The sequence below is a fragment of the Pseudomonas sp. KCJK9111 genome (genome assembly GCF_046231935.1).
GTDB classification, from domain to species: domain Bacteria; phylum Pseudomonadota; class Gammaproteobacteria; order Pseudomonadales; family Pseudomonadaceae; genus Aquipseudomonas; species Aquipseudomonas parafulva_B.
Window position 1 is genome coordinate 1 of record NZ_JBJJMO010000027.1, and the last position, 52635, is coordinate 52635.

Sequence of the window (52635 nt, forward strand, 5' to 3'; positions counted from 1 at the left end):
ATCAAGATCAAGATCAAGATCAAGATCAAGATCAAGATCAAGATCAAGATCAAGATCAAGATCAAGATCAAGATCGAGTATGAGTTTTTTGCTGGCTGTTGTTTGCCATTTAGTTGATTGCTTTAGGCGGACGCCAGTCATGAATGGAGTTGTGACTCGAATCATGACTCTCGTCCATGTACATATCCGGTGTAGGAGCGGCCTAGTGCCGCGATGGGCCGCGCAGCGGCCCCAGTATTTAAATCACAACAAACAAACTCGGGCCACAGCGCGCCCCATCGCGGCCGGTCCGGCGCCCCGGCGAGGCCGCGCCTACAGGAAATGGTAGGTAGTTTAAAGTTTTTTGAATGCAGCTACACCACTATGAAAGAGACTGATCTATAAAGTGCAACGAGATACCCAATTTCCGTTCTCGCCAATACGTGACCCACCTGAAAAACGTCCCTCCATCAATCCGCTAGCACCCAGATCCAACACAGGACCGCTGCTCCCCCGTATCGATGCTGACCACCACCGACATACCCGGCCGCAGCCGCGCAGCTTCTGGCTGCCCCGCATCCACCGTGATACGCACCGGTATCCGCTGGGCGATCTTGACGAAGTTGCCGGTCGCGTTGTCCGCCTGAAGCAACGCAAACTCCGAACCCGTAGCAGGGGAGATCTGTTCGATGTGCCCGTACAGCTTCAAGTGGTTCAAGGCATCCACCGTGAAACTGGCCGGCTGACCGATGCGCACGTCGGCCATCTGCGTTTCTTTCATGTTGGCGATGATCCATAAGGTATCGGGCACCAGCGCCATCAGCTGGGCACCTGAGTTGACATAGGCGCCCAGGCGCGTGCCGATCTGCCCCAGCTGCCCGTCCCTGGGGGCAGTGACGCGGGTGTTGTCCAAGTCGATACGGGCCAGGGCCACGGCTGCCTTGGCGTTCTCGACCGCAGCCAGCAGCGCCGCGCGGTTGACGATCACCGACTCACGATCCTGCCGAGCGATCTCAAGCGCGGCCTTGGCCTGCGCAAGGCTCGCCGCCGCTGCCGCTTCGCTGGCGCGGGTAACATCCAGTTCGCGTCGTGACACTGACCCATCGCTGACCAGCGCCTGGTTACGCGACAGATCGGCCTTGGCTTTGGTCAACTGCGCGGCGGCGTCATTGATGGCAGCCTGGCGCTGGGCGATGGTCGCTTCGGCGCTCTTGCGCTGCTGGGCATTGTTGGCCAGCGCCGCCTCTTGTTGCTGCTGCTGGGCGATGGCCTGGGCCAGGCGCTGGGTGTAGATGCGGTCATCGAGCTTGACCAGCAACTGGCCTGCCTTGACGTGCTGGAAGTCCTGCACGGGCACCTCGACGATGTAACCACTCAATTGCGGACCGATGATCGTGACCTGCCCGCGAACCATGGCGTTTTCGGTACTTTCGATGGCGCTGCTGAAAGGTGGCAGCCGCCACGCATACAGCACCACCAGCACGCCGACCAGAGCGACACAGCCGAATGTGATGGCAGACAGTATGCGCACCTTGCGGGTGCGTCCAGGTGAGGTCGGCTCGCTGGGTGGCGGTGTGCCTTCCGGCGCTTCGGCGATGGCGGTCGTGGTGGTGGTGCGGGATTCTTCGGTCATCGTGTCGGTGCGCCAAGGGATGGGTCGGTCAGGCGGGCCTGACGTTTGCTGTACCAGAGCCAGGTGCCGCGTATGCAGATCCAGATCATGGTGAGAATAGCGATAGTGCCAATGAGCATGAAGACATCGTTGTAGGCCAGCACATTGGCTTCTCGGGTGGCCGCGCTGGCCAGTTGGCGCATGCCCACTTCAGTACGCAGGGCGGGGTCGGCGATCAGGCGCCCGACGCTTGCACCACCACTTTGAACCCGGGCGGTGACCAGCGGTTCCACGCTGCCCAAGTGGTCCATGAGGTGACTTGAGTGAAATTTTTCCCGCCAGATCTGGAACGTGCCCAGCAGCGCTGCGCCGATCAGGCCACCGAGGTTGTTGCAGATGCCGAACAGCACCGAGAAGCTCACCAGGTTCTGCGGATTGGCCCGCACATGGCCGATGCCCAGGGCCATGGAGGGGCCCAGGAAGAACGTACTGCCGAACGCCAATAGAAACTGGCTCAGGTACATCTGTGCAGGGCGGGTCAGGTTGCTCGACGTGCTGTCCATGAAGGCCCCTACCGCCATGGCCAGCAGGGAGATCAGCAACGGTAGGATCAGGTGGTTGGGGTTGATGGTCAGGGCGCTGGTCGCCAACCCGGCGACCGCACCGAGCAGCATGATCCAGTACAGCGAACGCATCTGTTCGCTGGACATGTTGAGCATCTGCAGAAAGCCGACTGCGCCGGTGGATTGCTCGGAGGTGACCATACGGATGAGGATCACGCACAGCCCCAGGCGGATGATGGCGCCGCTGCCCAGCCACCGCGTCATCAGCAAGGGGTTCTCGCGGTTGTGCTCGATCGCCAGTCCACTGAGGATCAGGACGATCGAGCCTGCCAGCGCCATGCCGATCCATGGCGCATCCAGCCACCAGTCGATGCGACCAAGCGACAAGGCAGCGCAAAGCAGCGCCGTGCCGCTGGCCATCAGGGCGAAGGTGAGAAAATCCAAGGGCTCGAAGGTCTTGAAGCGGTCACCAGGTGGCAGTTTGAGCAGAAGTACGCAGCCCAGGGCTGTCAGCGCCAGCCCCAGTTCGAACAAATAAAGCCCCCGCCATTCGGCGATCAGCAGCAGGTCTTCTGAAAATATCCGTGCCAGCGGCAAGGCCAGCTGGGAAGCACCAAGGCCCAGGACCATGGCCTTGAGCCGCCACTGCGCAGGAAAGGCCTGGATCATGTAGTACAGGCCGAGCGAGGTCAGCGCGGCGCCCACCATGCCGTGGGCGGCCCGCACGGCAATGGCCGAGTTGAGGTCGTTGACCAGCAGGTGGGCGAAGGTCACCAGGGCATAGAGCACCAGGAACACTTCGGTGAAGGCACGCAAGCCAAATTGCTGGCGAAACTTGACCAGCAACAGGTTCATGGACACGTTGGTCATCACATAGGCCGCTGGCAGCCAGGCCATTTCCGCCGTGGTCGCGCCCAGTGCACCTTGCAGAAACACAAGGTTTGCGGTCACCAGCGCGTTGCCCAGCCCGCCGGTGATGGCGACCAGCAAACCGACCAGGCCATAGGCCAGGCGCTTGGCTGGGCTGTGCAGGGGCGTGGACGGCGAACCTGGCAGGGTCGGTTTCTCGTGGGGCAACCACTGGCGGGGTGCGTACTTGTCCATGAACCAGCCTATCTAAGGTGTTGAAAGCGGCCGTTGCTTGGCCGCATGCGCTTGCGTCGATGTCATCCAGCGCTGCTACAAAGCCCGTGCCAGGAAGGGTGCTGTACGGCTGTGCTCAGTCGTGGCTACCTGTTCGGGCGTGCCGCTGGCGACCACCTTGCCGCCGGCATCGCCCGCACCAGGGCCGATGTCGATCACCCAATCGCACTGGGCAACCACGCGCATGTCGTGTTCGACCACCACCACGCTGTGGCCGTTGTCCACCAGGCGGTTGAGCTGCACCAGCAAGCGTTCGACATCTTGTGGATGCAGGCCGTTGGTGGGCTCATCGAGCACATACAAGGTGGCGCCGCGCGCCTGGCGTTGCAGCTCGGTGGCCAGCTTGATCCGCTGCGCTTCGCCCCCTGACAACTCCGTTGCCGGCTGGCCCAGGCGCAGATAGCCCAAGCCTATGTCTTGCAGCACCTGAAGCGAACGCCGCGCCGAGGGTTGATCCTCAAACACGCTCAGCGCCTGTTCCACGGTCAGGTGCAGCACCTCGGCGATATTCATGCCACGCCAGACAACCGCGAGGGTCTCTGGATTGTAGCGGGCCCCGTGGCAGGTCGGGCAAGGCGCGAACACGCTTGGCATGAACAGCAACTCGACACTGACAAACCCTTCGCCTTCGCACGTAGGGCATCGGCCCTTGGGAACGTTGAAGGAGAAACGCCCGGCATCGAAACCCTGGGCCTTGGCCTGTTCGGTACTGGCGAACAATTTGCGCACATGATCGAACAGACCGGTGTAGGTGGCCAAGTTGGAGCGAGGCGTGCGGCCGATCGGTTTCTGGTCTACCTGCACCAGCCGCTTGATATGCTCAAGGCCTGCGCTGACGCGGCCCGTGCTCACCTGCTCTGGCTCATCTTCCAGGTCCGCCTCCTGAGTATCCTGTGAAGCCTCGACGTGGCCCAGGTGTGCGCCCACCAACTCCAGCAGGGCCTGGCTGACCAGGCTCGATTTGCCGGAGCCCGAGATGCCGGTCACCGCCGTGAAGCAGCCCAGCGGGAACGCTGCGCTGAGGTTGTCGAGGTTGTTACGGGTTATGCCTTCCAGGTGTAGCCAGGCCTGGGGCTCGCGTAATGGGCGCGGTGTCTTGTCCTGTACCTGGAACAGATAGCGGGCCGTACACGATTGCTCGACCTGGGCCAGGCCAGCCGGCGGGCCGCTGTAGAGAACCTCACCTCCGTGCTCCCCGGCGGCCGGCCCCACGTCCACCAGCCAGTCCGCACGGCGCATGGTGTCCAAGTCGTGTTCGACCACGTACACCGAATTGCCCGCCTGCTTGAGGCGCTGCAGGGCTTCGAACAAGGCCTCACTGTCAGCGGGGTGCAGGCCGGCGGAAGGCTCGTCAAGCACATAGACCACGCCAAAGAGCTGCGAATTGAGCTGCGTGGCCAGGCGCAGGCGTTGCAGCTCGCCCGAGGACAGGGTAGGGGTACTGCGCTCGAGCGCCAGGTAACCCAGGCCGAGCTCGAGCAGCGTGTCGATGCGCACCAGCAGCTCACTGGCGATGCGTTGCGCGGCCAGGCGTTTTTCAACGGTCAGGTCATCGTCCTGGGTCAGGTACTCGGTTGCCGCCACCTTGCGCAGTACCTCGGCCAGGGCCTGCAGGGGCAGTTGCGACAGCGCTGCGATGTCCAAACCTGCAAAGGTGACACTCAATGCCTCGGGCTTGAGACGTTTGCCCTGGCACGTGGGGCAAGGACTTGGGCGCATGTAGCGGGACACGCGCTTGCGCATCTGCGCGCTTTGCGAGTGCATGAACGTATTCAGCACATAGCGCCGGGCGCCGGTAAACGTGCCTTGGTAGCTGGGCTCTGCCTTGCGCTTGAGGGCAGCGCGTGCCTGGGCGGGCGTGAGGCCCGCGTAGACCGGCACGGTGGGTGTTTCTTCGGTGTAGAGAATCCAGTCACGCTGCTTCTGGGGCAGATCGCGCCAGGGTACATCCACGTCATAGCCCAGGGTGACCAGAATGTCCCGCAGGTTCTGCCCTTGCCAGGCCATGGGCCAGGCAGCCACTGCCCGTTCCCGGATGCTCAGCGAGGGGTCGGGGACCATGGTCGCCTCGGTGACCTCGTAGACCCGGCCGAGCCCATGGCACGCGGGGCAGGCGCCTTGAGGCGTGTTGGCCGAGAAATCCTCGGCATACAGCATCGGCTGGTTGGCAGGGTACTGGCCTGCGCGCGAGTACAGCATGCGGATGGAGCTCGATAACGTGGTGACACTGCCCACCGAAGACCGCGCACTCGGGCTGCCACGCTGTTGCTGCAGCGCCACCGCTGGCGGCAAGCCTTCGATGGCGTCCACGTCGGGCACACCCACTTGATCGATCAGGCGCCGAGCGTAAGGCGCCACCGATTCGAAATAGCGGCGCTGGGCCTCGGCGTACAGTGTTGAGAAAGCCAAGGACGACTTGCCGGAACCCGACACGCCGGTAAACACCACCAATGCGTCGCGCGGTGCATCGACATCGACATTCTTCAGGTTGTGCTCGCGCGCACCCCGTACACGAATGAAACCGCTGAAGGCGGGTGTGTCGCTTGGCATGTGGCTGTCCTTGCTTGGCAGTTGGGTCGGGAAGACATAGCAGGCAATCGATCACGTGTGTGGCCTGCGGTCGAATGGGGATCGCACGCTGTAGGACGCTTCAAGCGGCCAGGAGGTTCTACCGGGCAGCCTGCGAGCTGAGCGGAGCGTGGCCATCGACCTGGACGCACACCTGTCGGTCGCCCACCGTTTTGCAGGGCCAATGATCATTGATGTAAGCATCCGGGGTGAAACACACCCGGTCATCGTTGACCCAGAACATGTGGCCGCTCGATCCGGAGAGACGCAATTGGGCGCACGGCCGATAGTCCTTGATCATGAGCGTTGCCGTGCTCACTGCAATCATCACCGGGGCCGCGATGCACATCGCCATGAGGGTGACCTGGAAGGAGCGGAGCTGGAAACGGTCAAGCCGGGACGCCCGCGGCGGGTCGAACTTGCGGCCGGTAAAAAGGCCAATAATGGCGGCGAGGACCACAATGGGCGTCAACGGAATCACACCGATCATGAAGAGCGCCTTGAACGAAGTCTCGACTACCGGGGCGTTGCGGTACAGGCGGCCAAAGACCGGCAGCACATCCACCCAGATGGCATACATCGCCAGGCTGCACACTGCGACCATGCCCAGTCCCAGCCCCAGGGCTACGCAGCGAAACAAAAGCGGGCTGCGCAGGTGAAGTTCAGCCTGCTGTTTCATCGCTTCCCGCCGGCGCCCTGTCTGTGCCCAATAACGCCCATAGGCGCGCATCTTCGAAGTTATCGATGACCAGGCGCGCACCTGCCTCGATCAAACGTTGTGGCGTCTGGGTGGTGGCAAGGCCGACTGTGAAGATCCCGGCAGCGCTGGCTGCCCGAACGCCCGGCAGCGAGTCTTCGAACGCCAACGCCTGGTCGGCATGGGCCTGCAGCCGCTGCAGGCCGGTCAGGTAGGGAAGCGGGTCGGGTTTGGGCTTGGCCAGTTCATCGGCAATCACCACGTGGTCGAACCTGTCGCTCAACTTCAGGCCTGCGAGCATGTGTTCGGCATTGAGCCGTGGGGCATTGGTTACCACGCACATGCCTACGCCGTGGGTGCTGGCGTGATCGAGCAGACGAATCAGCCCAGGCAGCGGCTCGAGCTTTGGCGACATTTCACGGAAAAGCGCTTCCTTGCGCTCGGCCAGTGCCTGGCACTGCGAGGCACTGGCGCCTTCGAACAACTCGGCGAACAGTTCGCCATTGGCCCGGCCACTGATCTGGGCATCGAACTGGTCCTGGCTCAGTTCGCGGCCATCGTACTCATGCAGTAGCTGGCGAAAAGCCTGTAAATGGAGGGTATCGGTGTCTGTGAGGGTGCCATCGAGGTCGAACAGCAAAGCATTGAGCATCAGGATTTCCCAGTCAGGTACAGGGTGGCCAGACGATGATAACCAATGACGACGACGAAGGGGGCTGGTCAGCGTGCTCCGGAAAGAGTACAAATGTGCTCCATGGACACTCTAACCCCCAAGCGCCGCGCCATTTTCGATTTCATTCGCGAGCGCATCACCGAACAAGGCCAACCGCCTAGCCTGGCCGATATCGCCACGCGCTTTGGTTTTGCCTCACGCAGCGTGGCCCGCAAGCACATCACCGCGCTGTGCCAGGCAGGCTACATCGACGTCACACCCAATCAGGCCCGCAGTATTCGCCTGGCAAGGCCGTTACGCCGGCCTGAAATGCTGGAACTGCCGGTTCTCGGGCAGGTCGCGGCCGGTGCGCCGATCGGGCCGGACCTGGACATTCACGAGCAATTGCTGCTCGACCCCAGCCTGTTTCGCCGCACCCCCGATTACCTGCTCAAGGTGCGTGGGGACTCGATGATAGGTGACGGCATCCTCGACGGTGACCTGGTCGGCATCCGCCAGCAGGGCGATGTGCGTGAAGGGCAGATCGTGGTCGCTCGGCTGGACGGCGAGGTGACCATCAAGCGCCTCCAGCGTCTGGGCGAGGGCTATCGGCTGCTGCCGCGCAACCCGGCTTACGCGCCGATTGACGTAGGGCCGGACCAGGATCTCTTCATCGAAGGCATCTTCTGTGGCCTGGTGCGGCGCGACTGATGGGCGCGGTCGTCGATCTGGACAGGCTGCTCGACCAGCGTCGGGTGTGGCGCGGCCGTCAAGCCCAGGCCCGGCCACTGGGCCTGCAACCGACCGGGCATGCCAGCCTGGACGAACGCCTGCCCGAAGGCGGCTGGCCGGCAGCGGCCCTCAGCGAATTGTTGCTCGCCCGCCCTGGCAGCGGCGAACTGCAACTGCTCTGGCCCACGCTGGCGCGCCTGAGCGGCGAGGGCGGACGCGTGGTGTTGGTATCACCTCCCTTCATCCCTTTTGCACCAGCCTGGCAGGCGGCGGGCATCGACTTGCGCTGGCTGTTCCAGGTCGACGCGGGCACCACAGACACCCTGTGGGCCGCCGAGCAGTGCCTGCGTTCAGGCAGTTGTGCCGCTGTGGTGTGCTGGCCGGAACGCGCCGACGACCGCGCCTTGCGCCGCTTGCAGGTCGCGGCGGAAACCGGGCAGGCCCTGGCGTTCGCCTGCCGCGCGCAAGCGGCCCTGCACAACCCGTCGCCTGCGGCATTGCGCCTGGCCATCGACCTACGCCCACCCCAGTGGCGGGTGCTCAAATGCCGTGGCGGCATGCCGCCAGCCCAACCGATCGCGTGTTCAAGGCAGGGATGATGGATCATGTTGTGGGCCTGCATTCTATTTCCGCAGCTGGCGCTGGACAGCCTGCTGCGCGAGCGCGACGACCGTGACGCACCCCTGGTGCTGCTGGGTGGTCCCAGTCAGCGCCGGGTCCTGCAATCGGTCAACCCAGCGGCCGCCGCCCTGGGGCTTCGCGCCGGTCAAACCCTGACGGCAGCCCGTGCCCTGGCTGACGGCTTCACCTGCCTTGAAGTCGACCCAAGGCGCATCGATGCGTTGCAGCAGTTGCTGGCCGCCTGGGCCTACCGTTTCAGTGCCCAGGTCAGCTTGCACTACCCGCGAACCTTGTTGCTGGAGGTAGGGTCCAGCCTGCAGTTGTTCGGGCCGTGGCCAGTATTGCAGGCGCGCCTGCGCCAGGAACTCTCTGCGCTGGGCCTGCGTCAGCGCATCGTCCTGGCCAGCAACCCGGTGGCTGCGCGCATGCTGGCCAATGCTCACGACGGGTTGGCGTTGGAGGATGCCGCTTCGACCCGTGCAGCGTTGGCCGAAATGCCCATCGACCGGATCGGCCTGCGACCGGAGGATGCCCAGGCCTTCAGCCGCATGGGATTGCGCCAGCTCAATCATGTGCTGGCGCTGCCGCGTGATGCACTGGCCAGGCGCTTTGCTCCTCAGGTGCAGTTGCACCTGGATCAGTTGCTGGGCATGCGCAACCTGGGCCTTGCGTTCTTCGAACCGCCCGATCGTTTCGACGCGCGGTTGGAGCTGAACTTCGATGTGGAGTCGCATCAGGCGCTGTTGTTCCCATTACGTCGCCTGCTGACCGACCTGGCCGCGTTCCTGGCGGGGCGCGACTGTGGTGTCCAGCGTTTCAAGGTGTACATGGAGCACGCGCAGGGCCCTGACACCCAGCTCGACGTTGGATTGTTGGCTGCAGAACGCGACCCGGCCATGTTGCTGGAACTGGCCCGTGGCAGGCTGGAATCGGTGCGCCTGAAGGCGCCGGTGCGTAACCTGCGCCTGGTGGCCGAGGATTTGCCACCGTTCGTACCTCAACACAAGGCGTTGTTCGACCCGCGTGCCCAGCAGGCCCAACCGTGGGAACAACTGCGCGAACGCTTGCGTGCACGCCTGGGTGACCAGGCCGTGACGGGGCTCAGTGCCTTGGCGGACCATCGTCCTGAACAAGCATGGCAGGCCAATGAAATCGGCCAGTGGTCCAGCCTGTGCGTTGCACCCGGAAGCCGTCCTGGCTGGCTGCTGGCAACCCCCACGGTGCTCGAAGAGCAGGCGTACCAGGTTCAGGGGCAGGCCGAGCGCATCGAGTCCGGTTGGTGGGACGGCGCGGACGTGCGCCGTGATTACTATCGCATCGAAACCCGTGAGGGCCTGCGTGGGTGGGCCTACCGCGACCTCGGCCAAGGCGGCCCGCTGTGGCTGCAGGGCTGGTTCTGATGAGCGGCGTTGGCTACGCCGAGTTGCATTGCCTGAGCAACTTCAGTTTCCAGCGCGGGGCTTCAAGCGCCGATGAGTTGTTCCGCCGGGCTCGCGAGCAAGGCTACCAAGCCCTGGCCATTACCGACGAGTGCACGTTGGCTGGCATCGTGCGCGCATGGCAAGCGGCGAAAGAGCAGGGTGTACGGCTGATCGTCGGCAGCGAAGTGCAACTGCAGGACGGGCCCAAGCTGGTGCTGCTGGTGCAAGACCTGCAGGGCTACCAGAACCTTTGCGCCTTGATCACCCGTGCGCGGCGTCGGGCACCCAAGGGGAACTACCAGCTATTTCGTGAGGACCTGCCTGCGCACAGCACGGGCCTGTTGGCATTATGGGTGCCTGATGATGTAGCCGATCAGGCGGTCGGCCAGTGGTTGAGGGAAGTCTTCGAGCACCGCCTGTGGCTGGCCGTGCATCTTCACCGCGGTGTCGATGACGACCAGCGCCTGGCGCGTCTGCGCGCATTGGCGACGGCCTTGGGTGTGCAGGCGGTGGCGTGCGGGGACGTTCACATGCACGTGCGCGGTCGGCGCGCCCTGCAAGACTGCATGACGGCCATTGGCCGACGGTGCCAAGTGGCTGAGGCAGGGCGCTTTCTGTACGCCAACGGCGAACGTCACTTGCGTACCCCCGCCCAATTGGCCGAGTTGTATCCTGCCGACCTGCTGGCCCAGACCTTGGTGATAGCCGAGCAGTGCCGTTTCGACCTCGCCGAGCTGCGCTACCGCTATCCCGAAGAACTGGTGCCCGCCGGGCATACCCCTGCCAGTTGGTTGCGTCAGCTGTGCGAACAAGGGTTGCCGCTGCGCTGGCCCCAGGGCCCGAGCATCCAAGTCCGCCAGGCCCTCGATCGGGAGCTGGCCTTGATCAGCGAGCTGGGCTACGAGAGTTACTTCCTCACCGTCCACGACATCGTGGCCTTTGCCCGTGAGCAGCACATCCTGTGTCAGGGGCGCGGCTCTGCAGCCAACTCGGTGGTGTGCTTCGTGCTGGGGATCACCGAGCTGGACCCCATGAAGCATCGCTTGCTGTTCGAGCGCTTTTTGTCACGCGAGCGCAACGAGCCGCCGGATATCGATGTGGACTTCGAGCACGATCGGCGCGAGGAAGTCATCCAGTATGTATTCAGGCGCTATGGTCGACACCGCGCGGCGTTGACAGCGGTGGTCAACACCTACCACGCCAGTGGGGCGGTACGCGATGTGGCTCGCGCATTGGGGCTGCCAGCCGACCAGGTGGACGCCCTGGCCAAGTGCTGCGGCCGCTGGAGCGACCGCATCCCCGATGAGCAGCGTCTGAACGAGGCGGGGTTCGATGCAGGCAGCCCGGTGGTGCGGCGCATCCTGGTGCTGGCCGGTGAGCTGATCGGTTTTCCCCGGCACTTGTCGCAACACCCAGGTGGCTTCGTCATCTCGCAACAACCCCTCGATCAGCTGGTGCCCGTGGAAAACGCGGCCATGGCCGAGCGTACCGTGATCCAGTGGGACAAGGATGACCTGGACATGGTCGGCCTGCTCAAGGTCGATGTGCTGGCACTGGGCATGCTCAGTGCACTGCGTCGCTGCTTTGCGCTGGTACAGCAGCACCGTGGGCGACACTTGACCCTGGCCACCGTCCCTGCCGAAGACCCGGCCACGTACGCCATGATCAGCCGCGCCGAGACCATGGGCGTGTTCCAGATCGAATCCAGGGCGCAAATGGCCATGTTGCCGCGTCTGCAGCCCAGAACCTTCTACGACCTGGTCATCGAGGTCGCCATCGTGCGTCCCGGTCCCATCCAGGGCGACATGGTCCATCCCTACTTGCGCAGGCGCCTGAAGCAGGAACCGGTGACGTACCCATCGCCCAAGCTCAAGGCGGTGTTCGAGCGCACCCTTGGCGTGCCGCTGTTCCAGGAGCAGGTGATGGAGTTGGCCATGGTCGCGGCGGACTACAGCCCCGGTGAGGCCGACCAACTGCGCCGCAGCATGGCCGCGTGGAAACGTCACGGCGGGCTGGAGCCGCACCGCGAGCGGTTGCTCGACGGCATGCAGCGCAATGGCTACGAACTGGCGTTCGCCGAACGCATCTTCGAACAGATCAAAGGCTTTGGCAGCTACGGATTCCCCGAATCCCACGCCGCCAGTTTTGCACTGCTGTGTTATGCCAGCAGTTGGTTGAAGTGCCACGAGCCGGCCATCTTCACCTGCGCGCTGGTCAACAGCTGGCCGATGGGGTTCTACAGCCCCGACCAACTGCTCCAGGAGGCTCGCCGCCAGGGCATTGAGGTAAGGCCGGTGGACGTGTGTCACAGCCAGTGGGACTGCATGCTCGAGCCAGGGCCTGGGGGTGAACTGGCAATCCGCATGGGCTTGCGCTTGGTCCGCGGCCTGGCCGAAGCCGATGTGCGCCGGCTCGAACAGGCAAGGGCTATGCAGCCTTGGCGAGACGTCGAGGACCTGTGCCTGCGCTCGGCCCTGGATGAGCGCGCCCGGGCTCGTCTGGCGGATGCAGGCGCCCTGGTCGCGCTGGTCAGGCACCGGCACCAGGCACGCTGGGAAGTGGCGGCGGTACAGGCGCAACTGCCTTTGTTCGCCGACGTGCAGGCGGCCCCCGAGCAGCCGGTCGAGCTGCCGGCGCCTACCGTCGGCGAGGATTTGGTAGCCGACTATCACGCCATGGGCACGACCTTGGGGCCGCATCCATTGACCTTGCTGCGATCCCGTCTGCGGGCACTGGGGTGTCGCAGTTCCGGCGAGCTGCAAGGTGTCGAACACGGCGACGCCATCGCCATGGCCGGGCTGGTGGTGGGCAGGCAGCGGCCACAGACCGCCAGTGGTGTGACCTTCGTTACGCTCGAGGATGAGTTCGGCATGGTCAACGTGGTGGTGTGGCGAGACCTGGCCGAACGGCAGCGGCGTGCACTGGTCGGCGCCCGGCTGATGAAGGTCAGTGGCCGCCTGGAACAGGAAAATGGCGTGCGCCACCTGGTGGCCCGACGCCTGGAGGATGTCAGCGTGCTGCTGCAGGGGCTGGACGTACGCAGCCGGGATTTCCACTGACCCCCTGCAGCACAGCCTCGCTTACACCATCGCCAGGCGCTGCTTGCGGGTAGGGGCCTCGAATGCCTGGTCGATGGCGTTCAGGTCATCGGCGGTCAAGTTCAAACGCGTTGCCTCGGCATTGAGCCTGACATGCTCGGGCCTCACAGCTTTTGGAATGGCGATGACGCCGTTGTGGCGCGTGACCCAGGCCAGGCAGACCTGGGCCGGGGTAGCTCCATGGTCGTTGGCGATTTGCTTGAGCACGGGGTGTTGCAGCAAACGTCCTGCCTGGGCCAGAGGGCAATAGGCCATGATAGGCAATCCATGCTGCACCGACCAGGGCAGCAGGTCGAATTCGATCCCTCGTTGCGCGGGGTTGTAGAGCACCTGGTTGGTGGCACAATCGGCGTTGTTCAATTCGCGAAGGTCATCCACGTCGAAGTTCGACACGCCCCAACGCTTGATCTTGCCAGCCTCGCGCAGCCGCTCGAAAGCGTCCACGGTTTCGTGCAACGGGTATTGGCCGCGCCAGTGCAGCAGGTACAGATCGATGCAGTCGGTACCCAGGCGCTTGAGGCTGCGCTCGCAGGCGGCCTGCGTGCCGTGCTGGCTGGCGTTGTGAGGGTACACCTTGCTTACCAGAAATACCTCGTCCCGACGCCCGGCGATGGCTTGGCCCACCACCTGTTCTGCACCACCCTCGGCATACATCTCGGCGGTGTCGATCAGGCGCATGCCCAGGTCGATGCCTTGTTTCAAGGCGGCGACTTCGGCCGCCCGACGGCTCGGGTCTTCGCCCATGTACCACGTACCCTGGCCGATGCTCGGCACGTTGGCGCCTGCCAATTTCACGTCACGCATGTTACCTCCGGTGGGTGGGTATTGTTCAGTAGAACATCCAGCAGCGCCTGGGCTGCCGTGGACAATGTGTGCTCGCGCAGGGCTATCACGCCAATGCGCCGTTCGACGGCAGGCTCGACCAGGGGGATACAGCGGGCCCCCAGCTCCTGCATCTGGGTAATGCACAGCGCCGGTACCGCGCTGACGCCTAGACCGCTCGCGACCATGCGGCCAACGGTTGCAAGCTGATGGCTTTCGAAAGCCACAGCCAGTTTGCCGTGCTGCACCGCCACGTTCTGCTCGAGCAACAGGCGCACGGCAGAAGGACGCTGCAGCGCCACGAAATCCTCGGCAAGAAGCTGCGCCCAACTGATTTGCGCAAGCCGGGCCAAGGGCGAGTCAGCCGGCACGACTGCAACGAACCGGTCGAGGTACAGCGGGTGAAAGTGCAAGCCCTCGACATTGTCTGGCTCAAAGCCGATGCCCAGTTCGACGCGCCGATGCCTGACCAGTTCCTGTACCTGTTCATTGATGACGTCGTGCACGGTCACGTTGACCTTGGGGTAGCACTGACGAAAAAGCTTGAGGGCCCCTGGTAACAGGTTGCCGGCAAAGGAGGGCATTGCCGCGATGGCCACCCGGCCCAGTTGCAGGGTGAAGCGCTGGCGCAGCATTTCCTCGGTGTCGTCCCAGTCAGCCAGCAGGCGACGGGCCAGCGGCAGCAGTACCTCGCCTTCTGCCGTCAGGCTGACGCTACGTGTGGTGCGGCTGAGCAGGGCACCGCCCAGGTTCTCCTCCAGCGCCTTGATGGTCAGACTCAGTGCGGGCTGTGAGATGTGCAGGTGCTCGCCGGCCTGGGCAAAGCTCTGGAACTTGGCCACGGCGACGAAGGCGCGCAGTTGCTTCACATTCATGGGAATCGCCTATGCTTTGATTTGAAGTGCTTATCAATCGATCATAAAAACAAAATTAACAAATCAGTGAACAGGGGAGAAGATACCCCCATACGCTTACCGACGCCCCGTCGGCTCAACAACTACAAAAGGCGAACCAGCATGGCCGGATTGGACAAACGCGTAGCTACGTACGAACAGGCCCTGGAAGGGCTGACCGACGGCATGACGGTATTGGCCGGGGGGTTCGGCCTGTGCGGCATACCTGAAAACCTGATCGCCGAGATCAAGCGTCGCGGCGTCAAAGGCCTGACCGTGGTCTCCAACAACTGCGGCGTCGATGGCTTCGGCTTTGGCGTGCTGCTCGAAGACCACCAGATTCGCAAGATGGTCGCTTCCTACGTGGGGGAAAACGCCGAATTCGAGCGCCAGCTGCTTAGCGGTGAGCTTGAGGTCGAGCTCACGCCCCAGGGCACCCTGGCCGAAAAAATGCGCGCGGGCGGAGCGGGCATTCCTGCATTCTTCACTGCCACCGGTTATGGCACCCCGGTCGCCGAGGGTAAGGAAGTGCGGGAATTCAATGGTCGCAAGTACATCCTCGAAGAAGCCATCACCGGGGACTTTGCCATCGTCAAAGGCTGGAAGGCTGACCATTACGGCAACGTGATCTATCGCAACACCGCCCAGAACTTCAACCCTCTGGCCGCTACAGCCGGCAAGATCACCGTGGTCGAAGTCGAGGAAATCGTCGAGCCTGGCGTGCTGCTGCCCAGTGAAATCCATACCCCAGGCATCTTCGTGGACCGCGTCATCGTCGGCACCTTCGAGAAGCGCATCGAAAAACGCACCGTCAAGGCCTGAGCGCCCCTACAGAACAACAAAGAGATCCTGACCATGGCACTGACCCGCGAACAGATGGCCCAACGCGTTGCACGTGAACTCAAGGACGGCTACTACGTCAACTTGGGTATCGGTATTCCCACCTTGGTCGCCAATTATGTGCCGGCCGACATGGACGTGATGCTCCAGTCCGAAAACGGCCTGTTGGGCATGGGGGAATTCCCCACCGAAGCGACCCTTGATGCTGACATGATCAACGCGGGCAAACAGACTGTCACCGCCCGCATTGGCGCATCGATCTTCGACTCGGCGCAGTCGTTCGCCATGATCCGCGGCGGTCACGTCGACCTGACCGTGCTCGGTGCCTTCGAAGTGGACGTGCAGGGCAACATCGCTTCCTGGATGATCCCGGGCAAGCTGGTCAAGGGCATGGGGGGCGCCATGGACCTTGTGGCCGGTGCGGAAAACATCATCGTCACCATGACCCACGCCTCCAAGGACGGAGAGTCCAAGCTGCTGCCCCAGTGCAGCCTGCCGTTGACCGGCGCGGGCTGCATCCGCAAGGTGCTCACCGACCTGGCTTATCTTGAGATTGAGGACGGTGCGTTCATCCTGCGTGAAACCGCGCCCGGTGTGAGCGTCGAAGAAATCGTCGCCAAGACGGCCGGCAAGCTCATCGTGGCCGATGATGTGAAGGAAATGACCTTCTAACCCCACATGCAATGTCGCCCTGCTGCGACAAACCCGCTCGTCCAGGTTGCCGCCTTCACCACGGTACCTGGCGGGCGGGTTGGTTGGCGCAGGGTTCGCGCGTTTATGCGCGGCCTTTCATCTACCTATAAAACCAATAAAAGGACGCTTCCGTGGCCGCTGAACTACAAGACAGCCGCTCTGCACGCTTTGCCCTGCGCTGTTCCAACTGGGCCGAGCGCTGGTTCCCCGACTCCTGGGTATTCGCCGCCTTGGCAGTGCTGCTGGTGTGCCTGGGCGCGTTGGCCATGGGGGCCAAGCCCCTGGACACCGCCAAGGCCTTCGGGGATGGATTCTGGAGCCTGATTCCGTTCACCATGCAGATGGCATTCGTGGTCATCGGCGGCTATGTGGTCGCCAGTTCGCCGCCTGCCGCGCGGCTGATCGATCGTTTGGCCCGCATTCCGCGCAACGGTCGCTCGGCCGTTGCGTGGGTAGCCCTGATCTCGATGCTGGCGTCACTGCTCAACTGGGGCTTGTCCCTGGTCTTCGGTGGCCTGCTGGTGCGCGCGTTGGCGCGTCGTACCGACCTCAAGATGGACTACAGGGCTGCCGGTGCGGCGGCCTACCTGGGGTTGGGTGCCGTTTGGGCGCTGGGGCTGTCCTCTTCGGCGGCTCAGTTGCAGGCCAATCCGGCCAGCCTTCCGCCCTCGATCCTGTCGATCACCGGCGTCATTCCATTCACCGAAACCATCTTCCTGTGGCAGTCAGGCGTGATGTTGGGGGCATTGGTCGTGGTGTCGCTGGTCATCGCCTATGCCACGGCGCCGGGTCCCAACAGCGCGCGCAGCGCCGAGGCCTGTGGCGTGGACCCAAGCTTCAGCGCCCCGCCGGCACCGGCGCGTACACGCCCCGGCGAGTGGCTGGAGCACAGCCCAGTGCTGATTTTGTTGCTCGTTGCACTCGCCGCAGGCTGGCTGTATCAGGAGTTCGCGAGTAAACCCGCCATTACGGCCATCTCCGGCCTGAACACCTACAACCTGCTGTTCATCATGCTCGGCGCACTGCTGCACTGGCGGCCGCGCAGCTTCCTCGACGCGGTGGCCCGTGCCGTGCCCACCACCACCGGCGTGCTGATCCAGTTCCCGTTGTACGGCTCCATTGCCGCGATCCTCACCCAGGTCAAAGGGGTCGACGAACAGACGCTTGCCCATCACATCTCGCTGTTCTTCACCCAAATTGCCACCCACGATACCTATGCCCTGTTGATGGGTGTCTATTCGGCGGTACTGGGCTTCTTCATCCCGTCAGGCGGCGGCAAGTGGATCATCGAGGCGCCCTACGTGATGCTGGTGGCCAACGACCTGCAGTATCACCTCGGCTGGGCCGTGCAGATCTACAACGCAGCCGAAGCGTTGCCCAACCTGATCAACCCGTTCTACATGTTGCCGTTGCTGGGGGTGCTTGGCCTGAAGGCGCGCGACCTGATCGGATTTTCTTTCGTGCAGTTGCTCGTGCATGTCCCCCTGGTGCTGTTCCTGTTGTGGGCCTTGGGCACCACGCTGCAATACACGCCCCCGGTCATGCCGTAGCGGCTGTTGATGACCACAGCACTGCGTCTTGCTTTAGGGTGAGGTGCAGGTCTGTGGTCAAGGTGCTTTCTCTCAGCCGCCCCTTGGCGCGCGATTAGCAACAGGCTCCAACCCCCTTGAATTCACCAGGCCACATTCCCACCACCTGCACAACTCAAGCGACGTTTTTTTGACTTGTTTGGACTAAGCCCATTGAGATTTATTATGGTGTCGGTTCATTGACGTAATGTCAGAGTGCCCATAAGCTCAAGTCAATACCGCAACACACCCCGCATCATCGCGCCACTTACTCATTGATTATCCTGGTTAAAAGGACGGCGTATGCGCACGACTCTGATTGTGAAATCGTTCTTTTTGTTGGTGCTGCTAAGCGGTGCCGCCCGCGCGGCTGATTCGTATATCAACCAGAGCAGTATCATTCCTGTTGCAACCGCGGGTTGGTTCTTCGCATTTGCAGTCGTGGGTTTTGTCGCCGTGGCCAATCGAAGAAAGATTTGAAAGACCGCTGTTACAGTCACTCAGGTAAGACCGCTTGAGTTGGCTTGTGAATTCGTCAAGCGTTGCTATATTGCCATTACCCTCTCGAAGTCTGGTCAACAGGGTTCGACGTGCCGCCTAGCGGCCGGCAGAGCGTGGCGCTTGCGGTGGTAACTGCGAAGTGGAGCGAGAGTTGGTGTGTTGTTCTCTTCAGTGCTCTAGTCGGGCCATTTGGCCGGAGGGACCCTCATGGTGCGTTCATTGTTCGCCGTCGTTGGCCTTGTTGCAATGTGGTCTGGTCAGTGCGCTGCCGCGCCCTCGGAATCGGCCTATCGCCTCAATCCCGGCGATGTGGTGATGGTCTCGGTCTGGCAGGAGGACAGCCTCAAGCAGGAGGCAACCGTGCTCCCCGATGGCAGCATCACGTTCCCACTGGCGGGCCGCATAGATGTTGCAGGGCTGGATGTGGCCTCGGTTGAAAAACAAGTGGCCAGCAAACTTGAAAAGTTCCTGCCCGACCCGAACGTCAGCGTGGTGGTCAAGAGTAACGCGGGCAACTTGGTGTATGTCCAAGGCAAGGTCATAAAGCCCGGCCCTGTGCAAATGTCAGGCCCCACGGCCGTGCTGCAGGCGTTGAGCATGTCGGGTGGGTTGGACAAGTTTGCCGATGAAAGCGAAATAATGGTCGTGCGTGGCACCGGCACGTCCCAACGAATCTTGCCCGTGCGATACAAGGACCTGGTGACGGGCCGCGACATGTCTACAAATTTCCAACTTCAGGCCGGTGACACACTGGTCGTTCCTTGATCATGCCTTTTAATAAGTAGACTTGATGCCTCTTCCAAGAACAACACGCATTGCCGCGGCAATTGTGGTCTTGCCGCTTGCGCACTCAACCCAGGCCGCTACCTGGCAGTCGACGATGGTGGTACCGACTTCGGTCGAACACGACAGCAACCCGCTGTTGCTATCGTCGGGCGAGAAAGGGGTGACACGTACCCTGATCGCACCTGACTACACCCTGATCGGCAGTTTCGGCCGCGATGAACTCCGGTTGGGTCTGGGCCTGGACATTCTGCGCTCCTCCGACACCAACGTCGTCGACGACCGTGAAGACCCGGACATCAGCCTGGGCTGGCAACGCACCACCGAACGGGGGCAGTTCGGGCTCCTGGCACGCTACAACGAAACCTCGACGCTGTCGGGGACCGTACTCGATACGGGCGTAGTCACCACCGATGGCACGCAGAAGCTGTACACCTTGACGGGTAACTGGCGCCAGGCGATCACCGAACTCAGTACCCTGAGCAACGAAACGACCTATAACCGCGCCCGTTACGATATCAACAGCCTCACCGGCTACGACGAGCTGGCCACTACCCTGACCTGGACCTATGCCTGGAGCGAGCGCACCGATGTCTATACCCGCTTCGGTGCTCGGCGTTATGAACCCGATGACGACCTGACCGCCACGGCCTCCAACAGCTACAGCCCGGCGGTGGGCATCAAGTACCAGTTCTCCGAGTCACTGAGCGCCGATGCACACCTGGGCGTCAACAAGGTGTCGGGCAGCCAAGGGGGCCGGCGCGGGGAGGGCGGCGTGGCGCTGCTGTACACCGGGGCACGCAGCGATGCCAGCCTGACGGTCGAGCGCAGCACCGTGGCCAGTGCCCAAGGCGGCTTCGCCCAGCTCGATCAGGTGCGTGGGGTCTGGAGCTATGCCCTCGACCCGTTGACCCGTTTAGGCGCCGACGCCGCCTGGCAGGACAGTAAGGGCCAGATACCCAATACCTTGCAGATCTACAGCCTCTGGGCCAGCCGCCAATTGTCCCCCTATTGGGACGTGCGCCTGGCGCTGACCTACAAGGAGCGCAAGCAGGACCTTGACGGCGATGCGACCGCCACGATCGTTGGCTTGACCCTGACATACCGCTATCCCGATATCTGAACCGCTTGCAGGTGGCCCCATGAAGTCCGATTACGAGCTCTCCCTCAGAGATTACATCGCCATTATCAAGGACCGGGCCGTGGTGTTGGGGGTCAGCGCAGCCGTCATCCTGGCCGCCACCGTCGCCGTGGCGTTGATGGTGCCACCGATCTACCAGTCCACCGGCACGATCCTGGTGGAGTCCCAGCAGATCTCACCCGAACTGGTGTCGACCAACACCACCAGCTTTGCCGACGAGCGCATCGAAGTTATTCGCCAGCGGGTGATGACGCGGGAAAACCTACTGCGCATCATCGACAAGTACGGCCTGTTTGCTGACAAGCGCTTGAGCGAAAGCGACAAGATCGACCAGATGCGTAACGCCATCGCGGTCCAGACGTTGACCACTTTCGTGCGTGGGCGCGGCGAGGCGACGGTGGCCTTCAACGTGTCCTTCGAACATCGTCAACCCGAGCTGGCCAAGGAAGTCGCCGATGAACTGGTGACACTGTTTCTCAACGAAAACCTCAAGCAGCGCACGGAGCGGGCCAACGAGACCACCGAGTTTCTGACCCAGGAGGCGAACAAGCTGGGGGCAGAACTGGCCAGCTTGGAGAACCAGTTGGCTGACTTCAAGCAGGCCCATGCCAACGCGTTGCCTGAGCATCAGACGCTGCGCATGAACATGCTTTCGCGGGCAGAACTCGAGTTCCGCGAGGTAGACCGCGACTACAAGGCGGCGCAGGAGGAACTGCGCTACCTGGAGCTTGAGCTGTCCGCCGCCAATGCCGGCCTTGGTACCAAAACCGGGGAGGGCGCGCGTCCAGCGGGCGCGGATCAGCCTCAGGACCTGGCCAGCCTGAAGGCCGAATACGCCCGCTTGTTGACCCGCTACAAGGAAGCGCACCCCGATGTGGCAGCGGTCAAACGCAAGATTCAAGCGCTGGAGGCCAGCGGCCAGACCGGTAGCGTGGCCTCGACGGTGAGCCTGGATGCGGCACGCGTACGGGCCAAGATGAGCGCCGCACAGGTGCGCATTGCCTCGCTGGCCGAGCAGAAGCGCGAGTTGACCCGCAAGATGGAAGGGTACGAAGCCGAGATTCTCGAAGCGCCGCAGGTTGAGCGCGGCCTGGTGACGCTGATGCGCGACCATGACAACGCGCGCAAGAAATACGAGGAGATCCGGGCCAAGGAAATGGGCGCCAAGATCACCGAGAGCCTTGAGCAGGAAAACAAGGCCGAGCGTTTCGTACTGCTCGAACCGCCCTTGATGCCCGAGAAGCCTGTCAAGCCCAACCGCAAGAAAATCGCGGCACTGGGGCTGGTGCTGGCACCGGCAGGTGGTGGGGCGCTGGTCATGTTGCTGGAGATGCTCAACCAACGGGTGCGGGGCGTGGGCGCCCTTGAGAACCTGCTGGGCAGGCGCGTGCTGGTGGCGCTGCCTTACATCGATACCCGCGCCGACGTGGCCAGGCGCAAGCGCTGGCGCAACGGCCTGATTCTGGCAGCGTTGTGTCTGGTGGCTATCCTGGTAGGGCTGGTACACCTCTTCTACATGCCGCTGGATGTGCTGTTGCTCAAGCTCACCTCCAGGTTTGCATAGGAAAGCAGTGATGGACAGGAATACACCGGCTTATGGCAATACCCTTCACCCGGTCACTCCAGGTACGCCCCAGGCCGTGACCCCGGCACCTGGCACCGCGCTTGCCGAAGTCCCGGGGCAGTTCGACTACGTCAATACCAAGGTGGTGGCGCTCAAGGCCGACCACTTGGAACGTCATCGCATCGTTGCCTACAACAAGAACTCCAGCATGAATGGGCCCATTGACCTGCTGCGTACCCAGGTGCTCAGGACCATGGAGGAAAATGGCTGGCGTACCCTGGCCATTACTTCCCCCACCCCCGAAGCGGGCAAGACGGTACTGGCTATCAACCTGGCCATGAGCATTGCCCACTACACCACCCGCACGGCCTTGCTGGTGGATTTCGACCTGCGGCGCCCCCGCGTCGGCAGAAGCCTGGGGTTACCCATGGACTGCTCGTTGAACGAGTTTCTCGATGACCAGGCGCCATTGCAGGATTGCCTGGTGAACCCGACATTGCCTCGCTTCGTCGTACTGCCGACGCGGGTGCCGGTCCCCATGTCGACCGAAGTATTGTGCTCACCCAAGGTCACCCACCTGGTCAGCGACCTGCGCAATCGCTATGCCTCGCGTATCTGCATCTTCGACTTGCCACCGCTGCTCAGCTCCGACGATGCGATCACCGTGCTGCCCACGTTCGACTGCGTGCTGTTGGTGGTGGCCAACGGCATGAACACCAAAAAAGAGATCGAGGACTGCTTGCACCATCTGGGCACGGCGAACCTGATTGGCACCGTCCTGAACAAGGCCGACGAAAAACCGCAGCCCTACTACTGAGCGCGTTCAGGGGCGTCACCACGCAGCCCCTGGCAGACGCTCAACGCCACGACATCGCAGGCCACGGGTACTGTCGCTCCCACTGCCAGGCGTGGGCCACGATCACTTCCAGCTCCGCGTGCACAGGCCGCCAACCCAGCACCTGCATGGCCTTGCTGGCATCGGCCACCAGTCGAGGCGGGTCGCCTGCGCGGCGCGGTGCATCCAGCGCGGTGATGGGGCGGCCCGTCACGGCCCTGGCCGCATCAATGACCTCCTGCACCGAGAACCCCTGGCCATTGCCCAGGTTGAACACTGCACGTTCACCGCCTTCGAGCAGGTAGTCCACGGCCAGTGCATGGGCGCAGGCCAGATCAGTCACATGGACGTAATCGCGGATGCACGTGCCGTCGGGGGTGGGGTAGTCCCGGCCGAACACCGTGACTGCCTCGCGCCGGCCCGAGGCGGCCTGGAGGATGAGCGGGATCAGGTGTGTCTCCGGCTCATGGCGCTCGCCGAGCATTCCGGCCGGGTCGGCGCCTGCGGCATTGAAATAGCGCAGGCACACCGACTTGAGCCCATAGGCCCGATCGAAGTCCTCAAGAATCTGTTCCACCATCCACTTGCTCAGCCCATACGGGTTGATCGGCGACTTGGGATGGGCCTCGTCGATGGGCACGTACTGCGGATCCCCGTACACAGCCGCTGTGGAGGAGAAAATCAGGCACTTGATACCTGCGTTGACCATCGCCTGCAGCAGCGACAGGGTAGCGGCGACGTTGTTCTGGTAATACTTGCCCGGTGCGCTGACCGATTCGCCCACCTGGATGAACGAGGCAAAATGAAACACCGCGTCGAACGTGCACATGCCGAACAGCACGTTGAGCGCAGCTTCATCGGCGATATCCAATCGGGCCCACTGAATGCCCGGCCCTGGCGATACCAGGTCCGCTACAACCACTGAATGCCCGGCAGCCAACAGATAGCCGACCATGTGCGAGCCAATGTAGCCCGAGCCCCCCACCACCAGGTACCTCATCCACACCTCCACGAAGCCGCTGTCGACAGACACCGTGAACCGTCCCTGGAACATGCAGGCGGGATGCTCGGCTAACAGGTGCCCTGAGCGTAGATGGCCATCTGCCCTATTTCAAGAACAGCCAATTGGACATGTAGGTGCCGTCCAGGATGATGTGATAACGCCCATCTCGGTAGCTGGCGGGCAGGGGTTTGAGCTGCGCCTGGGCATCGCGGGCGAACAGTTTCAACCCAGCAGGCGCCTTGATGCTCAGCTCGGCCTTGAGCGGCTCGACATGAAAGCGTGTGTTTTGCTCAGGCTGGGGCACCGCTCGCGTGCCCAGGGACACCAGCATGCTGCGCGACTGGCCTAGCACGACCCCGTCGAGGCTTTGCACGGCGACACTGGCGTAGGGCGTGCTCGCCTGCACCTGGACATCAGCCAACGTGATCGTGCGCCCGCCCAGCCAGCCCGTCACCGCTTGGGTGAGCGGGGTGTCGATGGTGTAGAGGCCCGACTGCCAGTTGCGCTTGAGCTCGCCGGTATCGCTCACCGACTCAGTCGCGTCTGCCGGCAGCAACGCCTGGGCAGGATCGTGCAGCACGGTAGCTCCGTCAGCGATGGCAGCAGGTTTGAGCCAGGGCAACTCGGGCGTGGCAGGCAAGGCGATCTGCAGCTGGCCCAGACCAACCGCCGTGCGCAGCAGCGCCGAAGTACGCGGGGTGATCTCCTGATTGAACAAGGTATCGGGGCTGGGCGCGAATACGTAGTGGGTACTGGCGGGTCGAACGTCCCCGCGCCGATACATCAGCGCCGCAGCCGGCAGGGTGGCAAGCAATGCCGGATCATTGTAGGCATGCCAGTTGTCTGCCGTGCGCCAGCCGGGGTTGAACGCCTGTTGACTGTAGGCGTACTGCAGCATGGCGTCCCAACCCTGGTGGCTGGCGGTGCCGGCGATATACAGCGGCAGGGAGTGCCGGTCAGGCAACGGGAATGGCTCGGCGTTCCATTCGCTGACCGTCAACGGCTTGCCCACGACCTGGGCGGCGGCCAGCCAGTCGATCAAACCATCACTGGTCAGCGGGTTCTTCTCCAGCTGGCCGCTGGCACCGTAGCTGTGGGCATCGATGACATCACCCACCGTGAGGGCGGGCAGGGCACTCAGGCCATTGCCTCCCCAGGTGCTGGTGGTGGCGATCGGCACTCTTACCCCTAGGGCGCGCAGGTGCGCGATCATGTCGGCATTGAAGCGCTGCTCGAGGTCGTTGAGAAACAGCTTGGAGGGGCCAGGCTGCCAGGCCCGCCAGGTCAGGTCTGCGGGCAGGTCGTGCTGGCTGGCGAACGCTTTGGCAGCGGCCATGTAACGCTGACTGTGGCGGGGCACATCCTTGTCCGGGAGCAGGGCGTTGCCGTAGTGCTGGGTGATGTCGTTCTCGTTGGTGAGCAGGATAGCCGCGATGGCGGGGTCATCTTTGTAAGCCAGCCCTGTCAGGGGGTTTACATGGGCCAGGTACTGAGTGGCAAAGCGTTTCATCGCCTGCTGGATGCTGCCGTTGACGTAGGCGTAGCCCTTCAGGTCGACCCGCGCTTCGCCCTTGGCCAGTTCGCCAAAGTCATCGATACCGTCCTGGGCGGTCAGGGCGCGTTGCACGTGCAGGTCCAGCCAGATGTAGATGCCCTCGTCCTTCAGCGCCTTGATCCAGAGGTCAAGCTTGCGCATGGACTCGGCGTCCACCTGTTGGGTGTTGCGTACCAGCGTACCGTCACCAAATACATTGGGGCTCACCCAGGGCGAGTCGTGATGGTGCAGCCGTACAAGGTTGAAGCCCAGCGCTGACAGGCGTTTGGCCTGCTGGACAATCTCCTCGTCAGGGCTCTTGAACAGGGCGTAGGCCGACAGGTTGGTGCCCCAGAACCGCGCGGGCGTGTTGTCCTCGAACACCAGCTGTTCACCGGACGCCTTGACGAAGCCGTGTTTGCCGGCGGGTTTTTGCTGCGCATTGAGAAACGACAGGTCCACCGGTGATGTGCGCCAGTCCAACTGGTCCAGTGGCCAGGCCTTTGGGTCCACCAGGCCGAAGCGCTCGGTTGGCGTGGGCGCCAGTGCGATGTCCCCCGTCACGTTCAGCGTGGCCTTGAGCTGTTGCTTGCCGGGGGCGATGTCGTCTTTGTAGAAGAAGGCGCGCAGCTCCGAGGGGTTGCCGCGCTCGAAGTAGACCTTGGCCAAGGGTGGGTCGAAACGCATCTCTACACGCCGGCCCTGTTCGGCACCGCCCCAGGACCACCCGCGGTTACCGGCCAGCAGTTGCGGGGCACCCATGACCCCTGCGATCTGCGCCGGGTCGAACTGGAACACCATGCCGCCGCCTATCACATCGCGCTGGCGGCTATGGGCATCAAGGTCGAAGTCCCACGCCAAGGTTTGCGGTTGCACCTGGGTGATTGCCGCCTTGAGCTCGAAATCCAGGGCCTTGTTCTGCCCCTGCAAGGTGTAGCGTGCCGGGGCATCGACGCTCAGGGCCGTCTGGAAACCCGTCCAGCTCCAGGCCTGCGCCCAGAAGTCGAACTTGGCGCTCATCACCGGCCCGCCACCCTGTGTTACCACCGGCAGGCCGTTCTGCTCATCGATGCTGACCTGCCACGCCTCGGCCTGAACGTTGATGGGCAAGGCCAGGGCGTACAGGGCGGTCAGGCTCAGCAGGGCACGCATGGCAGACAGGGTCATGAAAGGCTCCTGGGTTGCGCAGAGGGGATGTCGTAAGTGGGCGTAGCGAGCGCGTGCTGCCGGCGGGCCATGTGGGTGTAGGCCACAGCCAATCCGGCGATGGACCAGTACACCACCGGGATGAAGGTGATGCTGCTGACGGTGAAGATGATCACCAGGATGCCGATCAATGTCGCCAGCAACACCCGGCCAAGCTGGCGACGTTCGTCATCCTTGTCGTCGAAGCTGCGCATGGCCTTGTAGAGGCCGCGCAGCACCACGGCAAAAAAGGCCACGAACAATCCAAGCCCGACCAAGCCGACGTGCAGGGCCAAATTGATGTAGGAATTGACGATATCAATGATGCCTTCTCCCTGGATCATCGACTGCATTTCGGGCGTGTTGCGAAAATCGAACGAGCCGAACAACGGATTGCGCTGAATGACGATCCAGGCATTGTCCATGAGCCGCTCGCGGTAGGTGATGTTCTCTTTTTCAAGGTTGCCAATGAACGGCAGCAGGTCCAGCACTTTATCGCCACCGGGTATCACGCCTAGCAGCGGCAGTGCGAGCCCCCCCGCCGTAGCCAGCAGGGCCAGGCGCCGCACGGCACCCCTGCCCAGTGCCACGAACACCACCACGATCACCGCAGCGCCGATCCAGGGCCCGCGTGAGAGCGGCGCGAACAGACCGGCAGCCAGCAACAACGCGCCCATCCAGCGGTGCAACGGACGGCGCAGGTAACCTTGCACGAACAGGAACAGACCAATGGCGACGCTCATCACATAACCCAGCACGATGGCCTGGCCCGTGGTAACGCTGGCCCGCAGGGCACCGCCGCGGCTCAGGTAGCCTGACAGGCTCCAGGGCACACCCATGGCGTCGATCAGGGCGCTGTACAGCAACCAGTGGCGTACGTACTCGGCGACCCCGATCAACGCCAGCAGGAAACCGACCAGCACAAAGGCCAGCATGGCGTCCTTGAAGTCGCTGACCTGGCGCAACCCACGGCTGGCCACGTAGTAGGGCAGGAACACATCGACATACAGGTACAGCGTCTGGCGCAGGGTGTCGGTGGGCGTGGTTTCGCGCAAGTAGAGCACACTCATCAACACCAAGCTCGCTGCCAGCAGACGATCTGGCCAGGTGCGGCCGAAGCGCAGCGTGTCCGGCTGCCGACGCAGGGTCAGTGCGGCCGGTAGCAGCACGCACAGCGTCAACAGGCGGATGTGGTTGAGGTCGACCAGGTAGTTGACCACGCCGAACCCCGGTACCTGCGCCGCCGCCGGAGGGATCAGGAACAGCAGCAGGTAGAACAGCGCCATGGGGTTATGCTCACGGCGCCCGGCCAGGTACAGGATAAGCCCGCCTGCCGCCAGGTACAGCCAGAAGCTGTGGGAGATGAACGCCAGCACCGTCAGCAAAAACCACAGGTTGCGCCGGCGCTTGAAATCGCGCAGCGGGATCAGGTCGGTGGCAGGGCGCCGAGCCAGCACGAATACCACGCTGGCCAGAAACAGGATGACGATCAACGCGCGAAAATGTTCAGGCATCAGCTATTTACACCTTCCTTTCGGTGGGCCACGGCTAGCATCATGGCTAATTGAAACTATAGTGACTTTTAGCCATTCAGTCAGAGATTGAACCCATGCCGTCGATTGAGGTGTCAGCCACCACGAGCCTGCGCTCGCGGGCCTTGCGGGCGGGTTCATGGAACCTGGTCTCGCAAGTGGCTTCCCAACTGATGCGCCTGGGCGGCAACCTGATCATGGCGCGTATCCTGGTCCCGGAGATGTTCGGGGTCATGGTCATCGCCACCACGGTTTCGGTACTGCTTCACTTGCTCTCCGATGTGGGCCTGCGCCAGAACATCATCCAGAGTCACCGGGGTGACGACCCCGTTTTCCTCAACACGGCCTGGACCGTGCAGATCATTCGCGGCTTCATCCTGTTCGCCTTGACCCTGCTGCTGGCCTTAGGCGCGTGGCTGGCGCAGGTGGCTGAGCTATGGCCTGCGGACGCGACGTATGCGGCACCCGTGTTGCCGGCGGTGCTGGCCATCACCGGCCTGTCTGCCGTGATCTGGGGTTTTCAGTCCACCAAGATAGACGTGGCAGTGCGAACCTTCCAACAAAAGCGCGTGGTGCTGGTCGACCTGGCGTCCCAAGTCGCGGGCCTGCTGGTGATGCTTGTGGTGGGCTACCTGACCCATTCCATTTGGGCGCTGGTCAGCGCTGGCCTGGTGTCTGCCCTGGCCTGGACGGTGCTGGGCCACACTGCGCTGGAAGGCCCTGGCAACCGCTTGCACTGGGACCGCGCCGCCCTGAACGAGCTGATCGTGTTCGGGCGCTGGATCCTGCTGTCTTCGATGGTCGGGGTGCTGGCCATGTATGGTGACCGTATCTGGTTCGGTGCCAGCATGACGGCGGCGCAGCTGGGGGTGTACTCCATCGCGGTGTTGATCCTCGGTGCGGTGCAGATGGCCATCATGAAGGTGGTCGGCGCCGTGGCGCTGCCTGCGTTCAGCGAGGCGGCGCGTGCTGACGATCGCGAACGTCTGGTGGCCCTGTATCACCGTTTCCGGCTGTTGGTGGACCTGCTGGTGCTGTTCACCTGCGGGGGGTTTCTGACCGCCAGCCCGCTGCTGATTGGCTGGATGTACGACGAGCGGTACCGTGAAGCAGGGCCGATGCTCGCAATTCTCTCGCTGTCCTTCCTCACATTGCGCTATACATTGGCCCATCAGGTCTGGATCGCCTTGGGACTGACCAAGTACCAGGCCATGGACAACATCATCCGCCTGGTGTCGTTGTGGGGGTTGCTGCCGGTACTGCTGTATTTCGGTGGGGTGGACTGGGCGATCTGGGGCGTTGCCCTGCACACGCTGCCGACCCTGGTGTTAATCGTTTACGTGAACAGCAAACTGGGTATGTTCAGCCTCAAGCGCGAGCTTGCAGTGCTGCCGGCCCTTGTGGCCGGGGCGCTGTGCGGGGCTGGGCTGACCGCTTTGTTCGAGTGGATCTGAGCGCTACCTGTCGGAATTTTGTGAGGATGGCCAGGTGATCATGGGCAAGCAGAGCGTGTGTGCGTCACAGGTAGGTCGCAGAGGGTTTCTCAAGGGGTGCGCGGTGGTAGGGGCGACAGGCGCCGTGCTGGGCCCGATAACGGCGGTCGCCGGCCAAACGCTGCCACGGCACACCGCCGAGGCCAGCGAGGCGTTCGTGGTCATCAATGGCTGGGTATTGCCGTCCCAGTATTTCAAGAGCCCGTCGGCATGATCACCGATTTTCAGGAACACAAGACGCTGCGCGACAGCTACGACGTGTGCATCATCGGCGCCGGCCCGGCCGGCATCACGCTTGGGTTGCGCCTGGCGGCGGCTGGCTGGAGCGTGCTGCTGGCAGAGGGGGGTGGCCATGACTATGCACCTCGCTCTCAGGAGCTGTACGCCTGCACCTCCAGTGGGCTGCAACTGTATGCCGAACAGACCCGGCTGCGTTACCTGGGCGGTACTTCAAACCATTGGGCAGGCCGCTGCCGACCCTTTACCCCGTCCGATTTTTCCATCGCACCGCCAGGCGACCTGCCAGGCTGGCCCATTGCCTACGCCGAAATCGCGCGCTACCTGCCCGCCGCCATGGACATCGTCGATTTGCCCGCTGGTGCGGACTTTCACGCCATCAACACGGGTCTGGACGGCGAGGAGTTCGAACCGGACCGCTTCCTGCTCAGTACCCCAACCCGATTTGCCCAAAAGTACGCCACCGCCCTGGAACAAACCCCAGGGCTGGACGTATTCATCAATTGCAACTGCGTAGACCTGGAATTCGACCCCGCCTCTGGCCGACTCGCAGCGGTGCTGCTGTCAGACTACGCCGGCAACCGCCAGCGTCAGGTCGCGCGGCATTTCATCCTCGCCGCAGGCGCCATCGAGAACGCGCGGCAACTGCTCAACAGCACCTCCCTGGCAGCGGCCGGGGTGATTAGCCAGGACGGCTTGGTGGGCCGGTGTTTCATGGAGCACCTGAACATCGACATGGGCACGTTCATCCTCAAGTCAGGGCTTGATCCCGACCCGCGCGAGTACTACACCACCGACGCCTTCATCGAGCATTTCAAGATCGGCAAGGGCAATGTGCGCGCGGCCCTGCTGGCCGATGTGCAAACCTACGGCCGTACCGCCGAGGTCAAGTACTTTTTGGAAACCTTGGCCTGTGACATGGGCGTGGCCAGCAAGGTGGCCTTTGTCGCCAGCTTCAGCTGCCCAGGCGATGGCATCATCAGCACCATGATCGAACAGTTTCCAAGCCTGCACAGCCGGATCTCGTTGCTCGACGAGAAGGATGCGCTGGGCGTGGCCAAGGTCAACGTCAACTGGGTACTCGACGAGCAGGACCGGCATACGATCAAGTGCATCGGCACCGAGCTTGCGACCCAGTGGGCCAAGCAGAACCTGGGGTTCGTCAAACTCAACGACTTCGTCTACGACACCTCGGTACCGCTCAGGCTGTCGCCGCACGCCCACCACATGGGCACCACGCGCATGGCCGCCGACGCCCGTCATGGGGTGGTGGACCGCGACTGCAAAGTGTTCGGCACCGACAACCTGTATGCAGCCGGCAGCAGCATCTTCGCCACCGGCGGTGCCTCCAACCCGACCATGCCACTGTTGCAATTCGCCGTGCGCCTGGCCGAACACCTCGATGCCCGCATGAGCGCCCAGAGGAGCGCCGCGGCGTGATCCACCCGTTTTAGGACAAGGGGTGCGGCGGTCAGCACACACAAGAACGAGACCGGCGGCGCCCAGGGATAACTCAGGTTGCATCGATTGCGAGGCCAGGCAGCATGATGGGATGGATACGCAGAGCCGTAATGCAGTATGCCCACCGCACGGGGCGGGCACGCGGTTTGTACAAGAAGATGTGCAACCCTGCGGGGCTGGAATGGGGCACCTACCTGGCCCGCTGGGGCGGTTTTCACTCGGTGGGCACCAACGTCTACATCAACCAGGGTTGCAACGTGACCGATCCATCGCTGGTGCGCATCGGCAACAGCGTGGGCCTGTCCGATTGCACCCTCATTGGCCATGACGGCGTCGTGCTGCTGATCGAGCACCGCTTCGGCAAGCACCTGGACTCGGTCGGCTTCATCGACATCAAGGACAACTGTTTCATCGGTCACGGCGCAATCGTCATGCCGCGCGTGACCATCGGCCCGGACTCCGTCGTGGCCGCCGGGGCCGTGGTGACCAAGGACGTGCCGCCTGGCACTGTCTACGGGGGTAACCCCGCGGCCTTCATCTGCACCACCGATGCGCTGATCAAACGGGTGGAAGCCCGCTGCGAAGCCTATCCCTGGATCGACATCGTCAAGCAGCGCAAGGGCGCCTTCGACCCGCAGGTGGAGCCCATGCTGATGGCCCAGCGGCGCCAGTACTTCTTCGGGGACAGCGACAATGGCTAAGCCGGTGGATGTGATGGTGGTCAATTTCAACACGGCCGGTTTGCTGCAGCCCATGTTCGATGCCTTGCGCAGCGCCGACAGCGAGCATCTGGCGCGCTACCTGGTGGTGGATAACGCCTCGGCCGACGACTCACTTGCACGCCTGACCCAGGTCTGCCCTCAGGCAGTGGTGCTTAGCAACCAGAAGAACGTAGGGTTTGGTCGTGCCAACAACCAGTTGCTGGCGCACCTGCAAGGCCAGTACGCCCTGCTGCTCAATACTGACGCTTTCATGGCCCAGGACGCGCTGCACAAAACGCTGGACTACATGCAGGCGCATCCGGAATGTGGCGTGCTCGGTGTTCGGCTCGAAGGTCGCGATGGCAGCCTGCAACCGAGCTGCCGGTATTTTCCGACGCCGCTCAACGTGTTTCTCGCCCGCACCGGGCTCGAACGCTTCGTCCCCGGCGTACAGCGCGTCGACGACATGAGCTGGGATCATGGCTCGGTGCGCGAATGCGATTGGCTGCCTGGATGTTTCTATCTGGTGCGCCGCGAAGTCCTTGACCAGGTGGGGCTGTTCGACCCCCGTTTCTTTCTGTATTACGAAGAGGTCGACCACTGCAAGCGCGTCAAGGCCGCGGGCTGGAAGGTGGTGTTCTACCCGCACACCACGGTGGTGCATATCGGCGGCGAGAGCTCCAAGTCGGTGGCCCAGCTCGAAGCCGCGAGCCGGCAGATATCCACTTATCAGATCGAAAGCGAGCTGCTGTACTTTCGCAAGCACCACGGCCGCGCGGGCCTTGCCCTGCATATGGGGCTGGTGAGCCTGGGTGACGTGATACTGGCGCTCAAGGCGATGATCAAGCGGCGCGGGCGGGAGGCCTTGAAGGCCTGCTGGCTGCACAGCCGCACCACGTGGGCATTGCTGTTCAAAACCCGCTACGCCACCCAGCCGACAAGGTAGCGCGCCATGTTCGAGAATATTCGTGCCGATCTGCGGGCCCACGGTGGCGACTGGGGAGCCCAGGGGTTCTGGGTGATGTTGGTCTACCGGTTCGGCCGCTGGCGCTATGGCGTAAAGCCTGCGCCACTGCGCAAGCTCTGTTCGCTGGTCTACAAGGTGTTGTTCAAGCTGGTACAGATCCTGACCGGGGTCGAACTGCCTTGCGAGGCGTTGGTGGGCCGCAATTTCGTCATCGATCACTTCGGCGGCATCATCGTCAGCGGCTACGCCCGGTTCGGTGACGACTGTCGCATTCGCAACGGCGTGGTGGTAGGGCTCAAGCAGGTCGATCGGCCTGTGGCGCCCGTGTTCGGTAACAATGTGGACATTGGTACCGGCGCCAAGATTCTGGGCGACATACGCATTGGCAACAATGTGGTGATTGGCGCTAATGCCGTCGTGCTGGTCGATGTGCCGGACAACAGCATTGCCGTGGGCGTGCCGGCGGTGGTCAAGCCCAGGTGCAGCCCTGCGACGCAGGTGATGCCGTGAGCGCACACCTGGAGAGCATCGGCGTCGTGGTGATCGGTCGCAACGAAGGCCAGCGCCTGGCGCGCTGCCTGCGCGCGCTGGTGAGCCGTGTCGATACGGTGGTGTACGTGGATTCCGGCTCCACCGATGGCTCGGTTCAGCTCGCGCATCAGTTGGGTGTACACGTCCTGGCCCTGGACTTGAGTATCCCATTCACTGCCGCCCGCGCGCGCAACGAAGGCTTCGCCAGGCTGCACCAGTTGCAGCCCGGTCTGGACATGGTGCAGTTCGTTGATGGCGACTGCGAGATCGACGCCCAGTGGCTGCCCACCGCCCACGCCTTCTTGCAACAGCATGCAGAGGTTGCGGTTGTTTGCGGGCGGCGGCGTGAGCGCTTTGCCCAGCACAGCGTCTACAACCAGTTGTGCGACCTGGAGTGGGACACCCCGGTTGGCCAAGCCGAGGCCTGTGGCGGTGACGCATTGATGCGAGCCCAGGCATTCGCCAGCGTAGGCGGCTTCCGGGCGGGGCTGATTGCCGGCGAGGAGCCGGAGCTGTGTGTACGTTTGCGAGCCGCGGGCTGGAAAATATGGCGCCTGGACGCCGAAATGACCTTGCACGATGCAGCCATGACGCGCTTCGGCCAATGGTGGCGACGCAGCATGCGCGCCGGCTACGCTTATGCCGAAGGCGCCTGGTTGCATGGTGCTGCACCCGAGCGGCACTGGGTGCGTGAATCCCGCCGTGCCTGGGTCTGGGGGCTGGGGATCCCGCTGCTGACACTGGCGGCATGCCTGATGTTCGGGGTAGGGGGGCTGGCGCTCTTGCTGCTGTACCCACTGCAAGTCCTGCGGTTGGCCAGGCGCGGCGGCCTGGCGCCCCGGCAACGCAGGTTGCAGGCCTTGTTTCTGGTACTGGGCAAGTTCCCAGAGGCAGTGGGGCAACTGAAATTCTGGCGCCAGCGGCTGTTGCCCGGCAAATCAGCGCTGATCGAGTACAAATGAGATGACCCCATGATGCTTGTCCGCCTCGTGAGCAGCCTATCGACGTTGCAACCCGGTTTCACCCCGCGAGCCGTGAAGAGCAAGTGCGCGCTGGCCGTGCTCATGGTGAGCCATCGCCACGCGCTCGAGCGCTTCATGGGGCGCATGAGGACTGCACTGGGCCCCCAATGGCGGCAGCGCGTAGGGGACGACGCGCTGGGCATGGTGCAATGGCCCTACATCAGCAGCGGCTGGAACGTGGCCCAACGGCTCGATGCCGTGGCCTCGCATTTCGAAGTGGTGACTGCTAAAGCGCCGGTGCTGCTGGTCACAGGCCGCGATGAGCGCCGCGTGTTGTGCGATTTGGCGGACCATTCACCGGCCTGCAGCCTGGTGCTGGACCGGCCGATCTGGTTCAAGCGCGAAGGCGAGTTGGTCCTGAACCTGTTTCAGGGCGACCTGCGGGTCGCGTCACTGGCCTTCACCCTGTGGAATGACGGGAGCAGGTTGACGCTTTTCATCGGCGCGGTGCAAGGCATCCACAAAGGCATCGACAGTGAAACGTCCCTGGCCATCTACCGCGACCTGACCAAGCATTTCGAAGGCCTGCGCCCGCGCAGCCTGGTGCTCGAAGCGCTCAAGTGCCTGGCGCGCTCGCTCTCGGTCGATCGCATACTGGCCGTCAGCGACGGCTGCAGGCACCACCGTCATCCCTATTTTGGCGCCGATACCGGCCGTGAACTGGCGGCCGACTACGATGCTATCTGGCAGGAGCACGGCGGCCAGCCGGCACCCTGCAACGGTTTTTTCGAGCTACCCCTGGTGGCTGCACAGCGCGCCGAATCGGACATTCCCGCCAAGAAACGGGCCATGTACCGCCGCCGGCAGGCTTTGCTCGACGGTGTTTTCACGCGCATGCACAAGGCCTTGGCAGGCGCTGCCGGCAACCATGAACTACAAGAACTACAAGGGGATGCATGCGCTGGGCATGCATCGGCAGTGGACGCTCCGCCCCTGACAGAAGGCCGTACATAAGGCTTGTCGGGCGTGGTGTGTCATCAAGCGGGTTTGGATATGGATTCGTATGCGTATTGCTTACTTCGTCAATCAGTACCCGAAGGTGAGTCACAGTTTCATACGGCGCGAAATCCTGGCGATTGAACGCCTGGGCATTACGGTTCAGCGCATTGCCCTGCGCGGATGGGACGCCCAGTTGCAGGACCCTGAGGATGTCTGCGAGAAAGCCAAAACGGTGTATGTGCTACAGCATGGGCTGTCGGGTTTGCTCAAACCGCTCTGGCGCGTGCTGCGGGCACAACCACGGCGTTTCGGCCAAACCCTGAGCCTGGCCTTGCGCATGGGATACAGGGCGGACCGCGCCTGGCCGTATCACCTGGTATACCTGGCCGAAGCCTGCCAGGTATTGCTCTGGCTGCAGCAAAGCGGGGCTTCCCACGTTCATGCCCACTTTGGCACCAACTCCGCTGAAGTCGTCATGCTCGTCCACGCACTGGGTGGGCCGCCGTTCAGTTTCACCGTCCACGGACCGGAGGAGTTCGACAAGCCGCAGTTCCTGCACCTGGGCGACAAGGTCGACCGTGCAGCGTTCGTAGCAGCTGTCAGTGCCTACGGACGCAGCCAGCTGTATCGCTGGGTGGCGCACGCCAACTGGCCGAAGGTCAAGGTGGTGCATTGCGGTCTGGAACGCGCGTTTCATGAGGTGCCCAGCGTGGCGATACCACAGGCCCCGAGACTGGTTTGCGTGGGCCGCCTGTGCGAGCAGAAAGGCCAGTTACTGCTGCTGGAGGCCGCGTCGCGGCTGGCGGCGCGTTCCATAGCCTTCGAGCTGGTGCTGGCCGGTGATGGCGAGATGCGCGGCGAGATAGAGCGGTTGATCGCCCATCATGGCCTGCAGCAACAGGTGCGCATCACCGGCTGGATCGGCAGTGAGCAGGTGCGCGAGCACATGCTTGCGGCGCGTGCCTTGGTGCTGCCCAGCTTCGCCGAAGGGTTGCCCGTGGTCTTGATGGAGGCCATGGCGCTGCGTCGTCCTGTGCTGAGCACCTATGTGGCAGGTATCCCCGAACTGGTGCGCCCTGGCGAGAACGGCTGGCTGGTGCCAGCGGGGGACGTCGAACAATTGACCGAAGCCATGGCTGACTGCCTCCAGCAGCCGGTCGAGGCGCTGCAGCAGATGGGCGAAGCCGGCCATGCGCGGGTGTTGGAGCGGCATGATGTGGACACTGAGGCGGCCCGGCTGGCCGAGTATTTCAAGGCAACGGCATGATCACTGTATTGACGTTCTTATTGGGGGGGCTGGCGCTCCTAGTCTCGGTTCCGGTGCTGGTGCTGCTGGGGCAGGTGTTGCTGGCCTACCTTCCCGCTCGTGCGCAACCCGTCGCTGCCCGGGCGCGCCCGCAGCTTGCCGTGCTGGTCCCGGCCCATGACGAGGCCAGCATCATCGCCGCCACGCTCGCGAGCCTGGTGCCGCAACTGCAAGCCGGTGATCGCCTGCTGGTCGTGGCCGACAACTGCAGCGACGACACAGCGCGACGGGCCGAGGAGGGCGGTGCTGAAGTGGTTGTGCGTCAGGATGCCTTGCGCCGGGGTAAAGGCTATGCGCTGGACTTCGGTATGCGTCACCTGGCCGCCGACCCGCCCCAGGTGGTGATCATCGTCGATGCCGATTGCCGTGCTGAGCAAGGGGCGCTCGAACAATTGGCCCTCCGCTGCGCGCAGAGCGGCCGGCCGGTGCAGGCGCTGTACCTCATGAAGGCGCCGGCAGGTGCCGGTCTCAAGGTGCAGGTGGCCGAGTTCGCCTGGCGGGTCAAGAACCTGGTCCGGCCCCGTGGCTGGGCACGGGTGGGCTTGCCCTGCCAGCTCATGGGCTCGGGCATGGCGTTCCCGTGGCAGGACTTGGCCGCCGTAGACCTGGCCAACGGGCATCTGGTCGAAGACGTGAAATTGGGCCTGGACCTCTGCCAGCGGGGCACGCCATCGTTGTTCTGTCCGCAGGCGCTGGTCACCAGTCAGTTCCCGACCAGTGAGCAAGGCCTTAACAGCCAGCGCACGCGTTGGGAGCACGGGCACCTGGGGCTGATGCTGGCCGATGCGCCCCGTCGCGCCTGGGCTGCCTTCAGCCAGCGCAACGTGGCCTTGGCCGGTTTGACCCTGGACGTGCTGGTGCCTCCGCTGGCCCTGCTGGTCCTGATGTTGCTGGGGCTCAACGCCCTTACCTGGGTGGCCTACGCCGTGACAGGCGTGACGACACCTGCCTGGATGGCCCTGAGTGCATTGCTACTATTGGCGCTTGCCGTGCTGCTGGCCTGGGCCCGATTCTGCCGCGACGTGATCCCGTTCTCGGTGCTGCTGTATGCGCCGTTCTACGCCTTGCGCAAGGTGCCGGTGTACGTGGGCTTCCTGATCAAGCGCCAGGTGGAGTGGGTGCGCTCTCGCCGGGAGGACGATTGATGGCCGCAAAGCAGTGGCCAGCACGGTGGCACGCGGTGATCGACCAGCTGCAGGTGGTCGAGGATAGCGAGGCTGCTGAGCGCCTGCTGCACGCCTTGGCTGCCCCTGTAGCCCCGACCGTGCTGGGCTTCGTCAATGCCCATGCCATGAACCTGGTCGTTCGCGACGACGCCTATGGCGAGGCGCTGCTGGGCGCCGATGTGCTGCTGCGCGATGGCTCGGGCATGGCGATGCTGTACCGTCAGCTCGGGTTGGCGCCAGGGTTGAACATGAACGGCACGGATTTCATTCCTCGGCTGGTGCACGCCTACGCAGGGCGCCGCGTGGCCTTCTGGGGCACCCGCCAGCCTTATCTGGGGCAGGCTGTTCAGTGCTGCGTTGCCACCTATGGCGTCACGCCGGTTTCGGTGCATGACGGCTTCGCCGACGTGTCGACGTACCTGCACCTGGCGACCGAGCATCGGCCGGATCTGATCCTGCTAGGCATGGGCATGCCCAAGCAGGAGGCCGTGGCGGCTGCGCTCAAAGGCACGGGCCTTGTGTGCACGATCGTTTGCGGCGGCGCCGTGCTGGACTTCATGGGCGGCAAGGTCCATCGCGCACCGGCCTGGGTCAGGCGGCTGGGTGCAGAGTGGTTGTACCGCTTGCTGTGCGAGCCCCGGCGGCTGTTCATGCGCTACGTGGTGGGCAACCCGCTGTTCCTGTTACGCGCCCGGCGGTTCGCCCGGGCAGGGCGAGCGCTGCATCCTGGCGGCTGACGACATGGCGCGGTCGCCCGAAGGCACCGCGCAGCCAAGGACGGGCTGCTACAGTGATATCACAGCTACAGACACCCGCGCGCGCCTGCTGCTGTACCGGCTTAGCCAACGCTGTCCTTCAGTATCAAGGGGCGATTACAGGCCCTGGCCATGTACCCATCGATGAGGTCTGAAATGGTGTTCGAACCCCGAAGCAGCCGGCCTTTGCTTCAGCGCAGAAGCAGCGTCAGCAACGCCGTGCAAGCCGGTCTGGATGGCGTGGCGGTGACCGGTATTGCCTGGTACCTGATCTACGACCAGTTCGGCTACATCACGTCCGACTACGTCATCATGTTGCTGTTGCTGATCGGGGCACTGGCGGTCATCTACGATCATTACGCCATCTATCGCACCAACGTCGGGCTGTCGATCAAGGCGTTCCGGCTGTTCAAGGCATGGTCGGCAACGTTTTGCTTTCTGGTGGTCATGGCCTTTCTGACCAAGCAGAGCGAAACCTATTCACGGCTGTTGGTGGTGGAATTGTTCGTCATCGGCTACATCGCCCAGCTGTTTCTGCATGTTGCCGTGCGTGAACTGCAAAAACGCTTTACCGCCCACGCCCGCCTTGAGAACGCCCTGATCATCGGCGACGGTGACCTGGCCAATTTTCTCTATCAGAAAATCAGCAGCAACCCCTGGTTCGGGGAACGGGTGGTAGGCTGCGTGTTGACCGCAGAAGCCGCGCCGCACGGCGACGACGTCGAGCACGGCAAGCAGCGCCTGCCGGTGCTGGGGCATATCAGCGATTTGGACGGCATCGTCGCCCAGCATGGCATCCGCACGGTCTACCTGGTGACGCCACTGGGAGGCTCGCAAGTCATCAGCGACGTCTATTTCAAACTGCTCGACAAATGCATCGCAGTGAACTGGGTGCCCGATATTTTCTCCCTGCGCCTGATCAACCACAGCGTGCGCGAAATCGCCGGTATTCCTGTCCTGACCCTGTCTGAGACCCCCTTGACCGGCATGAGCCTGTTCCTGAAGAACCTCGAGGATCGCGTCCTGGCGGCACTGATTCTGCTGTGCGCATCGCCGGTGTTGCTGGCCGTGGCCCTGGCGATCAAGCTCGACAGCCCAGGCCCGGTGTTCTTCCGCCAGGAACGCACGGGCTGGACCGGGGAATCGTTTCGGATCTGGAAATTTCGCAGCATGCATGTTCACCAGCCCGAAGCCGGGCAGATCAAGCAGGCACAGAAAAACGACCCGCGCCTGACCCGGGTCGGCGCCTTCATCCGGCGCACCAGCCTTGATGAGCTGCCGCAGTTGTTCAATGTGCTGACGGGCGAGATGTCACTGGTTGGCCCCAGGCCCCATGCATTGCAGCATGACACCTTGTACTCCCAGGACATCGTCGACTATTTCGCACGCCACAATATCAAGCCTGGCATGACCGGCCTTGCGCAGGTGCGGGGTTTCAGGGGTGAGACCAAGGACATCGAGCAGATGATCCAGCGTGTGGATTCCGACATCGAATACATCAACAATTGGTCTCTGTGGTTGGATTTCGTGATCTTGGTGCGCACCCTCAACGCCTTTACCGGCAAGCAGGCGTATTAGCGACCCGATCCAGATATGCCCGGTGCTTTGCGCTAGAGCTCTTGCGGTGCGCCAGAGAGGGGATGCAACTCACGAAACGCTTGCGCCTCTGCCACCAGCCAGTCGTGTACCGCACGTGCGCCGGGCTGGTTCAATCCGCCAGGCGGGTAGTGCACCACGTAGCGCTTGTGGTTGGGGATGGCGACCCCAAATGGCACGATCAGCGCGCCACGCTCCAGTTCGTCGTTGAGTAGGGTACGCCGGGCAATGGCCACGCCAAGGCCCGCAATGGCCGCCTCGATGGTCAGGTGGTTGCGGTTGAAGGTGTGGCCACGCCGTACGGCTTGCGCCGGCGCACCGATGCCTTCCAGGTAGAACTCCCATTCGGCATATTCCGAGCTGCCTCGCCAGGCCGTGATGTCGTGCAGCAACGGGTAGTGCATCAAGTCCGCTGGCCCGTGCAGCGGGGGACGCCCACGCAGCAGGGCCGGGGAGCAGACCGGGAAGATCTGCTCGGCCAGAAGCGCCGTCGACAGCATGCCGGGGTAGCTGCCGTCGTTGAGGTCGATCGCCAGGTCAAAATCCCCAGGCGTCAGGGCCTGTGCGCTGTCCTCGGCCACCAGCCGCAGCTCGATGTCAGGGTAGCGTTGCTGGAACCGTGACAGCCGCGGGGTCAGCCACTTGGCCAGGAATGAGGGGATCGAGCGCACCCGTACGGTGCCGCGTATTTCACCTGCATCCAGGCGCACCAGTTCCGCCTCGATGCTGCCATAGGCGTCTGCCACCGTCTGAGCCAGGCGCTGGCCTTCGGCGCTCAGTTCCACGCCACGGGCGCGGCGCAGGAACAGCCGATAACCCAGACGCTCCTCCAGTTGGCGCATCTGCTGGCTTACGGCCCCAGGGGTGATATGCAGCTCTTCGGCGCAGCGGGTGAACGACAGGTGACGGGCGGCACAGGCGAACACGTGCAGCCAGACAAAGGATTGCCCTGTCAGTTGGCGTCTCATGGTTTAGTCCTGCTAAAGGCTGGCTTAGGAAGTTTCGTTGGTCATTTGTAGCACAGGCGCGCAGTATCTCGCGAAATGGGCCTGTGCGCCCGAGGTTTTCAAGTGTTGGGTGTTTTGGCAGCAGCAACCGCCCGTCAGGTATTAGCATGGCTATCAGTGTTTTCGACCTTTTCAAAATCGGTATCGGCCCTTCCAGTTCGCATACGGTCGGCCCCATGCGCGCCGCCGCCACGTTTGCCCAAGCGCTGCGCGAGCAAGGCTTGCTCAACAGCACCCAGCGTGTCGAAGTACGCCTGTATGGTTCGCTGTCGGCCACTGGCGTGGGCCATGCCACTGATCGAGCCTGCCTGCTGGGCCTGATGGGACAATGGCCAGACCGCATCGACCCTGCCACCATCGATGCGCGCATCGGCCAGGTGCTGCAAGAGCATTGCCTGATGCTCGACGGCAGCCATCCTGTGGCGTTCGACTACGCCCGCGACCTGCTGCTGCTCGATGAAAACCTGCCCTATCACCCCAACGCCATGCGCCTGGAGGCGTTCGACCAGCATGCCAGCCTGCTGCGCCAGACCTACTATTCGGTAGGCGGCGGGTTCATTGTCGAGGAGGCCGAGCTGACAGCGCCGGTGGGCCTGTCGCCAACCGTCACGCTGCCTTACGAGTTCGACAGCGCAGCCGAGCTGCTGGCGCTGTGTAGCCAGCATGGCCTGAGCGTTGCGCAGTTGATGATGGCTAACGAATGCGCGTGGCGGCCCAAGGCGCAGGTGCGCGACGGGCTGTTGCGCATCTGGGCGGCCATGCGCGAGTGCGTCGACAATGGGCTGCGCAACGAGGGCGTATTGCCGGGCGGCTTGCAGGTCAAGCGCCGGGCGGCCAAGTTGCACCGCAGCTTGCAGGAGCTGGGCAAGCCCAATGTCATCGGCTCTACCTTGAGCGCCATGGAGTGGGTCAACCTGTTCGCCTTGGCCGTCAATGAAGAGAATGCCGCCGGTGGGCGCATGGTCACCGCACCCACCAATGGCGCGGCCGGCATCATCCCGGCCGTGTTGCACTACTTCATGAAATTCAACCCCGGCGCCTGCGATGACGACGTGGTGGATTTCCTCCTGGCGGCTGCGGCCGTGGGCATCCTGTGCAAGAAGAATGCGTCGATTTCCGGCGCCGAGGTGGGCTGCCAGGGCGAGGTGGGCTCAGCGTGCTCGATGGCAGCCGCAGGCCTGGCGCAGCTGCTGGGCGCTACGCCCCCGCAGCTGGAAAATGCCGCTGAAATTGCGCTGGAGCACAACCTGGGCCTGACCTGTGACCCGGTCGGCGGCCTCGTTCAGGTGCCCTGCATCGAGCGCAATGCCATCGCCGCGGTCAAGGCGATCAACGCCGTGCAAATGGCGCTGCGCGGTGACGGGGAACACTTCATTTCCCTGGACCGCGTGATCCGCACCATGCGCGATACCGGTGCGGACATGCACGCCAACTACAAGGAAACTTCTCGCGGCGGCCTGGCCGTCGCGTTCGTGGAGTGTTAAGCACTCTGCGCTTCAGCGCAGGGCAGTCGAACCCGGGCTGCTGTGCATGGCCTGTTTGAACAGGCCCTTGAGTTGTTCGTTGCCCGCGTCAATCAAGTGGTTGTCATCGAAATACAGCGGCCTGCCGTCCTTTGAACCCATGCACTTGCCGTTCGGGCACAAGTAGGGCACCGGGTCGACGATACCTGCGTGGCAGCGTTCGGCCGCCGTCTCGATGGCTTGCAGGGCAAGGCGGTTGCGGGCCTGGTAATCGCTCACAGGCGTGACGATGTCGCTGTTCATGCCCAGAAGCCGGTGCTGCAGGGTCAGGCCCTTATAGATACTGAAGGGCATTTCCGGCACCGGCTTGACGATGTACACCGGGCGATTGCGTGCCAGCATGCACACCGTTTGGGTGTAGGTCTGGATGAACTGCCGTTCGAATTGCGGGCCGCTTTGGTGCTTGTCGCCGTTGAAGTAGACGCTATAGCCACTGTGCCGGCGCTGGTCGGTATACAGCGCTGCGCGGCTGAACAGGAACAAGGGTACGCCAGGGTAGTCCGTGGCCAGTTGGGCGAACTTGTCGGCGTTGAAGGCTTTGCAGTGCTGCTCGACGTCCTTGTCGCCCATTTCGAAGTCGATCAGGGTAGGGCAGCCGGCCCGTGCCCAGCCCATCGCCGCGCCGGGGTTTTCCAGCATCAAGGCCGCGGCGGTGGATTGGGCATGGCTGTCGCCCAGCAGAAGGGCCGAGATATCGCCGGTGCCCAATACGCACTGTGCGGCCCCGTACGGGTTGGTGTCGCAGTGCTGTGCGTACAGCTTGCTGTCGTACTCCGGCTTGCCGTCATCGTGGGCCCAGCGCAGTTGCGGGTTGTGCTTGATTGCCGAGGCCACGGCCCCTGCCGCCGCCACCCACACCAGGCCCATACCTGCGTAACGGGCAAGGCCCAGTACCGGGCGCTTGAGGGCGCGTGTCCTGCTTTCGATCAACCCATAGGACGCCGCGCCCAGCGCAACCGACAACAGCACCGCACAGGTAACCGCGCGCCAGTCTTGCAGCAGCCCGCAGGTATAGAGCAACACCACCAATGGCCAATGCCAGAGGTAGATCGAATAAGACGTCTTGCCCAGGAATGCCAGCGCTCGGTTGCGTGCGAACAGGCTGTTGGCATTGGCGTGGATCACCAGCAGGGTGCCGATCACCGGTATCAGGGCCAGGTAACCCGGCCAGGTCGCGTCGTGGGGCAGCAGTGCCAGGGCGCCTGCAATCAGTGCAAGGCCCAGGCCCTCGCACAGTGCCGCAGCCCTGGGCGAAAGCGCGAGCGGATACAGGAACACCAGCCCACCGGCCAGCATTTCCCACGCCCGGGTGGGCAGCAGGAAGAACGATGTGACCGGATGGCCTGGGCTGTAGAGCGCCGAGAACACCAGCGAGCCGGCACCAAGCGCCAGCACGAGCCGTTTGAAGGTAGGCGGTGCGCACACCTTGTGCAGGCCCATCAGGATCACGGGATAGATCAGGTAGAACTGCCACTCCACCGACAGCGACCAGGTGTGCAGCAGCCAGTTTTCCTGAAGCGGTGCATCGAAATAACTGCCGTCACGGGCGAAATAATGGTTGGACGTGAACAGCAGGCTTTCCTTGCTGGTGCGCAGCAACTCCCGGTAGTCGTCCGTCGCCAGGAAGAAATACCCGAACACGGCCAGGGCGATGCACAACCCCAGCAGCGCCGGAATGATTCGCCTGGCCCTGGCCGCGTAGAAACCGATCAGCGAGAACTGCTGCTTGTGCAGGCCACTCACGATGATCCGGGTCATCAGGTAGCCCGAAATCACGAAGAACACATCCACGCCGAGAAACCCGGCCGAGAACCCCGGGATCTTGAAGTGGTACAGCACGACCGATATGACGGCCAACGCCCGCAGGGCGTTGATGTTCTTGTGAAACAGCATGGGAGGGGTCCTGATCTGGCCTGGGCCGAGTGGCCCGCTTCCTTTTGGCATGGTCGGCGCGACCATGCATTTCAAGGGGCGCAGACTACCACATGGCCCATGGCCTGTACCTGAACGACTTCACCCCAGGGCCTCGCGCAGCCGGTACCACAACATGCCAAGGGCCAGCAGGGGCGAGCGCAGCGCTCTGCCGCCGGGGAACGTGAGGTGGGGCACGGCGCTGAACACATCCAGCCCCTTGCTTTGCCCCAGCGCGATGCTCTGGGCAAGCAGCCTGGCCGTCCAGTGTGTGACGTTCAGCCCATGGCCCGAATAACCCTGGGCATAGTAGACGTTGGGATGATCACGCAGTCGCCCGACCTGTGGGAAACGGTTGGCCGTGATGCCGATCAGGCCGCCCCATTGATAGTCGATGCGCACTTCGCCCAACTGTGGGAATACCCGCTGCACCTTGGGCCGCATGTACGCGGCGATATCGCGGGGATCGCGCCCGGAGTAGTGGCAGGCACCGCCGAACAGCAAGCGCCGGTCGGCGGTCAGGCGATAGTAATCCAGCCCCACTTTCTGATCACACAAGGCCATGTCTTGGGGGATGAGCGACATTGCGACCGTTTCCTCCAGTGGCTCGGTCACGACCACGTAGCTGCCCGCTGGCAGCACCTTGCCGCTGAGCCTGGGCTCCAGGCCCTCAAGGTGGGCATTGCAACCCAGTACCAGGCTGGCAGCGCGCACCTTGCCGTGCGCGGTGTGCACCGTTACGGTGGAGCCATGGTCGATGCGCATGACCGGGCTCTGTTCAAAGATCTGCACCCCCAGCGACTGCGCCGCTCGGGCTTCGCCCTGCACCAGATCCAATGGGTGCAGATGCCCTGAACCCATGTCCACCATGCCGCCTGCATAACGGTCGCTGCCAACCACTTCGCGCAGGCGCTCTGCCGGCACCCGGTAGGTGTGAGGCTGGTACCCCAAGGCTGCCAGCTCCTGCTGCTCGGCGGCAAAGGCCGCGAACTGGGCGGGGGTATTGGCCAGCTCGCAGAAGCCCCAGCGCAGGTCGCATGCTATGCCGTGGCGGGCGATGCGCTCAGCCACCAGGGTCACCGAGTCGATGCCTGCCTGCTTCAGATACTTCACGCCGTCCTCGCCCACGTACCGAGCGAAGCCGTTGACGTCATGGCCGATGCCACGGATCAGCTGGCCGCCATTGCGCCCGCTGGCACCCCAACCCACGCGCCGGCCTTCGAGCAGCACCACCGACAGGCCGCGCTCGGCGAGTTCCAGTGCGGTGTTGACCCCTGTCAGGCCGCCGCCGACGACGCACACATCGGCATCGACTTCGCCGTCGAGGTACGGATAGCGGGTTGTGTCACGGGCAGTGGCCGCATAGTAGGACGCGGTATGTTCGGCAGATAAAGGCATGGGTAAGGCTCACTCAGCGATTGGACTTGATCTTGGTCCAGGCGCGCGTCATCACGCGCATGATCTTCGGGCTTTGGGTCGTGGAGATGTACAACTTGTCCAGCACCTGCTGGGGTGGGTAGACCTCGGGGTTGTTCACCAACGCCGGGTCCATGAATGCTTTGGCATCGGGGTTGGCATTGGCATAACCGACCGTCGCGCTGACCTTGGCGATCACCTGTGGGTCGAGCAGGTAGTTGATGAAGGCCAGGGCCTGGTCGGGGTTGTTGGCATCCTTGGGGATGGCCAGCAGATCGAACCACAGGTTGCTGCCCTCCTTGGGGATGCTGTAGGCGATCTTCACACCATTGTTGGCCTCTGCCGCGCGGTTGGCAGCCTGGAACACATCGCCCGAATAGCCAAAGGCGATGCAGATGTTGCCGTTGGCCAGGTCCGAGACGTACTTGGAGGAATGGAAGTAGGTGATATAGGGGCGCAGGGCCAGCAGGCGCGCCTCGGCCTTGGGATAGTCCGCTGCGTTCTCGCTGCGCGGGTCCATGCCCAGGTAGTTGAGCATGGCCGGGAACAGCTCATCGGGCGAATCCATGAAGGCCACGCCGCACTGCTTGAGTTTCTTGAGGTTTTCGGGCTCGAACAGCACCGCCCAGGAGTCCACCCGATCGATGCCCAAGGCGGCCTTGACCTTGTCCACGTTGTAGCCGATGCCGTTGGTCCCCCATAGGTAGGGCACTGCATAGCGGTTACCGGGATCGTTCTGCTCCAGCAGTTTGAGCAGCTTGGGGTCCAGGTGTTGCCAGTTGGTCAGCTTGCTGCGATCAAGCGGCAGGAAGGCGCCCGCCTGAGCCTGGCGTGCCAGGAAGTGGTTGGACGGCACCACCACGTCATAGCCGGTGCGACCTGCCAGCAGCTTGCCTTCGAGGGTCTCGTTGGAGTCGAACACGTCGTACACCACCTTGATACCGGTGCTGGCCTGAAAGTCCGCCAGCGTCGTGTCACCGATATAGTCGGTCCAGTTGTACACGCTGACCGTCGGCGCTGCCTGGCTGGTGGCCGCGAACAACAGGGTGAATGCAGAAGGGATCAGGGCTTTCAGGTAATGCATGACGACACCTCGTTGGCATTGTTGTGGGTGTGCGGTGCTAAGGGGCCGCGCTGCGGCCCCTGCAGGATCAGACGCTCAGCATCAGGAACTCGCGCTCCCATGAGCTGATGACGCGCTTGTAGTTCTCATGCTCGGCGCGCTTGACCGCCACGTAGCCCTGCACGAATGACTTGCCCAGGTACTTTTGAACGGTCTGGCAGTCTTCCATGTGCTGCAGCGCATCCTCGATGGTGATCGGCAAGCGCAGGTTGCGCCGTTCGTAAGCCCGGCCCTGGACCGGCGCGCTGGGGTCGATCTGCTCGACCATGCCCAGATAGCCGCACAGCAGACTGGCGGCGATGGCCAGGTAAGGGTTGGCGTCTGCGCCCGGCAAGCGGTTTTCCACGCGCATCGACTCGGGCGTGGACGTGGGAACGCGCAGGCCAGCGGTGCGATTCTCTTCGCCCCACTCGACGTTGACCGGGGCAGAGGTGTCCGGCAAGAACCGGCGGAACGAGTTGACGTTGGGGGCGAACATCGGCAGCAACTTGGGTATGTACCGTTGCAGACCGCCGATGTGGTGCAGGAACAACTGGCTCATGCTCCCGTCATCGTTGGCGAACACCGGCTTGCCCGTGGCCACGTCGAGCACGCTTTGGTGCAGGTGCATGGCACTGCCGGGTTCATCGGTGATGGGCTTGGCCATGAACGTGGCCGCCACGTTGTGCTTGAGGGCCGCTTCGCGCATGGTGCGCTTGAACACCGTGATCTGGTCGGCCAGGTCAAGCGCGTCACCGTGGCGGAAATTGATCTCCATCTGCGCCGGGCCGTCTTCATGGATCAGGGTGTCCAGGTCCAGCCCCTGCAGTTCGCACCAGTCGTAGACGTCCTCGAACAAGGGGTCGAACTCGTTGGCCGCGTCGATGGAGAACGACTGGCGCCCACTCTCGGCACGCCCGGAGCGGCCCAGCGGCACCTGCAATGGCAGGTCCGGGTCTTCGCAGCGCTGGGTGAGGTAGAACTCCATCTCAGGGGCCACGATGGGTTGCCAGCCTTTATCGGCATACAGTTGCAGCACTTTCTTAAGAACGTTTCTAGGTGACAGCTCGATCGGGTTGCCCTGTTTGTCGAAGGTGTCATGGATCACGATGGCGGTCGGCTCGATTGCCCAGGGGATTTGGTACACCGCGCTGGGGTCAGGCCGGCAGATCATGTCGATGTCGGCCGCATCGAGCAGGCTGTAGTAGATGTCATCGTCGACATAGTCGCCGGTGACGGTCTGCAACAGTACGCTCTCGGGCAGGCGCATGCCCCGTTCGTGCAGGAACTTGGCGGTAGGGGCGATCTTGCCGCGGGCGATGCCGGTCAAGTCGCTGATGACGCATTCGACCTCGGTGATGCGGTGCTCTTTCAGCCAGGCGGACAGCTGATCGAAGGGGGCGTTCATACGGACCTCTTGAGGTTATCGGTGAGTGCGCGGCATCACGGGTGAACAGGCATTGGCTTCCCAGTCGACGCGCTGGCGACTATCTTGGTCGCAGTCCCGGCTACGATCTATCCACTTTCTACGCTGTCGAATGCACCATAAGAGTGCACAAAGGATGTCGCGTGAATACCGCAGATGCCTTGCAGGTCCAGGCTTATCACACTCACGATGTCACCGAGCAGATCCGCGTCACACCTGGGTGGCAGCAGCATTACCGGCAAATGTCGCCGGGTCATTTCAGCGGCGAGCTTCGCTTTCTGGGGCTGGACGGGCTGCAGGTGTACGAAGAGCGGCTCAACACCCGGGTGGAACAATTCTTTCGACCGCCCCCGGGCTCGCTGACCTTCTGCTTCGACCGAAGCGAGAACAACCTGTATCTGCTCAATGAGCATACCCGCAACATCTGGATCACCCCTGAGCACTACCAGGAAGTGGCCGTGGTGTTCGAGCAGGCCTTCCTGCTCAGCCATGGGCTGGACCTCGAACGCCTTGATGGCCTGTTCATGGTGCCGCTGGGCAGCGGGCAAACGGCGCTGTTTGGCAGTTGGCTCAGCGCCACGCTGACCCACCTGGGGCAGTCACAGGGTTGTGTGCAGGGGCAAGCCCTGGCCGAGCAACTGCTGCAGGATTGCCTGTTCATTCTGGATAACGCCTGCCAGCGCCTGCAGGGCGTGGCACTGGGGCAGCGGGGGGAGGCAAGGGCCATTATGCGCCGTGTCAGTGACTGGGCCGCCGATTGCCCCGAGCAGACCTTGAACCTGGTCGAGCTAGCCAGCGTTGCAGGCGTTTCGCTGCGCCAATTGCAACAGGCATTCAAGGCCTTCACAGGGATGACCCCTGCGCACTGGTTGCGGCTAAGACGCCTGAACGGCGCCCGGCGGGATCTGCTCAATGGGGCCAGCGGCACTGTAGCCGAAGTAGCGATGCGGTGGTCATTCTGGCATTTAGGAAGGTTTTCAAACAGTTACAGGCATTTGTTCAAGGAACTTCCCAGCGACACGCTGCGGCGCGCCAAGGGTTGAGCAGCCCCCGCATTGCGGCATGACGATCCAAGGGTTCTTGGTGCCTGCATCAGGGCGATAAAGTTGCTATCGTGCCGCCCTGATAAACACCTGAGGTGCCGATGTTCTACCTGCCTTTGCCCAGTGACCAGGCCGACAACCTCGCCGCCGGCACCTGTGCCGATCCACTTGCCTCTGCCAGTGTGCTGCAAGCGGCTGCCGTGCTGTTCGTCCAGCGCCTGGCCAGTCAACGGACGCCGCTCACGGCCGATGCCCAGGAGCGGCGCTTCGCCGAGGTGGTGCGCATTGCACAGCAGGTCGAACAGGCAGCGCCCGGGCGTTTTCAGGCACAGGTGCAGCAGCAATTCGACCGCGAAGTGTTCGCCATGGGCCTGGGCATGCTGGGCGAAAATGGTGTTGCGCTGTTGTCGCCTGAGGTTGCTCATTCGCCGGACGAGTTGCTGGACGATCAGGGGCAGTGGAACTACCAATTCGCCGACCTGTACCGGCAGCGCGTCACGCCCCTGCATGCCGTACACCTGCCGTCGCTGGCCAGCGATCTTAGGCTCAGTGATCAGCAAAACCGTCTGTTGCGTGAGTTTCTCAGCGGGGTGGACGAATCGGTGGCTGTGCAGGGTTTTGCAGGCACCGGCAAGACCTTTCTGATTCATCAGTTCGCCAGGTTGCTCGATCCGCAGCGCACCTTGCTGCTGGCCCTGACCGAGGGGCAACTGCGCGCGCTGCAGGCGCGGGTAAAGGATGCCAAGGCCTACACGGCCATGACATTCGGGCAACTGGCCGATGAGCTCCTGAACCGCGATCTGACCCGCACCGGCTGGCGATTGCGCGACCCGTACCGCACCCGGCAGTCCTGGCGACCGCAGGAGGCGCAGATCGTGCGCTGGCTCGGCTTGCCCGACGTCGGGCCGCTGGCCGCCGTCGACGTGGTGGGCGTGTGCGTACGCGCGGTGCGCGCCTTTTGCCACAGTGGCGACGCGCAGATTGGCTTGCACCATTTGCCGTCGTCCGTACCGGGTAGCACGCCGCTGGACCAGCACGTGCTGCTCGAAAAGGCGCGCCTTTACTGGCAGGCGCTGATCCGCCCCCCGGCCAGGGACATTCAGTTGCCGCTGCGCGATTATCACCGGGTCAAATTGCTTGCCCTGACCGGCTACCTGATCGATGCGCGATACACCCATGTCATCGTGGACGAAGCCCACGAATTGTCAGCGCCCATGCTCGAAGTGCTCGACCGCAGCCCGCAATCGGTGATTGCGCTGGGTGACGAGTTGCAGAACCTCAATGGCCTGAGCGCCCATCACGGCGGGTTCATTCGTCAACGCTACATCGACCATTCGTTGCGGGTCGGGCCGGCCATGGACAATGTGCTCAACCCGTTGATTCAGGCGCATCCGGCTGCCATCCAGGCTGCGTTCAGCGGCAGTGCTGAGCATTACACGCGCGTCAGTTTCTTCGACAGCGTGACCGTGCCCGAGCAGCCAACGGCCTTGATCGTCGAGGATGAGTGGGGCCTGTTCGGTTGGTTCCAGCGCCTGACGCATCTTGGCGTTGCGTTCGTGATGCTGCACGGGGCACGCAAGGACTTCGAGCTGTTTGTCGAAGACTGCATCGAGCTGTACCGCCACGGTACACGGCCGCGGCACCCGATGCTGTTCCGCTACGCCAGCTGGCAGGCACTGGCCGAGCACAAAGGGGAGGACAAGGCGTTCATCGCCGTGGCTTCGATGCTGGGCAAGGGGTATACCTCGCAGCATTTTGCCAAGGCCAAGAGCCGCTACCGCTGGGACAAGGCGCCCAAGCTGTTCCTGGGGCGGGTCAGGGATGTGAAGAACATGGAGTTCGCGCGGGTGATGGTGTCGCCGGAGCTGATGGTGCCGCAACAGGTGACAGGCAACCGCAACGAGCGCGCCCGGCTGCTGGCGGGGCTGTACACGGCCTGTTCCAGGGCTCGACACGAGCTGATCGTGCCGGGTGGGATGCTCGATTGGGTGAAGGATCAGGGGCAGGGGTGATAGCAGGTGGAGCGGGGGATCAGTGCTGCTAGGGAGGTGAAGGTGTGTAGGGGTTCAGACTTACTGGCAAATGCGGTAGAGGCGTGCGGTGATTTCAGGCGCTGGCATCGATTTGTCAGCGCCACTGAATGTTCTTGGCAAATCCCACCGGACCTGGCGGCGCTGGAAGCTTGGCAAACCCTCTGGTTTGAAATGGAAATCCTCAATGGGCTGGCGCTGGGCCAGTGGGAAGATCAAGGTCGCCCTGCAGACTGGTCGCAGTGCTGGCGTGATCAGTATCAGAAGGAGGCCTTGGCGCTGGTTTCCGATCTTGCCCGGCTACTTGAGCAGCTTGATCCAAGCAAGGGATATTCTCGTGGCGCTCAAGCAGACTGAGCGCTGGAGGGGCAGTTCGCACGAGCCCTGGCGGCAGATCCCGACTGACCTTTCACAAGGGCCAGCCATCGAATAATCAAGTACCGTTATTCAGGCGCGCGGCCATTGCTGTGATAATGCGGTCAATCATAAGGGCCTCTTCATGCTGACCATCTCCAATTCCGTTCAACTGCCGGACGCGGAAGTCGAACTGACCTACGTGCGCGCCCAGGGCGCAGGCGGGCAGAATGTCAACAAGGTGTCGAGTGCCGTGCACTTGCGATTCGACATTCCCGCTTCTTCATTGCCTGAGTTCTACAAAGGGCGACTGTTGGCATTGCGAGACAGCCGCATCACTGGGGACGGTGTGTTGATCATCAAGGCTCAGCAATACCGTACCCAGGAGCAGAACCGGGCTGACGCGCTGACGCGTTTGACCGAATTGATCGTGAGTGCAGGCAAGGTTGAAAAGAAGCGTCGGCCTACCAAGCCGACACTCGGTTCCAAAACGCGCCGCCTGGAGGGGAAGGCCAGGCGTAGCGGTATCAAGGCGGGCAGAGGGAAGGTGGAGTTTTAGCCGGGATCCATGATGCTCTCCGATGTGCCTTATCTACTGCACCAATCGTGATTTAAGTGGAAAGCCTAAAGCCTCGTATTTCATAGGCCAAATCGATCCCTTCGATAAAT

At 63.0% G+C, this 52635-nt stretch carries 44 protein-coding genes; 29 read left to right on the forward strand and 15 right to left on the reverse strand.

All coding sequences use genetic code 11. The features are described 5' to 3' along the window. Positions 1 to 457: 457 nt before the first annotated feature. From ACK59L_RS11335 to ACK59L_RS11355, 5 genes are all read right to left on the reverse strand, one after another. Positions 458 to 1612 carry an HlyD family secretion protein gene (locus tag ACK59L_RS11335; RefSeq protein ID WP_058604657.1) on the reverse strand — a complete coding sequence of 385 codons (1155 nt, stop codon included), beginning with the start codon at positions 1610 to 1612 and terminating at the stop codon, positions 458 to 460. Further along, positions 1609 to 3258, reverse strand: a complete 1650-nt coding sequence (locus tag ACK59L_RS11340; protein ID WP_196135842.1) for an MFS transporter — start codon at positions 3256 to 3258, stop codon at positions 1609 to 1611. Before ACK59L_RS11340 ends, ACK59L_RS11335 begins: the two co-directional genes overlap by 4 nt. Positions 3259 to 3333: 75 nt before the next feature. Next, the gene (uvrA, locus tag ACK59L_RS11345) at positions 3334 to 5847 is read right to left on the reverse strand and encodes an excinuclease ABC subunit UvrA (RefSeq protein ID WP_409273643.1); all 2514 of its coding nucleotides are present in this window, start codon (positions 5845 to 5847) and stop codon (positions 3334 to 3336) included. Between the two features lie 118 nt (positions 5848 to 5965). Further along, positions 5966 to 6544 (reverse strand): hypothetical protein, encoded by a 579-nt coding sequence (locus ACK59L_RS11350; RefSeq protein ID WP_409273645.1) that lies wholly within the window; start codon positions 6542 to 6544, stop codon positions 5966 to 5968. Beyond that, positions 6528 to 7214, reverse strand: coding sequence for an HAD family phosphatase (locus ACK59L_RS11355; RefSeq protein ID WP_196127798.1), 687 nt, complete (start codon positions 7212 to 7214; stop codon positions 6528 to 6530). Before ACK59L_RS11355 ends, ACK59L_RS11350 begins: the two co-directional genes overlap by 17 nt. A 93-nt stretch (positions 7215 to 7307) precedes the next feature. On the opposite strand from ACK59L_RS11355, the gene lexA reads away from it, so the two are divergent. Genes lexA through ACK59L_RS11375 form a run of 4 tightly spaced genes read left to right on the forward strand, consistent with a single transcriptional unit; the run spans position 7308 to position 13047 of the window. Beyond that, a complete protein-coding gene (gene lexA / locus ACK59L_RS11360; protein ID WP_230379093.1) occupies positions 7308 to 7925 on the forward strand; it encodes a transcriptional repressor LexA in 618 nt (205 codons plus the stop codon). Continuing rightward, on the forward strand, positions 7925 to 8545 hold the full coding sequence (gene imuA / locus ACK59L_RS11365; RefSeq protein ID WP_409273648.1) for a translesion DNA synthesis-associated protein ImuA: 621 nt from the start codon (positions 7925 to 7927) through the stop codon (positions 8543 to 8545). The genes lexA and imuA overlap by 1 nt, the downstream gene beginning before the upstream one ends. 6 nt (positions 8546 to 8551) lie before the next feature. Next, complete coding sequence (locus ACK59L_RS11370) at positions 8552 to 9967, forward strand: Y-family DNA polymerase (protein ID WP_409273650.1); 1416 nt, start codon at positions 8552 to 8554, stop codon at positions 9965 to 9967. Further along, complete coding sequence (locus ACK59L_RS11375; RefSeq protein ID WP_409273651.1) at positions 9967 to 13047, forward strand: error-prone DNA polymerase; 3081 nt, start codon at positions 9967 to 9969, stop codon at positions 13045 to 13047. Before ACK59L_RS11370 ends, ACK59L_RS11375 begins: the two co-directional genes overlap by 1 nt. A gap of 21 nt (positions 13048 to 13068) precedes the next feature. Here the strand turns inward: ACK59L_RS11375 and ACK59L_RS11380 are convergent, their stop codons facing one another. Beyond that, the gene (locus ACK59L_RS11380) at positions 13069 to 13890 is read right to left on the reverse strand and encodes an aldo/keto reductase (RefSeq protein WP_409273653.1); all 822 of its coding nucleotides are present in this window, start codon (positions 13888 to 13890) and stop codon (positions 13069 to 13071) included. Next, the gene (locus ACK59L_RS11385) at positions 13878 to 14783 is read right to left on the reverse strand and encodes a LysR family transcriptional regulator (RefSeq protein WP_058604648.1); all 906 of its coding nucleotides are present in this window, start codon (positions 14781 to 14783) and stop codon (positions 13878 to 13880) included. The genes ACK59L_RS11380 and ACK59L_RS11385 overlap by 13 nt, the downstream gene beginning before the upstream one ends. 141 nt (positions 14784 to 14924) lie before the next feature. On the opposite strand from ACK59L_RS11385, the gene ACK59L_RS11390 reads away from it, so the two are divergent. The 8 genes from ACK59L_RS11390 (at position 14925) to ACK59L_RS11425 (ending at position 22708) form a co-directional block, all read left to right on the forward strand. After that, positions 14925 to 15623, forward strand: a complete 699-nt coding sequence (locus tag ACK59L_RS11390) for a CoA transferase subunit A (protein ID WP_409273655.1) — start codon at positions 14925 to 14927, stop codon at positions 15621 to 15623. A 33-nt stretch (positions 15624 to 15656) separates the two neighbouring features. Next, a complete protein-coding gene (locus ACK59L_RS11395) occupies positions 15657 to 16313 on the forward strand; it encodes a CoA transferase subunit B (RefSeq protein ID WP_023535443.1) in 657 nt (218 codons plus the stop codon). Positions 16314 to 16465: 152 nt separating this feature from the next. After that, on the forward strand, positions 16466 to 17884 hold the full coding sequence (locus tag ACK59L_RS11400; RefSeq protein ID WP_196135851.1) for a TIGR00366 family protein: 1419 nt from the start codon (positions 16466 to 16468) through the stop codon (positions 17882 to 17884). A 321-nt stretch (positions 17885 to 18205) separates the two neighbouring features. Further along, complete coding sequence (eppA, locus tag ACK59L_RS11405) at positions 18206 to 18382, forward strand: EPS-associated small membrane protein EppA (protein ID WP_193755012.1); 177 nt, start codon at positions 18206 to 18208, stop codon at positions 18380 to 18382. A 228-nt stretch (positions 18383 to 18610) separates the two neighbouring features. Next, positions 18611 to 19168, forward strand: coding sequence for a polysaccharide biosynthesis/export family protein (locus ACK59L_RS11410; RefSeq protein WP_058604644.1), 558 nt, complete (start codon positions 18611 to 18613; stop codon positions 19166 to 19168). Between the two features lie 25 nt (positions 19169 to 19193). Continuing rightward, the gene (locus tag ACK59L_RS11415) at positions 19194 to 20309 is read left to right on the forward strand and encodes a hypothetical protein (RefSeq protein WP_409273658.1); all 1116 of its coding nucleotides are present in this window, start codon (positions 19194 to 19196) and stop codon (positions 20307 to 20309) included. A 19-nt stretch (positions 20310 to 20328) separates the two neighbouring features. After that, entirely contained in the window at positions 20329 to 21891 is a 1563-nt protein-coding gene (locus ACK59L_RS11420) for a Wzz/FepE/Etk N-terminal domain-containing protein (protein WP_058604642.1), read from the forward strand. A gap of 10 nt (positions 21892 to 21901) precedes the next feature. Next, positions 21902 to 22708, forward strand: a complete 807-nt coding sequence (locus ACK59L_RS11425) for a CpsD/CapB family tyrosine-protein kinase (RefSeq protein WP_058604641.1) — start codon at positions 21902 to 21904, stop codon at positions 22706 to 22708. A 40-nt stretch (positions 22709 to 22748) separates the two neighbouring features. Here ACK59L_RS11425 and galE read toward each other — a convergent pair whose 3' ends face one another. The 3 genes from galE to ACK59L_RS11440 all read right to left on the reverse strand — a co-directional run bounded on the left by galE (position 22749) and on the right by ACK59L_RS11440 (position 27962). Beyond that, positions 22749 to 23726, reverse strand: a complete 978-nt coding sequence (gene galE, locus ACK59L_RS11430; RefSeq protein ID WP_409273699.1) for a UDP-glucose 4-epimerase GalE — start codon at positions 23724 to 23726, stop codon at positions 22749 to 22751. 106 nt (positions 23727 to 23832) lie between these two features. Continuing rightward, the gene (locus tag ACK59L_RS11435) at positions 23833 to 26430 is read right to left on the reverse strand and encodes a cellulase family glycosylhydrolase (RefSeq protein ID WP_409273661.1); all 2598 of its coding nucleotides are present in this window, start codon (positions 26428 to 26430) and stop codon (positions 23833 to 23835) included. Then, complete coding sequence (locus ACK59L_RS11440) at positions 26427 to 27962, reverse strand: O-antigen ligase family protein (protein WP_409273663.1); 1536 nt, start codon at positions 27960 to 27962, stop codon at positions 26427 to 26429. Before ACK59L_RS11440 ends, ACK59L_RS11435 begins: the two co-directional genes overlap by 4 nt. Before the next feature lie 95 nt (positions 27963 to 28057). On the opposite strand from ACK59L_RS11440, the gene ACK59L_RS11445 reads away from it, so the two are divergent. From ACK59L_RS11445 to ACK59L_RS11500, 12 genes are all read left to right on the forward strand, one after another. Then, complete coding sequence (locus ACK59L_RS11445) at positions 28058 to 29434, forward strand: oligosaccharide flippase family protein (protein WP_196135857.1); 1377 nt, start codon at positions 28058 to 28060, stop codon at positions 29432 to 29434. Between the two features lie 40 nt (positions 29435 to 29474). Continuing rightward, positions 29475 to 29687 carry a twin-arginine translocation signal domain-containing protein gene (locus tag ACK59L_RS11450; protein ID WP_196135858.1) on the forward strand — a complete coding sequence of 71 codons (213 nt, stop codon included), beginning with the start codon at positions 29475 to 29477 and terminating at the stop codon, positions 29685 to 29687. Next, complete coding sequence (locus ACK59L_RS11455) at positions 29684 to 31150, forward strand: FAD-dependent oxidoreductase (RefSeq protein WP_409273665.1); 1467 nt, start codon at positions 29684 to 29686, stop codon at positions 31148 to 31150. The genes ACK59L_RS11450 and ACK59L_RS11455 overlap by 4 nt, the downstream gene beginning before the upstream one ends. Positions 31151 to 31254: 104 nt before the next feature. Continuing rightward, positions 31255 to 31872: an acyltransferase gene (locus ACK59L_RS11460; protein ID WP_027916342.1), complete on the forward strand. Its 618-nt coding sequence runs from the start codon at positions 31255 to 31257 to the stop codon at positions 31870 to 31872. Continuing rightward, complete coding sequence (locus tag ACK59L_RS11465) at positions 31865 to 32818, forward strand: glycosyltransferase family 2 protein (RefSeq protein ID WP_409273667.1); 954 nt, start codon at positions 31865 to 31867, stop codon at positions 32816 to 32818. The genes ACK59L_RS11460 and ACK59L_RS11465 overlap by 8 nt, the downstream gene beginning before the upstream one ends. A 6-nt stretch (positions 32819 to 32824) precedes the next feature. Beyond that, positions 32825 to 33349 carry a serine O-acetyltransferase gene (locus ACK59L_RS11470; RefSeq protein ID WP_409273669.1) on the forward strand — a complete coding sequence of 175 codons (525 nt, stop codon included), beginning with the start codon at positions 32825 to 32827 and terminating at the stop codon, positions 33347 to 33349. Continuing rightward, positions 33346 to 34332 (forward strand): glycosyltransferase family 2 protein, encoded by a 987-nt coding sequence (locus tag ACK59L_RS11475; protein ID WP_409273671.1) that lies wholly within the window; start codon positions 33346 to 33348, stop codon positions 34330 to 34332. The genes ACK59L_RS11470 and ACK59L_RS11475 overlap by 4 nt, the downstream gene beginning before the upstream one ends. Positions 34333 to 34341: 9 nt before the next feature. After that, on the forward strand, positions 34342 to 35346 hold the full coding sequence (locus ACK59L_RS11480) for a DUF535 family protein (RefSeq protein WP_409273673.1): 1005 nt from the start codon (positions 34342 to 34344) through the stop codon (positions 35344 to 35346). Positions 35347 to 35395: 49 nt separating this feature from the next. Beyond that, positions 35396 to 36598, forward strand: coding sequence for a glycosyltransferase (locus tag ACK59L_RS11485; protein ID WP_409273675.1), 1203 nt, complete (start codon positions 35396 to 35398; stop codon positions 36596 to 36598). Further along, positions 36595 to 37782, forward strand: a complete 1188-nt coding sequence (locus tag ACK59L_RS11490; protein ID WP_409273677.1) for a glycosyltransferase family 2 protein — start codon at positions 36595 to 36597, stop codon at positions 37780 to 37782. The genes ACK59L_RS11485 and ACK59L_RS11490 overlap by 4 nt, the downstream gene beginning before the upstream one ends. Next, a complete protein-coding gene (locus tag ACK59L_RS11495) occupies positions 37782 to 38540 on the forward strand; it encodes a WecB/TagA/CpsF family glycosyltransferase (RefSeq protein ID WP_058639229.1) in 759 nt (252 codons plus the stop codon). Before ACK59L_RS11490 ends, ACK59L_RS11495 begins: the two co-directional genes overlap by 1 nt. Positions 38541 to 38714: 174 nt before the next feature. Then, positions 38715 to 40136: an undecaprenyl-phosphate glucose phosphotransferase gene (locus ACK59L_RS11500; RefSeq protein WP_409273679.1), complete on the forward strand. Its 1422-nt coding sequence runs from the start codon at positions 38715 to 38717 to the stop codon at positions 40134 to 40136. 32 nt (positions 40137 to 40168) lie between these two features. On the opposite strand, the gene ACK59L_RS11505 is transcribed toward ACK59L_RS11500, so the two are convergent. Next, positions 40169 to 41122, reverse strand: coding sequence for a LysR substrate-binding domain-containing protein (locus ACK59L_RS11505; protein ID WP_409273681.1), 954 nt, complete (start codon positions 41120 to 41122; stop codon positions 40169 to 40171). A 146-nt stretch (positions 41123 to 41268) separates the two neighbouring features. On the opposite strand from ACK59L_RS11505, the gene ACK59L_RS11510 reads away from it, so the two are divergent. Further along, entirely contained in the window at positions 41269 to 42645 is a 1377-nt protein-coding gene (locus ACK59L_RS11510; protein ID WP_409273683.1) for an L-serine ammonia-lyase, read from the forward strand. Positions 42646 to 42657: 12 nt separating this feature from the next. Here ACK59L_RS11510 and ACK59L_RS11515 read toward each other — a convergent pair whose 3' ends face one another. The 4 genes from ACK59L_RS11515 to ACK59L_RS11530 all read right to left on the reverse strand — a co-directional run bounded on the left by ACK59L_RS11515 (position 42658) and on the right by ACK59L_RS11530 (position 48521). Next, positions 42658 to 44577 carry an acyltransferase family protein gene (locus ACK59L_RS11515; protein ID WP_409273685.1) on the reverse strand — a complete coding sequence of 640 codons (1920 nt, stop codon included), beginning with the start codon at positions 44575 to 44577 and terminating at the stop codon, positions 42658 to 42660. Positions 44578 to 44697: 120 nt separating this feature from the next. Further along, on the reverse strand, positions 44698 to 45993 hold the full coding sequence (locus tag ACK59L_RS11520; RefSeq protein WP_409273687.1) for an NAD(P)/FAD-dependent oxidoreductase: 1296 nt from the start codon (positions 45991 to 45993) through the stop codon (positions 44698 to 44700). Between the two features lie 13 nt (positions 45994 to 46006). After that, positions 46007 to 47095, reverse strand: a complete 1089-nt coding sequence (locus ACK59L_RS11525; RefSeq protein WP_409273689.1) for a polyamine ABC transporter substrate-binding protein — start codon at positions 47093 to 47095, stop codon at positions 46007 to 46009. 67 nt (positions 47096 to 47162) lie between these two features. After that, positions 47163 to 48521, reverse strand: coding sequence for a glutamine synthetase family protein (locus ACK59L_RS11530; RefSeq protein ID WP_409273691.1), 1359 nt, complete (start codon positions 48519 to 48521; stop codon positions 47163 to 47165). Between the two features lie 161 nt (positions 48522 to 48682). Between ACK59L_RS11530 and ACK59L_RS11535 the strand changes: the two genes are divergently transcribed. From ACK59L_RS11535 to arfB, 4 genes are all read left to right on the forward strand, one after another. Continuing rightward, positions 48683 to 49582, forward strand: a complete 900-nt coding sequence (locus ACK59L_RS11535; protein WP_409273693.1) for a helix-turn-helix domain-containing protein — start codon at positions 48683 to 48685, stop codon at positions 49580 to 49582. 101 nt (positions 49583 to 49683) lie between these two features. Then, the gene (locus tag ACK59L_RS11540) at positions 49684 to 51594 is read left to right on the forward strand and encodes a hypothetical protein (RefSeq protein ID WP_409273695.1); all 1911 of its coding nucleotides are present in this window, start codon (positions 49684 to 49686) and stop codon (positions 51592 to 51594) included. A 192-nt stretch (positions 51595 to 51786) separates the two neighbouring features. Then, positions 51787 to 51969: a hypothetical protein gene (locus tag ACK59L_RS11545; protein WP_409273697.1), complete on the forward strand. Its 183-nt coding sequence runs from the start codon at positions 51787 to 51789 to the stop codon at positions 51967 to 51969. A 142-nt stretch (positions 51970 to 52111) separates the two neighbouring features. After that, positions 52112 to 52525: an alternative ribosome rescue aminoacyl-tRNA hydrolase ArfB gene (gene arfB, locus ACK59L_RS11550; protein WP_058604619.1), complete on the forward strand. Its 414-nt coding sequence runs from the start codon at positions 52112 to 52114 to the stop codon at positions 52523 to 52525. Positions 52526 to 52635: the final 110 nt, after the last annotated feature.

Coding starts and splice junctions, on each gene's coding strand:
- ACK59L_RS11455 (WP_409273665.1), top strand. CDS start 29,684: ATGATCACCGATTTTCAGGAACACAAGACGCTGCGCGACAGCTACGAC.
- ACK59L_RS11520 (WP_409273687.1), bottom strand. CDS start 45,993: ATGCCTTTATCTGCCGAACATACCGCGTCCTACTATGCGGCCACTGCC.
- ACK59L_RS11460 (WP_027916342.1), top strand. CDS start 31,255: ATGATGGGATGGATACGCAGAGCCGTAATGCAGTATGCCCACCGCACG.
- ACK59L_RS11420 (WP_058604642.1), top strand. CDS start 20,329: ATGAAGTCCGATTACGAGCTCTCCCTCAGAGATTACATCGCCATTATC.
- ACK59L_RS11540 (WP_409273695.1), top strand. CDS start 49,684: ATGTTCTACCTGCCTTTGCCCAGTGACCAGGCCGACAACCTCGCCGCC.
- ACK59L_RS11490 (WP_409273677.1), top strand. CDS start 36,595: ATGATCACTGTATTGACGTTCTTATTGGGGGGGCTGGCGCTCCTAGTC.
- ACK59L_RS11435 (WP_409273661.1), bottom strand. CDS start 26,430: ATGACCCTGTCTGCCATGCGTGCCCTGCTGAGCCTGACCGCCCTGTAC.
- ACK59L_RS11380 (WP_409273653.1), bottom strand. CDS start 13,890: ATGCGTGACGTGAAATTGGCAGGCGCCAACGTGCCGAGCATCGGCCAG.
- ACK59L_RS11350 (WP_409273645.1), bottom strand. CDS start 6,544: ATGAAACAGCAGGCTGAACTTCACCTGCGCAGCCCGCTTTTGTTTCGC.
- ACK59L_RS11530 (WP_409273691.1), bottom strand. CDS start 48,521: ATGAACGCCCCCTTCGATCAGCTGTCCGCCTGGCTGAAAGAGCACCGC.
- ACK59L_RS11495 (WP_058639229.1), top strand. CDS start 37,782: ATGGCCGCAAAGCAGTGGCCAGCACGGTGGCACGCGGTGATCGACCAG.
- ACK59L_RS11415 (WP_409273658.1), top strand. CDS start 19,194: ATGCCTCTTCCAAGAACAACACGCATTGCCGCGGCAATTGTGGTCTTG.
- ACK59L_RS11515 (WP_409273685.1), bottom strand. CDS start 44,577: ATGCTGTTTCACAAGAACATCAACGCCCTGCGGGCGTTGGCCGTCATA.
- ACK59L_RS11505 (WP_409273681.1), bottom strand. CDS start 41,122: ATGAGACGCCAACTGACAGGGCAATCCTTTGTCTGGCTGCACGTGTTC.
- ACK59L_RS11525 (WP_409273689.1), bottom strand. CDS start 47,095: ATGCATTACCTGAAAGCCCTGATCCCTTCTGCATTCACCCTGTTGTTC.
- ACK59L_RS11465 (WP_409273667.1), top strand. CDS start 31,865: ATGGCTAAGCCGGTGGATGTGATGGTGGTCAATTTCAACACGGCCGGT.
- ACK59L_RS11375 (WP_409273651.1), top strand. CDS start 9,967: ATGAGCGGCGTTGGCTACGCCGAGTTGCATTGCCTGAGCAACTTCAGT.
- ACK59L_RS11480 (WP_409273673.1), top strand. CDS start 34,342: ATGATGCTTGTCCGCCTCGTGAGCAGCCTATCGACGTTGCAACCCGGT.
- ACK59L_RS11445 (WP_196135857.1), top strand. CDS start 28,058: ATGCCGTCGATTGAGGTGTCAGCCACCACGAGCCTGCGCTCGCGGGCC.
- ACK59L_RS11510 (WP_409273683.1), top strand. CDS start 41,269: ATGGCTATCAGTGTTTTCGACCTTTTCAAAATCGGTATCGGCCCTTCC.
- ACK59L_RS11500 (WP_409273679.1), top strand. CDS start 38,715: ATGGTGTTCGAACCCCGAAGCAGCCGGCCTTTGCTTCAGCGCAGAAGC.
- eppA (WP_193755012.1), top strand. CDS start 18,206: ATGCGCACGACTCTGATTGTGAAATCGTTCTTTTTGTTGGTGCTGCTA.
- arfB (WP_058604619.1), top strand. CDS start 52,112: ATGCTGACCATCTCCAATTCCGTTCAACTGCCGGACGCGGAAGTCGAA.
- ACK59L_RS11340 (WP_196135842.1), bottom strand. CDS start 3,258: ATGGACAAGTACGCACCCCGCCAGTGGTTGCCCCACGAGAAACCGACC.
- uvrA (WP_409273643.1), bottom strand. CDS start 5,847: ATGCCAAGCGACACACCCGCCTTCAGCGGTTTCATTCGTGTACGGGGT.
- lexA (WP_230379093.1), top strand. CDS start 7,308: ATGTGCTCCATGGACACTCTAACCCCCAAGCGCCGCGCCATTTTCGAT.
- ACK59L_RS11485 (WP_409273675.1), top strand. CDS start 35,396: ATGCGTATTGCTTACTTCGTCAATCAGTACCCGAAGGTGAGTCACAGT.
- imuA (WP_409273648.1), top strand. CDS start 7,925: ATGGGCGCGGTCGTCGATCTGGACAGGCTGCTCGACCAGCGTCGGGTG.
- ACK59L_RS11425 (WP_058604641.1), top strand. CDS start 21,902: ATGGACAGGAATACACCGGCTTATGGCAATACCCTTCACCCGGTCACT.
- ACK59L_RS11545 (WP_409273697.1), top strand. CDS start 51,787: ATGGAAATCCTCAATGGGCTGGCGCTGGGCCAGTGGGAAGATCAAGGT.
- ACK59L_RS11335 (WP_058604657.1), bottom strand. CDS start 1,612: ATGACCGAAGAATCCCGCACCACCACCACGACCGCCATCGCCGAAGCG.
- ACK59L_RS11410 (WP_058604644.1), top strand. CDS start 18,611: ATGGTGCGTTCATTGTTCGCCGTCGTTGGCCTTGTTGCAATGTGGTCT.
- ACK59L_RS11385 (WP_058604648.1), bottom strand. CDS start 14,783: ATGAATGTGAAGCAACTGCGCGCCTTCGTCGCCGTGGCCAAGTTCCAG.
- ACK59L_RS11450 (WP_196135858.1), top strand. CDS start 29,475: ATGGGCAAGCAGAGCGTGTGTGCGTCACAGGTAGGTCGCAGAGGGTTT.
- ACK59L_RS11395 (WP_023535443.1), top strand. CDS start 15,657: ATGGCACTGACCCGCGAACAGATGGCCCAACGCGTTGCACGTGAACTC.
- ACK59L_RS11440 (WP_409273663.1), bottom strand. CDS start 27,962: ATGCCTGAACATTTTCGCGCGTTGATCGTCATCCTGTTTCTGGCCAGC.
- ACK59L_RS11370 (WP_409273650.1), top strand. CDS start 8,552: ATGTTGTGGGCCTGCATTCTATTTCCGCAGCTGGCGCTGGACAGCCTG.
- ACK59L_RS11470 (WP_409273669.1), top strand. CDS start 32,825: ATGTTCGAGAATATTCGTGCCGATCTGCGGGCCCACGGTGGCGACTGG.
- ACK59L_RS11390 (WP_409273655.1), top strand. CDS start 14,925: ATGGCCGGATTGGACAAACGCGTAGCTACGTACGAACAGGCCCTGGAA.
- galE (WP_409273699.1), bottom strand. CDS start 23,726: ATGAGGTACCTGGTGGTGGGGGGCTCGGGCTACATTGGCTCGCACATG.
- ACK59L_RS11355 (WP_196127798.1), bottom strand. CDS start 7,214: ATGCTCAATGCTTTGCTGTTCGACCTCGATGGCACCCTCACAGACACC.